Origin of the sequence: Pseudomonas sp. 3296 (genome assembly GCF_031456615.1) — a bacterium.
GTDB lineage: Bacteria > Pseudomonadota > Gammaproteobacteria > Pseudomonadales > Pseudomonadaceae > Aquipseudomonas > Aquipseudomonas mucoides.
In genome coordinates, this window is record NZ_JAVDUY010000008.1 from 170,135 (window position 1) to 226,493 (window position 56,359).

Sequence of the window (56,359 nt, forward strand, 5' to 3'; positions counted from 1 at the left end):
TGATCGACAAGGTCAAAGCGGTTAATGGCCTCGAATTGGAACCGTTGGTGCAAGGGCTTCTGGCTTTGCGTTGACTGGACTGACCTCTTCGCGAGCAGGCTCGCTCCCACAGGATTTGCGACTGGCATAAATCCCGTGCGGGAGCGAGCCTGCTCGCGAAAGCCGCGCCGCCGACCTGAAATATTCACCCGCAATGGAAAGCACGAAAACGGCCAGGACAGCCGGGATGTTGTCTCGACTTCCGCAATTGCCCACAACCACAAAAATGGCAACAGGAGTATTTTCATGAGTTCATCAACCGCCGGGCAAAGTGCCGGGCAACTGGAAACGCGCGGCATCGAACCGGTGCCGGAAGCGGAGTGCAACGGTCATCCGCTGCAACTGTTCTGGGTCTGGTTCGCCGCCAACATTTCCATCCTCGGCCTGCCGCTGGGCGCCACGCTGGTGGCGTTTCGTGGCTTGGCAATCTGGCAGGCAATCATCGTTGCGATCCTCGGCGCTGCCGGTTCCTTCGCGGTGGTCGGGATCATCTCCATCGCCGGTCGTCGTGGCCGTGCACCGAGCCTGACGCTGTCGCGAGCAATCTTCGGTGTACGCGGCAACATCGGCCCAACCCTGGTTTCACTGATGTCGCGCCTGGGCTGGGAAACCGTCAACACCACCACCGCCGCGTTCGTGTTGCTGTCGCTGTGCTCGATCCTGTTCGGATCGCCCGTAGAAGCCAAAAGCGCGCCGGTTCTGACGTTGCTGTTTATCGCGATTTTCGTGTTGCTGACGTTGTCGGTGTCCGGCCTCGGTCACGCCACGCTGCTGGTGATTCAGAAGTGGGCGACCTACGTGTTCGGCGCGCTGAACATTGTGGTCGGCGGTTTCCTCTGCGCCACCATCGACTGGAGCGCCGTGTTCAACGCCACGCCTGCACCGTTGAGCGCCATGATCATCGGCGTCGGCACCATGGCCGCCGGCACCGGGATCGGTTGGGCCAACGCCGGTGCCGACATGTCGCGCTACCAGCATCGCAGTGTCAAAGCCGCGCGCCTGGTGGCGTCGGCAGCGTTCGGTGCGGGGATTCCACTGGTGTTGCTGATCACCCTCGGCGGCCTGTTGTCGGTGGGTAACAATGACCTGGCTTCCGCCACTGACCCGATCATCGCGATCCGCGACATGCTGCCGACCTGGATGGCCGTGCCTTACCTGATCACCGCGTTTGGCGGCTTGCTGCTGTCGAATAACCTGTCGGTGTATTCGGCTGGCCTGACCACGTTGACCCTCGGTTTGAAGGTCAAGCGTGTGTACGCGGTGGTAGTGGATATCGTCGCGATCTTCGCCGGTTCGATCTACTTCATGCTGATCGCCGACAGCTTCTACGGTCCGTTCATCACCTTCATTTCCTTGCTGGCAGTGCCGATCACCGCGTGGGTCGGGATCTTCGTCGTCGACCTGATTCACCGTCATTACTACAGCCCCAAAGACCTGCTGGACGTCAGCCCGAGCAGCGCTTACTGGTACAGCGGCGGTATCGAATGGCGCGCCTTCGGTGCATGGGCCGTGGCGATCGTGTTGGGCTTCAGCTTTACCACCATCGGCACCACCGAACAGACGGTGTGGTTCCGTGGTTTCCTGTCCGACTCGTGGCTGGGCCATAACGGCCTGGGCTGGATCGTCACGTTCCTGGTGGCCGGCGGGATTTATTGTGTACTCGGTGGCGCCAAGGATCGCCGCGCCGCCATGACTGAGAATGCTCATGCCTAATTTGCTGCACACCGGCCAGGTCATCATCGACCTGGTCATGGCCGTGGATAAATTGCCTCAAACCGGCGGCGACGTGCTGGCGAAGTCCGCCAGTTTCGAAGCCGGCGGCGGCTTCAATGTGATGGCTGCGGCCCAGCGTAATGGCTTGCCTGTGGTCTACCTCGGGCGCCATGGCACCGGGCGTTTCGGCGATCTGGCGCGTGAGGCGATGCAGGCGGAAGGCATCCGGATCGGCATCGCCCAACCCGCACACCGGGACACGGGGTTGTGCGTGGCGGTGACGGATGCCTCGGCCGAACGCAGTTTCATTTCCTACATCGGTGCCGAAGGCGAACTGACCGCAGAAGACCTGGCCAGCGTACCGGTCGAGGCGGGCGACTATGTCTACGTCAGTGGTTACAGCCTGCTGCAGGTCGGCAAGGCGCAGGCGCTGGTGGATTGGGTGCTGGAGTTGCCCAAAGGCATCAACGTGATGTTCGATCCGGGCCCGCTGGTGGATTCGCCGGATGAGCCCTTGATGCAAGCCTTGCTGGCGCGCATCGATATCTGGACCAGCAACAGTGTCGAGGTGCTGCGATTTACCGGCGCATCGGACATTGCCGAGGCGCTGGATCGCCTGGTCGATCACCTGCCGGCCGACGTTTTGATGGTGGTACGCGATGGCCCGCAAGGGTGCTGGATCAGCCAGCATGGCGAGCGTCAGCATGTGCCGGGTTTCAAAGTGGCGGCGGTGGACAGCAACGGGGCGGGCGATGCGCATGCCGGAGTGTTTGTGGCTGGGCTGGCGCACGGGTTTCCGGCGGTTGATGCGGCGCGGCGGGCGAATGCCGCGGCGGCGTTGGCCGTCACTCGGTGGGGGCCGGCGACTTCGCCGGGGAGTGCGGAGGTGGATGCTTTAATCCGAGAGACGTTCGGCGCCTGATCTACCGCCTTCGCGAGCAAGCCCGCTCCCACATTTAACCGAGTCAGGTCAGACAACTCGTTCAAATGAGGGAGCGGGCTTGCTCGCGAAGGGGTCAGTACAATCAGCGACAATCCTGACGGCTACTCAGCTATCCAGCCTGCGCGCCGCCTCGACACCCGCAGCACTCAGTTTGATCGGTAAGTTCAATGAGTGCTCACCCACTTCATTGCACGTCACATGGCCGTGTTGAATCAGCCCTCGGTCCTGCAGGGCGGCGAGGGCGCTGGCCACGACTTTCTCGCCCCGATAATTATCCAGGACCTCCTTGCCCAAGCCACTTGGGTGGGCGTGCAACAGGCGGGTCAGGACTTCTTTTTCCAGGTTGCTATCGTCGTTCATGCTTACCTCTTGATGGTTGTTGAGAGGTTGCTCGCGTCAGCGAGCTATTGATTGGCACCGCCCTCGGAACCCGAGCCACCGGTGGTGGTTTTCGAGCCGATGCCGCTGCCGGCGTTATCGGGTGTGCGGGTGTCGGGAAGGTTCAGTCCACCTTGACGGCCGGCGTCGTTGCCCTGAGTCCGTGGGTCAGTGCCCGTGGAGGGCGGCAGGCTGTTGTCGATGCCGGAGCCGTTGGTGTTCATGCCGGGTGCGCTTTGGATGGCGGGCGCTTTCGGGCCCTCGACCGGGTTGGTCGGGCCGGTTCCTTCAGCGAGTGTCGCGGCGAATGCGGCAGAGGACAGCAGCGTGGTGAGGGCGAGGGCGGTCAACCTGGACATGAACATGGCATCGTCTCCGTTTAATAGAGTCCTTACCTGATGTTGGTCCGCCCGGGATTTGCATTGGTGCCTGAGGAACGACGAACGGTCTAGGCTGGCTGCACGGCTTTAGCCGGCGTGAGCCGACGCCAGATCAACCGGCCCACGGTGATCAGCCAGTTCAGGACAGCCACGGCCAACACGGTCAGCAGTAGCGTCGGCATCCCGTGTTCAACGATGAGTTTCCCCGCCAGCAAAGGAAATCCAAACACGCCGATGAAGTAGGCGAGGCTGAACAACAGCAAGGCTTGTGAGGTCGTGCCGTGCGGCGCTTCGTTGGCCGCCAGGCCATTGATCACCGAATAGGTCAGCCCGTATCCGACACCGAGCATCACCGCCGCCAGTACATAGCTGACCCCGCTGTCGACCACGAAACCAAACAACACAATCGAGCCCATCATCAGGCCCGACAACAGGCAGGAGGCGCGGAACGGGTCACGCTTGACCACGATGCCGGCGATCAGCATGCGGCTGCTGATTGCTGCGCCCATGAAGCCGAAAAAGAACAGCGAGTAGTCCAGCGAACGGGATGCGGCGTAACTGGTCTGGAAGCTCGACAGACCGCCGAACACGCAACCGCCGAGACCCACCATGATGATCGGGAACATAGCCCGGGACGACAGCACTTGAGCCGTTGCGCGCCAGGAAATCCGCGCGACCGAGGTGGTGGGCGTTTTCTTGAGGTGTGCATCCAGTCGCCAGAACAGTAAAACGCCGATCAGGCTGGCCAGCGCGGCGAGGTAAAACGCCGCGGTCACCGGATAGCCGAGGGCACTGGCAGCACGGCCCAGCAAGGGACCGCTGCCAATTCCAGTCATCATGCTGCCCGACAGCAACGCAAAGTATCTGGCGCGCTGGGCCGGCGTCACCAGGCTGGCCACGATGATCGGCCCGAGGGTGTAGAACACGCCCCAACCCAGCCCCAGCAACAGTCCGAAAAACAGCAGCAGGTTGCCGAAGCCCGGGGTCAGGGCGAAGCCGAGACTGGCCGCCACCAGCAACACGCCAAACACGGCAATCGACCGCGCGGCACCGAGCAAGTCGGACAAATGCCCCGAAACGATCACCGCCGCGAAGGTGCTGAGCATGGCCGCCGAAATCACACTGCCGGCATCGTGTTCATTGCCGCCGCGTGAGCCGATCAGCAACGACAGTAAAAAGGTCGCGCCATAGGACAGCGACAGCAAATAGCTGGCGAGGCAAAACAGGCCGAACAACCGGCTGGAGACTGGGGGTGTTGCGCTGGACATGACGCGGTTCCTTGACCGATAGACGTGAGCGTTATCTATCTATCACGAAGGGCGCCGATGTTAGGTCTGTGGTTACCGATTTCAGGATCAGTACTGACCGGAGTATCGCCTTCAGCAGACGCCGATCTCTTCCTTGAACTGCTCCATGAAACCCTTCAGGCGCTCGTGCCTGATCTGCGCCAGGTCTCGACCGGTTGCGGTCTGGAAGCCGTCCGCCAGGTGCAGCAGCTTGGTCTGGAAATGGTCGAGGCAAAAGCGTTTGTCGTCGTAGTCGCGGTGCTGTGCTTCCGGGTCCAGCGGGTCGTACAACGCGCTGCCCATGCGCCCGGCAACGTAGAACGTGCGCGCGACGCCGAGCAGGCCGAGGGAATCGAGGCGGTCGGCGTCCTGCATGATCTTCGCTTCGAGTGATGTCGCGGGAATGTTCGCGGAAAAGCTGTGAGCTTCGATGGCGTGGGCCACTGCGCTGATGTTGGCGCGTGACCATTTCAGGTCGGCCAATACGGCAGATGCTTTTTCGGCGGCCAGGCCTGATGCTCGCGAACGCAGCGGAGAGTTCTTCTCCACCGCCACGCAATCGTGCAAAAGCACGGCCGCGAGCAACACCTCAAGATCGCCGCCTTCCTGCGCGTGAATCGTGCGCGCGTTGTGCCAGACCCGCTGCAAGTGCGACAGATCATGGGCGCCGTCTTCTGAAGGCTCCAGCGCGTGGGGCAGCAAGTCAGCGGCGAGGGTTTGCAGCGGCGCGAAAGCATCAGTGGTCATACACATCCTGTTAAGTGAAAAATTTTCAGCCACAACACCGGGTCCATGATTCAGGATCAATTTCCCATGTGACGGACGCAGCGTGGCAACTTAGTATGGCGTTTTCAACCTTTGACGAAGGCACGTCCCCATGACGATCGAGATCCGCCCGGCGACCCCCAGCGATGCACCGCAAATCCTCGGGTTCATCACTGAACTGGCCGACTACGAACGTGCCCGCCACGAAGTCATCGCCAGCGTCGCCGACATCGAGCGCAGTCTGTTCAGCGAGGGCGCCACTGCCCACGGCCTGATCTGCCTGCGTGACGGCTTGCCAATCGGCTTCGCGGTGTTCTTCTTCAGCTACTCCACCTGGCTTGGCAGCAACTGCCTGTACCTCGAAGACCTTTACATCACCCCTGAACAACGCGGCGGCGGGGCGGGCAAAACCTTGCTGCGCCACCTGGCGAAAATCGCCTGCGCCAATGATTGCGGACGCTTTGAGTGGAGCGTGCTGGACTGGAACAAACCGGCGATCGAGTTCTACAAATCGTTGGGTGCGCAGCCGCAGGAAGAGTGGGTTCGGTACCGGATGGATGGGAAGGTGTTGCGCGAGTTTGCCGAGGGTAATTGATCGTCAGTCATGTCTTTTAAAAGATCGCAGCCATGAGCTGCGATTTTTTTGCACTAATCCCAATATATGGGAGTGATATTTATATATTGAGATTATCCCGCTTCCGGGTTTATAGTCCGGCTCACTCACTGCCAATAAACAAAACAGGTGAAGCGATGCTGGCGCAATTGATCGCGCTCGACTGGGGGACAACCTCATTACGTGCTTACAAACTCGCCGCAGGTGGCCAGGTGCTCGAACAGCGTTCGCTGTCGTCGGGGATCATGCAGCTGCCGCGGACACCGCGAATCATTAACGGTCAGGAATGCGCCGACGGTTTTGAACTGGCCTTCGATGAGGCGTGCGGTGACTGGCTCGACGCACAGCCGGATTTGCCGGTGATCGCCTGCGGCATGGTCGGCAGCGCCCAGGGTTGGCGTGAAGCGGCCTACCGCGACACACCGGCGAACGTCGCCACTCTCGGCACTTCCCTACAAACGGTACGCAGTCTTCGCGGTGTCGATGTGCACATCGTGCCGGGTGTGATTCAGCGGTCGCGTTTGCCAAATGTCATGCGCGGCGAAGAAACCCAGGTCCTTGGTGTTCTGCAAACCCTGTCGAGCGAGGCAGGCAGCGATCTGTTGATCGGTTTGCCGGGCAGTCATTCGAAATGGGTGGAAGTGGCCGACGGCTGCATCGTGCATTTCGACACCTTCATGACCGGCGAAATTTTCGCCGTGCTCAGCGAACACAGCATTCTGGGGCGCACCCAGCAGCAGGGCGCGTCCTTCGATGGCCAGGCCTTTGATCGTGGTGTGCAAGTGGCGTTGTCGGCAGACGGCGAAATCGGTCCGCTGTCGACCCTGTTCAGTGCCCGCAGCCTTGGGCTGACCGGCGAACTGAGCGCCACGGCCCAGGCGGATTACCTGTCGGGGTTGTTGATCGGTCATGAGCTGTCGGCGCTGGCGACGGCCCAGCGGCGTCGGCGCAACAGCGTGCACCTGCCTTCGATCATCCTCATCGGTAATGCCCACCTCTGTGCCCGCTACAACCGGGCCCTCGCCGCCTGCGGATTTGCCCGGGTGACGCTGGCCGAACAAGCCACCGAACGCGGGTTGTGGCAGTTGGCGCTCGCCGCCGGACTGATCACTTCCAACCCATCCCGTTAAACCTGACTGGAGGTCTGACATGCTCAAACACGCCTTGGCGCAAAACGGCCTGATCGCGATCCTGCGTGGCCTGCGCCCGGAAGAAGCGGCGGCCATCGGCGAAGTCCTGTACGCCGCCGGATTTCGCGTCATCGAAGTGCCGCTCAATTCCCCTGAACCGTACGAAAGTATCCGCATCCTGCGCAGCACCTTGCCCGCCGATTGCCTGATCGGCGCCGGCACGGTGCTGACACCGGAGCAGGTCGAGCAGGTGAAAGCCGCTGGCGGCCAAGTGATCGTCATGCCGCACAGCGATCCGAAAGTGTTGCGCGCAGCGAAAGCGGCGGGGTTGTTCCTGTCGCCGGGTGTGGCGACACCGACTGAAGCCTTCGCCGCATTGGCCGAAGGGGCGGACGTGCTGAAGATGTTTCCCGCCGAGCAGATGGGGCCGGCAGTCGTCAAAGCCTGGCTCGCGGTATTGCCCGCCGGGACTATTCTGGCGCCGGTTGGCGGGATCACGCCGGACAACATGCAGGTGTTTATCGACGCGGGCGTCAAAGGTTTTGGTCTCGGTTCCGGCTTGTTCAAACCGGGTATGACGCCAGAGGACGTGGCCGTCAATGCCAAGGCGTACGTGGCTGCCTGGAAAGCCCTTCGCTAAGACTTTTATTGGCGCTGCGAGCGCTGCCTCTAATAAGAGAGACAAGACAATGAAAATTACCAAACTGACCACCTTCATCGTTCCGCCGCGCTGGTGCTTCCTCAAGGTCGAAACCGACGAGGGCGTAACCGGTTGGGGCGAGCCTGTGGTTGAAGGTCGTGCCCACACCGTGGCCGCGGCCGTTGAAGAATTGTCCGACTACCTGATCGGCAAAGATCCACGCAACATCGAAGACATCTGGACCGTGCTCTATCGCGGCGGCTTCTACCGGGGCGGTGCGATCCACATGAGCGCGCTGGCCGGTATCGATCAGGCGCTGTGGGACATTAAGGGCAAGGCCCTGGGCGTGTCGGTCAGCGATCTGCTCGGTGGTCAGGTGCGCGACAAGATTCGTGTGTATTCGTGGATCGGCGGTGATCGCCCGGCAGACACCGCGCGTGCGGCGAAAGAAGCGGTTTCCCGTGGGTTCACGGCGGTAAAAATGAACGGCACCGAAGAACTGCAATTCCTCGACTCCTTCGAGAAAGTCGACCTGGCCCTGGCCAACGTCGCCGCTGTGCGTGATGCGGTCGGCCCGAATGTCGGCATCGGTGTCGACTTCCATGGCCGGGTGCACAAGCCTATGGCCAAAGTGCTGATGAAGGAACTTGATCCGTACAAACTGATGTTCATCGAAGAGCCGGTGCTCAGCGAAAACTACGAGGCGCTGAAGGAACTGGCGCCGCTGACCAGCACCCCGATTGCCCTCGGCGAGCGGCTGTTCTCGCGCTGGGATTTCAAGCGTGTGCTGAGCGAAGGTTACGTCGACATCATCCAGCCGGATGCGTCGCACGCCGGCGGCATCACCGAGACCCGCAAGATTGCCAACATGGCCGAAGCCTACGACGTGGCGCTGGCGCTGCATTGCCCGCTGGGGCCGATTGCGCTGGCGGCGTGCCTGCAACTGGACGCTGTTTGCTACAACGCGTTCATCCAGGAACAGAGCCTGGGCATCCACTACAACGAGAGCAACGACCTGCTCGATTACGTGAAAGATCCGCGGGTGTTCGATTACGACAAGGGCTTCGTGAAAATTCCGAATGGCCCGGGGCTGGGGATCGAGATCAACGAGGAATACGTGATCGAACGCGCGGCGGTCGGCCACCGCTGGCGCAACCCGATCTGGCGCCATGCCGATGGCAGTTTTGCTGAGTGGTGAGTGCTTCCTGACTCACCACCATCCCCTGTAGGAGTGAGCCTGCTCGCGATGGTGTGTCAGTCATCAATGCTGAATGACACAGCGCTATCGCGAGCAGGCGCACTCCTAAAACGGGCCTGCGCCAGTCTCTAGAACGACCTCAATAAACATAAGAAGAGGCACTCCTCATGCAACCGCAAACCCTCGCCGGGCACGCGTCGTTGGTGACGCCCAGTCGCAAGCGATTTTTCATCATGGTCCTGCTGTTCATCACCGTGGTGATCAACTACCTCGACCGCAGCAACCTCTCCATCGCCGCCCCGGCGCTGACCAGCGAACTGGGCATCGATCCGATCCACGTCGGGCTGATCTTCTCGGCGTTCGGCTGGACCTACGCCGCCATGCAGATCCCTGGTGGCTGGCTGGTGGACCGAGTGCCGCCGCGCATCCTCTACAGCGTCGCCTTGCTGCTGTGGTCGATCGCCACCGTGATGCTCGGTTTCGCCGCCAGCTTCATCGCGCTGTTCGTCCTGCGCATGGCGGTCGGGGCCCTGGAAGCGCCGGCGTACCCGATCAACAGCCGCGTGGTCACCACCTGGTTCCCCGAGCGCGAACGCGCCACGGCCATCGGTTTCTACACCTCCGGGCAGTTTGTCGGCCTGGCCTTCCTGACGCCGGTTCTCGCTTGGCTTCAGCACGAATTCGGCTGGCACATGGTGTTTGTCAGCACTGGCGCGGTGGGCATTCTGTGGGCGGTGATCTGGTACGCGGTGTACCGCGAGCCTCGTGATTTCAAAGGCGCCAACGACGCCGAAATCGACCTGATCCGCGAGGGCGGCGGGTTGGTGGATATCCAGGCCGAGCAAGCCAAGGTCAAAGCGAAATTCAGCTGGACCGACCTCGGAATTGTCCTGACCAAACGCAAACTGTGGGGCATCTACCTCGGCCAGTTCTGCCTTAATTCGACACTGTGGTTTTTCCTGACGTGGTTCCCGACCTACCTGGTGAAATATCGCGGCATGGACTTCATCAAGTCCGGCCTGTTGGCGTCGCTGCCGTTTCTCGCCGCCTTCGTCGGCGTGCTGTGTTCGGGGTTCTTCTCCGACTTCCTGATCCGTCGCGGTTACACGGTAGGTTTCGCTCGAAAATTGCCGATCATTGGCGGCCTGCTGATCTCTACTTCGATCATCGGCGCGAACTTCGTGGAGTCGACGCCGCTGGTGATTGCATTCCTGGCACTGGCGTTCTTCGGCAACGGGTTGGCGTCGATCACCTGGTCGCTGGTTTCAACGTTGGCACCGGCGCGTTTGCTGGGACTGACCGGCGGGGTGTTCAATTTCATCGGCAACCTGTCGGCGATTACCACGCCGATTGTCATCGGATTCCTGGCGACCGGTGACTCGTTTGCCCCGGCGATTACCTACATCTCGGTGCTGGCATTGATTGGCGCGCTTTCCTACATCTTGCTGGTGGGCAAAGTCGAGCGTATCAAGTTGTAGTGGCAGGCATCGGGCGACCATAATGCCGCCCGTTCACTCGCTCAACGGTAAAGGCTGGATATGCAGGAAGACGCCCCAAAAATCGCCAAGGACGCCGCCCCGACCGGCACCCAGACACTGCTTCGTGGTCTGGGTGTGGTTCAGGCCGTGGCCAGTGGCGCCCGCGATCTCAAGGAAATCGCCCGGCTGATCGGCACGACGCGCAGCACCACCCATCGTCTGGCCAGTTGCCTGGTGGACGAGCGTTACCTGCGTGTGGTGCCGCAAGTCGGTTATCTGTTGGGGCCGAAACTGATCGAGTTGGGTTTCCAGGCGCGCGAAGAGTTGCCGCTGGTGACCTTGGCCGGGCCGTATCTGGATGAGTTGTCGGCGTTGACCGGCGACACCATTCACCTGGCGATCCGCGAAGGCGACGAGGTGCTGTACCTGCACAAGAACCCGGGGCGCAATGGCCCGGAAATGCGTTCGCGGGTCGGCCATCGCATGCCGTTGGCTCGCACCGGGATCGGCAAGGCCTTGATGCTGGATGACTCGCAGGAAGAATGGCAACGGCTGTACGAAGTCAGCTTGCCGGCGGGTGGGAAAAATCTGTTTTGGCCGCAGCACCCGGAGCAATCCTGGGAGCAGTTTCAGCAGCGCATGGTCGAGTATGTGGCTGGCGGCTACGCCTTTGATCTGGAAGACAACGAACCGTCGATCCGTTGTGTGGCGGCGCCGATCCGTGATGCCAGCAAACGCATCGTCGCCGGCATCAGTATCGCCAGCACCGTGCCGTACATGCCGCTGGAAAAAATGGCCGAGCTGATCCCCTTGATCAAAGGGGTCACAGCCCGGCTGTCGGCAGAGCTTGGCTTGAAGGTTTAGACCTTCAAGGTCGCCATGTCGATCACGAAGCGGTACTTCACGTCACCGGCGATCATGCGGGCGTAAGCCTCGTTGATCTGGCGGATGTCGAGCATTTCGATGTCGCAGGTGATGTTGTGCTCGGCGCAGAAATCCAGCACTTCCTGGGTTTCGGCAATACCACCGATCAGCGAACCGGCGAGCACACGACGGCCTAGTACCAGTTTGGCGGCGTGGATCGGTGGATCGATTGGTTCGATCAGACCCACCAGAATGTGCACGCCATCGAAACGCAGGGTGTCGAGGTACGGGTTGAGATCGTGCTGCACCGGAATGGTGTCGAGCAGGAAGTCGAAGTAGCCGGCAGCGGCTTTCATCTGGTCGGCATCGGTGGACACGATCACGTGGTCCGCACCCTGGCGACGACCTTCTTCGGCCTTGCTCGCCGAGCGGGTGAACAGCGTCACTTCGGCGCCCATCGCCTTGGCGAACTTGATGCCCATATGGCCGAGGCCGCCCATGCCGAGGATCCCGACCTTGTCGCCGGCCTTGACCCCGTAATGCTTGAGCGGCGAATAGGTGGTAATGCCGGCACACAGGATCGGTGCGGCGCTGGCCAGCGCGAGTTTTTCCGGGATGCGCACGACAAAGTGCTCGCTGACCACGATGCTGTCGGAATAGCCGCCCATGGTGTTGCTGCCATCGAGCCGGTCTGGGGTGGCGTAGGTCATGGTCGGCCCCTCGAGGCAATATTGCTCGAGGTTGGACTGGCAGGCTTCGCAGCTGCGGCAGGAATCGACCATGCAGCCGACACCGACCAGATCGCCGATTTTGTGCCGGGTCACGTTCGCACCGATGGCGGTGACTTTGCCGACGATCTCGTGGCCGGGCATCAGCGGGTAAACGGCAATGCCCCATTCGTTGCGGGCCTGGTGGATGTCTGAATGGCAGACGCCGCAGTAGAGGATCTCGATTGCCACGTCATCGGCCCGAGGGCTGCGGCGTTCGAATTTCACGGGGGCGAGGGGAGTGGTGGCCGACTGGGCGGCGTATCCGATGGCGGTGTACATGAGGAACCTCGCAAAAGCAGTGACAGGTGAGGCGGTGCATTCTGGGCGCCGCACCTTGCACCGGCCATGGCGATTCCTCCGGGTGTCATGCCTATTCCTCCGGCATCCACGTTGGATTGATCAAATGCGCGATCAGACCTGCGAAGATGCTTTCATCCCTTTTTCCGCGACATTTTTGTGAAGAGCTCCCATGTTGTTGACCCGTCATCTCGATGCCAATGCCACGATGGTTTCGTTGATTCAGCCACTGACCACCCGCGACGGTTTTGCGCCCACCGCATTGCCGGGTGTGCAGGTGTTACGCGCCAGTTGCGATGTGGCGCGTGGGCCGCAGATCTATGAGCCGAGCCTGGTCATCATCGTCCAGGGCAGCAAACTGGCGTACCTGGGGCCGCGTACGCTGGAGTACGGCGCCGGGCATTATCTGATTCAGGCGTTGCCGGTACCGTTCGAGTGCGAAACCTTTGCCGCGCCGGAGGGGCCGATGCTGGGGATTTCCATCGCCATCGACCGGACGTTGCTCGGCGAATTGGTATTGGCCATGGGGCTGGTGGCGGGGCGCAGTGTTGCGGCGCAGACGCTGGAGTCGATGACCTCGACGGTGCTCGACGACGCGATGCGCGGGTGTGTGGAACGGTTGCTGCGTTGCCTGCACGATCCGCTGGAATGCCAGGTGATGGGGCAGGCGCGTTTGCGTGAGTTGCTGTTCGTCGCGTTGCGCGGGCCGCAAGCTGATGTGCTGCGCGCACTGGTGGAGCAGCAGGGGCAATTCGCCCGGGTCGCGGCGTCGCTCAGTCATCTGCATGCGCACTACACCGAACCGCTGAACGTCGAGACGCTGGCCAGTTGCGCGAACATGAGTGCGTCGACGTTTCATGAGCATTTCAAACGCAGCACGTTGTTGTCGCCGGTGCAGTATCTGAAGCGCTTGCGCTTGCTCAAGGCGCAGCAGTTGTTGCTGTCTGAAGGCTTGGGCGTGGCGCAGGTGGCGCATCGGGTGGGGTATCAGAGTACGTCGCAGTTCAGTCGGGAGTACAAACGCTACTTTGAGCGTAATCCTGGAGATGAGCGCGCTGCCTGAGTGGGCAATTATTCTGGATGACCCACCGCAATCGCGAGCAGGCTCACTCCTACAGGGGGATTGTGGTGTGGCTTGAATCGCGGGCAACAAAAAGGCCCCCATTTCGGGAGCCTTGATGTTCAGGCGTTCGACTTACATGTTCGGGTAAGTCGGGCCGCCCGCACCTTCCGGTGTCACCCAGGTGATGTTCTGTGCAGGGTCCTTGATGTCGCAGGTCTTGCAGTGAACACAGTTTTGGGCGTTGATCTGGAAGCGCTTCTCGCCGTCTTCCTTGGTGATCACTTCGTACACGCCGGCCGGGCAGTAACGCTGGGCGGGTTCATCGTACAGCGGCAGGTTTTTGCTGATCGGGATGCTTGGGTCGGTCAGCTTCAGGTGGCAAGGCTGTTCTTCTTCGTGGTTGGTACCGGAGATGAACACCGAGCTGAGTTTGTCGAAGCTGATTTTGCCGTCCGGTTTCGGGTAGTCGATCTTCTTGCAGTCGGCCGCCAGCTTGAGGCAAGCGTAATCCGGCTTGGTGTCGTGCAAGGTGAACGGCAGTTTGCCGCCGAAGATGTTCTGGTCCAGCCAGTTGAAACCACCGCCGACGATGGCGCCGAACTTGTGGATCGCCGGGCCGAAGTTGCGGCTGGCGAACAGTTCGTCGTAGAGCCAGCTCTTCTTAAAGGCGTCGACGTAAGTGGTCAACTCTTCGGTGCCGTCTTTTTCAGCGAACAGCGCCTCGGCCACGGACTCAGCGGCGAGCATGCCGGATTTCATGGCGGTGTGGCTGCCTTTGATCTTGGCGAAGTTCAGGGTGCCCAGGTCGCAACCGATCAGTGCGCCGCCCTTGAATACCATCTTCGGCAACGAGTTCAGGCCACCTTTGCAGATGGCACGGGCGCCGTAGCTGACGCGTTTGCCGCCTTCCAGGTACTGCTTGAGCACCGGGTGATGCTTGAGGCGCTGGAACTCGTCGAACGGCGACAGGTAGGTGTTGCTGTAGGACAGATCGACGATCAGGCCGACGACCACCTGGTTGTTTTCCAGGTGATAGAGGAACGAGCCGCCGGTGTTCTCGGTGCCCATGATGTCCAGCGGCCAGCCCGCGGTGTGAACCACCAGGCCTGGCTGGTGCTTGGCCGGGTCGATTTCCCAGATTTCTTTCAGGCCGATGCCGTAGTGCTGGGCGTCGGCTTCGCTGTCGAGGTTGTAACGCTTGATCAGTTGCTTGCCGATGTGGCCTCGGCAGCCTTCGGCGAACAGCGTGTATTTGCCACGCAGTTCCATGCCCGGGGTGTACAGGCCTTCTTTCGGATGGCCTTCGCGGTCAACGCCCAGGTCACCGGTGATGATCCCGCGAACCACGCCATTCTCGTCGATCAGCGCTTCCTGGGCCGCGAAGCCCGGGTAGATTTCTACGCCCAGGTTCTCGGCCTGCTGAGCCAGCCAGCGGCACAGGTTGCCCAGGGAGATGATGTAGTTTCCTTCGTTGTGCATGGTCTTGGGCACAAAGAGGTCAGGAATCTTCTGCGCGCTGTCAGCGTTCTTGAGAACGAAGATGTCATCGCGGGTGACTGGCGTATTCAGCGGGGCGCCGAGTGCTTTCCAGTCCGGGAACAGTTCGTTCAGGGCGCGTGGTTCGAACACGGCACCGGACAGGATGTGAGCACCGACTTCGGAGCCTTTTTCGACCACGCAGACGCTGATTTCCTTACCGGCTTCAGCAGCCTTCTGCTTCAAGCGGCAGGCAGCGGAAAGACCAGCGGGGCCGGCACCGACGATGACGACGTCGAATTCCATGTATTCGCGTTCCACAGGTTATCTCCTACTCAAGGCTCAACAGTTTTTTTTCTAATTGGAGGTTTGGTGTCGCATCCATGAATCCCTGCACTGATGCTGGGAGGGGACAATCGATTAGTCACCTTTCTCTCTGGGTGGCGCATTATATCTACACCACTCCTAGCGTCCAATACAAACGTTTGTTTGAATTGGCTCAAAGCCAGAGAAATCAAAGTCACGCGGCTTACGAACGGCCATTTTGCCGTATTGACCGGAATAGGCGTTCCGGTCAAGATACGGTCGGTTTTGCGCTCGCCGTAGGCTGACTGTTGGTTTCAAGAGCACCTCTAAAGACAGGGCGATGGCAGTGGCAAGTGATGCGCAGCGCAGGTTTGGCTCGCAGTTTACACGTCGCGATATTGAATGACTCGTTGGTCACCACTGACGAACGGTCATGCACTTCATGAGCGATAGTCACTTGACACGTTTGCCGGCGTTTTTAGAGGTGCCCTTGCGCCCGATGAGCATCAACCGCCAGGTTCGCCTAGGCGACTTTCTTTTCACCGGAGAGTAACGAGGAATCCATGAAGGTTCTTGTAGCTGTCAAACGCGTTGTGGATTACAACGTCAAGGTCCGCGTCAAGGCGGACAATTCCGGCGTCGATCTTGCCAACGTCAAGATGTCGATGAACCCGTTCTGCGAGATCGCCGTGGAAGAAGCCGTACGCCTGAAAGAGAAAGGCGTTGCGACTGAAATCGTCGTCGTCTCCGTCGGCCCGTCCACCGCTCAAGAGCAACTGCGCACCGCGCTGGCTCTGGGTGCCGACCGCGCCATCCTCGTCGAATCCGCCGAAGACCTGACTTCTCTGGCCGTTGCCAAACTGCTGAAGGCCGTTGTCGACAAGGAACAGCCGCAGCTGGTGATCCTTGGCAAACAAGCCATCGACAGCGACAACAACCAGACTGGCCAGATGCTCGCTGCATTGAGCGGCTACGGTCAGGGCACGTTCGCGTCCAAAGTCGAAATCAGCGGCGACAGCGTTGCCGTGACTCGCGAAGTCGACGGCGGCGCGCAGACAGTTTCCCTGAAACTGCCGGCCATCGTCACCACCGACCTGCGTTTGAACGAGCCGCGCTACGCGTCCCTGCCAAACATCATGAAAGCCAAGAAGAAGCCTCTCGAAGTGCTGACTCCGGACGCTTTGGGCGTTTCCACCGCCTCCACCAACAAGACCGTGAAAGTCGAAGCGCCTGCTGCACGCAGCGCGGGTATCAAGGTCAAGTCGGTGGCTGAACTGGTCGAGAAACTGAAAAACGAAGCGAAGGTAATCTAAATGACTATCTTGGTTATTGCTGAACACGACAACAAAGTAGTGGCCCCGGCCACACTGAACACCGTGGCTGCCGCTGCCAAAATCGGTGGTGACATCCACGTTCTGGTTGCAGGCCAGGGCGTAGGCGCCGTGGCTGAAGCCGCTGCGAAAATCGCTGGCGTGAGCAAAGTATTGGTAGCTGACAACGCTGCCTATGCTCACCAGCTGCCGGAAAACGTAGCGCCTCTGGTTGCAGAGTTGGGCAAGGGTTACAGCCACATCCTGGCTGCCGCGACTTCCAACGGCAAAAACATCCTGCCGCGCGTTGCCGCTGCGCTGGACGTTGACCAGATCTCCGAGATCATCTCGGTCGAAAGCGCTGACACCTTCAAGCGCCCGATCTACGCCGGTAACGCCATCGCGACCGTTCAGTCCAACGCGTCGGTCAAAGTCATCACCGTGCGTGCCACCGGTTTCGACCCGGTTGCTGCTGAAGGCGGTTCGGCTGCGGTTGAATCCGTTGCTGCTGCTCACGATGCTGCGATCTCCAGCTTCGTTGGCGAAGAACTGGCCAAGTCCGATCGCCCGGAACTGACCGCTGCCAAAATCGTCGTTTCCGGCGGTCGTGGCATGCAGAACGGCGACAACTTCAAACACCTGTACGCCCTGGCTGACAAGCTGGGCGCTGCTGTCGGTGCTTCCCGCGCCGCGGTCGACGCAGGTTTCGTACCCAACGACATGCAGGTCGGTCAGACCGGCAAGATCGTTGCTCCACAGCTGTACATCGCCGTCGGTATCTCCGGCGCGATCCAGCACCTGGCCGGCATGAAAGACTCCAAAGTGATCGTTGCGATCAACAAGGACGAAGAAGCGCCGATCTTCCAGGTGGCCGATTACGGCCTGGTGGCAGACCTGTTCGAAGCAATCCCCGAGTTCGAGAAGCTGGTCTAATCCAGCGGCCTGACTTATAAAGAGCCCGACCTTTTGGTCGGGCTTTTTTTTGTTCCGGATTTGAGTGGGAGAGTGTTGCCATGGATCTGCGCCGCGTGTGTGGCTGGTCGTTACTGCTGGGCCTGACGATGTTGCCGACCTTGTCCAATGCCGCGGGCAAGTGCGATCGACTGATTGTGACCGGCAGCCCGGACGCACCACCGTACTTGTGGCAAGACCCGCAAAACCCTAAAAAGCTGATCGGTGCCAGTGCTGACCTGTTGCAGCAAGTGGCGGGGGAGTTGGGCATCAAGGTCGAGTTGCTGTATGCCGGCAAACGCGTCCAGGCGCTGGACGAAGTACGCAGCGGGCGCATGGACATGTTGGTCGATGCAACGTTGACCGTGAGCGAACTGCAAACCCTGGATTACATTCATCCGCCGTTGCTGGAAAACGATTACCTCGTCTGGACTCGCAAAGACTCGGCATTGATCTACAACCAGGCCCAGGACCTCCACGGCCATCCCGGCGCATTGTCGGAAAAGTCTCGAATGACCCCGGAATTCGGCACGTTTGCCGATCAGCAATTGACCCTCACCCGTACGCCCAACCTGACACAAGCCTTTCAAAAATTACTCTTGGGCGAGGTGGAATTTGCACTCGCCGGACGCTACTCCGGCATGGCGGCCGCGCAGGCGCTGAGCATGGCCAATGACCTGGTCCCCCGTGCCGAGCCGATCGACAAACCCGGTCTGTACCTCGCGGTTTCCCATAACTCCGCCTGCAACGATCCGTGGTTGCGCGGACAGCTGGCCAAAAAGATGACAGAATTGCCCGCCTCAGGACTGACGGACGCCGCGCTGCAACGCAATATCGAGCGTTGGAAAGCGCAGCAACAGCAGCAGCAACAACCTGTCAGTGCCCCAAAACAGTAGGGATTCTTAGTGAGTATTCGACCTCTTTTCGCTGCCGTGGCCGTTCTGGCTCTGGCGGGTTGTGCAGCCGATCCGGCGCCGAATGAACAGATTCGCCTGACCGAACAGGCACTCGTCCAGGCCAAAGCCGTGGGCGCTACCGCCGACGACATGCCGGAAATGAAACTGGCCGAAGAAAAATTCGCCCGCGCCCAAAGCAATATGACCGAGCAGTCCTACAAACATGCGCGCATGCGGGCCGAGCAGGCCGAACTGGACGCGCGCCTGGCGGAAGCCAAGGTGTTGACCCTCAAGAGCGAGGAGCAATTGAACGTGCTCAATACCCGCATCACTCGTCTGCGCAAGCAACTGGGAGATGCCCAATGAGCCTTAAGTCGAAAGCGCTCGCCAGTTTGATCCTCGTCGGCTGCACCAGCCTGTATGGCTGTGCCGGCCAGCACAGTGAAGCCGCTCTGCAAGAAGCGAGCGCCGACTTCCAGAAGGTCAAGGAAGACTCCAATGTGCTGCGCATCGCGCCCAAGGACGTGATCCGCGCCGGTGAGTCACTGGCTCGCGCCGATCGTCTGTCCAGCTATTGGGGCAGCGGTTCGGACGTGGTGCATTACGCCTACCTGAGCCAGCGCTACAGCGAAATTGCCCGGGAGCACACCAATCTGGTGCTCAACGAAGAGCGCGCGGCGAAGCTCGAACTGGAGCGTCAGCGTCTGCAACTGGCATTGCGCGAATCCAAATTGCTCAGCGTTCAGCAGCAGGGCAAGTGGCTCGAAGAGCAGATTGTCGCGCTGGCGACCACCCAGACGGATCGTGGTCTGGTGATGACCTTGGGCGATGTGCTGTTCGATACCGGTGAAGCCGAGCTGAAAAACTCGGCGAATCGTGTGGTGCTGAAGATTGTTCAGTTCCTGCAGCTCAATCCGAAACGCGTGGTGCGTATCGAAGGCTATACCGACAGCACTGGCGGCAAGCAGGACAACCTCAAGCTGTCCCGTGACCGTGCGCAATCGGTGGCTGACGTCCTGATGGATTTGGGCATCGATGACAAACGCATCCAGGTCGAAGGCTACGGCGATGAATACCCGGTGGACGTGAACGCTTCCGAGCGTGGCCGTGCGCAGAACCGTCGGGTGGAAATTGTGTTCTCCGACGAAAAAGGCCAGCTCGGCGCCGCCCGCTAAGGGTTGCGTTACTGGAAAACCCGGCCTGCCAGACAGCGCCGGGTTTTTTTTCGTCTGCTATTTGCTGGGTTCATCGCAAAAAGCAGTACAGATTTTGCTGACACTGCACTGTACGGTCGACTATTGTGGCAACTGTCCCAGTACACTTCTAAACTGTTCCGGTATTGTTTCACACAAGAATAAAATGCCCGTGAAATCGAGTGCTGCGTCATGACCAATCTCTTGCTCTACCAACGTATTGCTCAACAACTGGCCGAAGACATCCGCCGTGGTGTCTATCAACCGGGGGAGCGCGTGCCTTCGGTGCGCAAGATGAGCTCGCAGCTCAATGTCAGCCATGCGACGGTGTTGCAGGCGTATGCCAATCTTGAAGATCAGGGGCTGATCCGCGCCCGGCCGCAGTCGGGCTACTACGTTCACCAGACGCCGGCCCTGACTGCGCCGACGCCGGACATTGCCCGGGTCGAGCGTCCTGGCCTGGTCACGCGCAGCAGCATCATTCAACAAGTGTTGGTCGAATCCCGTCGGGAAGGTGTTTTCCCGTTGGGCGCTGCGGTGCCCAGTGTCGATTACCTGCCGGTACGGGCGCTGCATCAGCAATTGGCCAAAGTCACCCGTTTCCATAGCCCGCGAGCCTTCAGCTACATGTTCAGCCCCGGTTTTGAACCGTTGCGCCGACAAGTGGCGATCCGCATGCGCGATGCCGGTGTGGTGGTTGACCCGTCCGAAGTGGTCATCACTCACGGCTGCGTCGACGCGTTGCAGATGTCACTGCGCGTGTTGACCCGGCCGGGCGACCTGATCGCCGCCGAATCGCCGACGTATTACGGTCTGTTGCAACTGGCCGACTTGCTCGGCCTCAAAGTGATCGAAATCCCGAGTGATCCTGCCACCGGTATGAGCCTGGAAGCGCTGCAACTGGCGGCCAACCAGTGGTCGATCAAGGCACTGGTGCTGACCACGCGACTGAGCAATCCCTTGGGTGGGACCATGCCCGAGGAGCGGCAGAAACAATTGCTGCGCCTGGCGTCCGATTTCGACATCCAGATTGTCGAAGACGATATCTATGGCGAGCTGATGTTCGAGCAGGGACGCACCAAATCACTCAAGGCCTATGACCGGCTGGATCGGGTCATCTATTGTTCAAGCTTCTCCAAAACCCTGTCGCCGGGGGTGCGAATCGGGTGGATGATTGCCGGCAAATACCAGCAGGAAATCCAGCGCCTGCAGACGTTCAGTACCCATTCGGCATGCAGTGTTACGCAAATGGGCATTGCGGCGTATCTGGAAAACGGCGGCTACGACCGACATTTGCGCTACATCCGCCAGGAATACCGCAAGAACCTCAGCGCCTTCCAGCTCGCCGTTCAGCAATACTTCCCTGAAGGCACGCAGATGACCCGGCCGACCGGCGGCTTCATCTTGTGGGTCAGTTTGCCGGGGCGGGTCAACACCCAGGAATTGCACGTACGGGCGTTGCAGCAGGGCATCAGTATTGCGCCGGGGCTTATCTTCAGTAACACCGAGCAGTTCAATCACTGCATCCGGCTGAACTGCGGCATACCCTGGAACCGTGAAGCCGAACGGGCCTTGATGACGTTGGGAATGCTGGCGACGCAACTTTGCCAGGAGATGGCCGGCGGCTTCTGAGCAGTCGGGAGTCAGGTTCTCGGCGGAGCTTGTCATGTGGCGCGCAACAGGCGAGCATATGGCCCTCTGCCGTTATTGCTGTTGGGTTCATGAAACCGATTTTTCCTGCCGTCTGCCTGTTTCTTTGTCTGTCGATGACCGTTCACGCTGAAGGCGTCATGGCAGCGGCTGCCCAGGAAAAACCTGCCGCCAGCGCAACCGCAAAAAAACCGCTGCCTGCGAAAAAGGCCACGACGGTGAAAAAGCCAACGGCGGTGGTAAAAAAGCGTCCACCCATTGCGGCCAAGTCAAAGGCGCCCAGTGAAGTGGTGAAAACCCAACTGCCTCCCGTCAAACTTGACTTGAGACTGCCACCGCAAATGGCCCAGGAACTGAAACCGATCGGCACCGTGCCACTGCCCAGTCACGATACGCTGCTGCCACAAATGTTTGGTGAAAAGTCCGGCAGTAGCCCGTTTCAGCTCAACGGTCGGCTGCTCAGTAACGAAATGCAATTGCAGCTGCGCAATGAAGAGCGTCGGGACGTCGAAGGCGCGGCCTTGGATTTCGAGTTCAAGCAGTAAATCGTTCCCATCCGTGAGCCGCTGGCCAGACGCTTTGTCGGAGACTGGTCAGTCACACGGGTTTGAATGAAAAAACCCCGGTCCGGGTAATTTTAAACAACTGTTTTAGCGGTTACTCTGTGCCCTGTCCTTTTACACATCACACCTCGTGAGGAGCCCGTCGTCATGAAATGCCGTGAAGGCTGTGGCGCCTGTTGCATTGCCCCTTCCATCAGTTCACCGATTCCCGGTATGCCCAATGGCAAAGCCGCAGGCGAACGTTGCGTGCAACTTTCGGTCGATAACTTGTGCAGCATCTTCGGCAAACCCGAACGCCCCGCAGTCTGTTCTGCTTTTGAAGCCGATATCGAAGTCTGCGGTAGTAGCCGTGACGAGGCGATCAAATTGCTGGGATGGTGGGAGCAAATGACGGCGGCGTGATGTGTTCAATCAACGGAACTTCAACAATAAGGAATAAAACCATGGGTTCGCTGCATCGTATCGCTGTGCTGTGTGGATTGACTGCGGTTCTGGCTGCTACGGCTGCCCAGGCCGAAGACTGGAAGGTCGCGAAGAACGAAGACGGCATCAAGATCTCTCTGGCCGAAGTACCGGGTTCGGACTACAAGGCCTATCAGGGCGTCACTTTGATGAAGACCACCGTCGCCAAACTGCGCGCTCTGCAAGAAGACGCGCCCGGTGCCTGTGCCTGGATTCACGATTGCAAAACGCAGAAGTCGCTCAAGCACGAAGGCGACCAGAGCTGGACCTATACCCAATTCAATACCCCGTGGCCCGTCACGGCACGTGATTCGGTGCTGCACATCACCACCGTTGAAGGCACCGATGGCAGCCTGACCCGCAAACTCGAAGGCGTGCCCAAGTACATTCCGGAAGAAAAAGGTTTCGTGCGCGTCACCAAGGTCGACGGTTTCTGGAAGTTCGTGCCCAAGGGTGACCAGGTCGAAGTGACCTATCAGGTGCACACCGAGCCAGGCGGCAGCGTGCCATCGATGATCGCCAACAAATTCGTGGTCGATGCACCATTCAATACCCTGAAAGCCCTGAAAGAACGCGCCGAGAAGTAATTACAGCGTCGTTCAGCAAAACGCCCCGACTGGTTCGGGGCGTTTGCGTTTTTAGCCGTGCGCGGCTTTATTGTGTTTCCGGATATGCGTTGCACAAAATTTTCACAAAGCCTCCAAGACAATCCGCCCGCATCTGTCAGCCAAACAGTAATCAATGGCAATGAGGCGGGTGATCGTGCAACATTTGCGCATCGCGCAAGCCCCGGGACCAAGCAATGGTCAATAGAGGGCAGGGCGCCGCTGTATTTTTTGAAACTTCAACTTCCAATGGGTCCTAAAACGACATGGCAAACCCGGACGCCCTGAATCAGCAGCGAGCTTCTAGTCGCCTGCTGCAACCGACCGTCAAATCGCATCTGGCCTACACGCTGCTATGTGCCTTGATCATGATGGTCATGTTCAGCCTGCTGCGTGTTGCGCTGCTGGTCTACAACCGCTCGATGATCCTCGACACCCCCGCTTCGACTTTCCTTGAAGCGTTCGCCAACGGCTTGCGTTTCGACCTGCGCCTGGTGGTTTACCTCAGCGTTCCGCTGTTGCTGGCACTGTTCAGCGCGCGGGCCATGGCTGCTCGCGGGTTCTTCCGGTTCTGGCTGACCATTGCGTCGAGCATCGCGCTGTTCCTCGGCTTGATGGAGATGGACTTCTACCGTGAGTTCCACCAGCGCCTCAACGGCCTGGTCTTCCAGTACGTGAAGGAAGACCCGAAAACCGTGATGAGCATGCTCTGGTACGGTTTCCCGGTGGTTCGTTATCTGCTGGCGTGGGCCTTTGGCACGTTGATCCTGACCCTGGCGTTCAAGGGCGCAGATCGTGCGACCCGGCCTCGTGGCCCGTTCAGCGGCGGCAGCATCGGCACGCGCCAGATCGCCCCGTGGTATGCGCGCATCGCCGTATTCGTTGTCTGCCTGCTGGTCTGCGTGGTCGCTGCGCGTGGCACCCTGCGTCAGGGCCCGCCACTGCGTTGGGGTGACGTCTACACCACCGATTCGAACTTCGCCAACCAGTTGGGCCTCAACGGTTCACTGTCGCTGATCGCGGCGGCCAAGAGCCGGATGTCCGAAGATCGCGACAATATCTGGAAAGCCACACTGCCGCAGCCTCTGGCTCAGCAGACCGTGCGTGACATGCTGGTAATGAAAGACGAAAAACTGGTGGATGCTGAAACAGCCGCCGTGCGTCGTGACTACACACCACCGGCTGACAAGACCCTGCCGATCAAGAACGTGGTCGTGATCCTGATGGAAAGCATGGCCGGTCACTCGGTCGGCGCGTTGGGCGGCCCGGGCAACATCACGCCGTACCTCGACAAACTGTCGAAGGAAGGCCTGCTGTTCGACCGTTTCTTCTCCAACGGCACCCATACCCACCAGGGCATGTTCGCCACCATGGCGTGCTTCCCGAACCTGCCGGGTTTCGAGTACCTGATGCAGACGCCGGAAGGCAGCCACAAGTTGTCCGGCCTGCCGCAATTGCTCAGTGCCCGTAAATATGACGACGTGTACGTCTACAACGGCGACTTCGCCTGGGATAACCAGTCGGGTTTCTTCAGCAACCAGGGCATGACCAATTTCATCGGTCGTAACGACTTCGTCAACCCGGTGTTCTCTGATCCGACCTGGGGCGTGTCCGACCAGGACATGTTCGACCGTGGTCTGGTAGAGCTCAAGGCCCGGGAAAACGGCAAGCCGTTCTATGCCTTGCTGCAGACGCTGTCCAACCACACGCCGTATGCCTTGCCGACGCCATTGCCGGTCGAGCGCGTGACCGATCGCGGCAGCCTCAACGAACACCTGACCGCCATGCGTTACTCCGACTGGGCGTTGGGTCAGTTCTTCGAGAAAGCGCGTAAAGAGCCGTACTTCAAGGAAACCCTGTTTGTGATCGTGGGTGACCACGGTTTCGGTAACGAGCAGCAAATCACCGAAATGGACCTGGGCCGTTTCAACGTGCCGATGCTGATGATCGCACCGGGTATCCAGGAAAAGTTCGGCCAGCGCGACCACACCGTGGGCACTCAGATTGACATCGTGCCGACCATCATGGGGCGTATCGGTGGCGAAGTGCGTCATCAGTGCTGGGGGCGCGACCTGCTCAACCTGCCGGAAGGCGACACCGGTTTTGGTGTGATCAAGCCGTCGGGCAGCGAGCAGACCACGGCCATTCTCACGGCTGACCAGATTCTGGTGCTGCCAAAAGAGAAGGAAATGGAGCCAAAGATGTACCGCTATGAACTGGGCGCCAAGCCGCATGCCGAGATCGTGCCGAACGATCCACGCACTGCCGAGTTGAAGCTCAAGCTTGAGTCGTTCCTGCAAACGGCGACCAAGAGCCTGCTGGACAACACGGCTGGTGTTGTTGACGGCAAGCCGGACTAAGTATTCGGCGCAATAAAAAGAGGCCCTTTTTCAAGGGCCTCTTTTTTTGTCCGTTAATTCGTTATATCCGTTAGATCCTGCCGAGCAACAGCAGAATCAACAGCACTACCAGCACGACGCCGATGATACCCGACGGGCCATAACCCCAACTTCTGGAGTGTGGGAAAACCGGCAGACCACCGATCAGCAAGAGGATCAGAATAACGATCAGAATTGTGCCCATGTCTATTATTTCCTTGTTGGAAGTGTTCTGGATTGACCTGTCTTTTAACGGTCAGCTGGAAGGTTATTAATTCAAGCTGCTTACAACGTCCGACTGGTGCGCGAGTCGGAAAATTCCATGTTTTTTTAATGTTTTTTGACGAGCTGTTTATTTCGTTTTTTCCAGAATTAGTTGAACCACACGCGCCCACGGTTTGTTCGGGCCATTCAGCAATCTGATGGAGCGTGGGTCGGGCAAGGACCTTCGCTACACTCAGCGCATCTTTCCCGGAACCACAAGGCTGTTTGCTATGCAAAATCGCATGATGATCACTGGCGCGGGCTCGGGCCTGGGTCGCGAAATCGCGCTGCGCTGGGCGCGTGAAGGCTGGCAACTGGCCTTGTCGGATGTCAGCGAACCCGGCCTGCAAGAAACCTTGAAGCTGGTTCGCGACGCTGGTGGCGATGGCTTTATCCAGCGTTGCGATGTACGCGATTACAGCCAGCTGACCGCATTCGCCCAGGCCTGCGAAGAGAAGCTCGGCGGCATTGATGTCATTGTTAACAACGCCGGTGTCGCGTCCGGCGGCTTCTTCAGTGAACTGTCGCTGGAAGACTGGGACTGGCAGATCGCGATCAACCTGATGGGTGTGGTCAAGGGCTGCAAGGCGTTCCTGCCGCTGCTGGAAAAAAGTAAAGGCAAGATCATCAACATCGCGTCGATGGCCGCCCTGATGCAAGGCCCGGCCATGAGTAACTACAACGTGGCCAAGGCCGGCGTGGTGGCGTTGTCCGAAAGCCTGTTGATCGAACTGGCGCAACAGGAAGTGGGCGTGCATGTGGTTTGCCCGTCGTTCTTCCAGACCAACCTGCTCGACTCTTTCCGTGGCCCGACTCCAGCGATGAAAGCCCAGGTCGGCAAACTGCTGGAAAGTTCACCGATCACCGCCACCGACATTGCCGACTATATCTACAACCAGGTGGCGGCCGGTGAGTTCATGATCCTGCCGCACGAACAGGGCCGCATGGCCTGGGCGATCAAGCAGAAAAACCCGCAACTGCTCTACAACGAAATGACCCTCATGGCCGACAAAATGCGCGCCAAGGCCAAACAAAGCGCAGGCTGATCTTGCCCGTAGGCAACCGCGTCGTTAGGGTGGCCGCCATCGGTCACTCTAACGAGACACCTGCATGCTCAATTACCTGTGGTTTTTCCTCGCGGCGCTCTTCGAAATCGCCGGCTGCTTCGCGTTCTGGATGTGGCTGCGCCAAGGCAAAAGCGTCTTGTGGGTGCTGCCTGCACTGCTCAGCCTGACTTTGTTCGCGCTGATACTGACCCGAGTCGAAACTACCTACGCCGGGCGCGCCTATGCCGCCTACGGTGGGATCTACATCATTGCCTCGATTGGTTGGCTGGCCGTGGTCGAGCGGATTCGTCCATTGAGCTCGGACTGGATCGGCGTGGCGCTGTGTGTGGTCGGTGCGAGTGTCATTCTGTTTGGCCCGCGCTTTTCCGCATCCTGAAGGATCGGTCCTGCATTCAATCGATTTGTCGGACGCTTCCGTCAGGAGGGTTCTTCCAGTGCTGTAGGGCTGGACTGATTTGCCGCCATCGCATTGAAGACCCGCTAAACGCCGGGCATCTTCAAGGGCCGGTAATCCTCAAGGACCAATACCATGCTTGTACTCAGTCGCGTTGTGGGCGAGATGATTTCCATCGGTGACGACATTTCAGTGCGGATCCTCAACGTCAGCGGCGGCAGTGTGCGCTTCGGCGTCGAAGCGCCGCAGAACGTCAATGTGCATCGCGCCGAAGTCTATGAGCGCATCCAGGTAAAACTGGCCAAGACCAAGGGGCGCTGAGCCGTTCAGTCGAACAGGTGCTTGGGTACATCGTGCTTGAGCATCAACTGGCACTGCTCGCTTTCCGGATCGAACACGATCAGTGCCTGACCTTTGGTCAATGCCTGGCGAACCCGCAATACGCGGGTCTCCAGCGGTGTGTCATCGCCGTTGTCCGTACCGTCACGGGTCACGAAATCCTCGATCAGGCGGGTGAGGGTGTCGACTTCAAGTTGGTCGTAGGGAATCAGCATAGGCACCTCGGCTAAAACAATGTCGGGATGCTACGGCGAATGATCGGTGGCGGCTAGCCTCGGGCTGATGTGTTGCCAGGCCTGCCCCTATCGCGAGCAGGCAATACAAATGTCGGGATCAGCTATCAGAGCGCTGCCCGACAAGACTGTCCACCGAAGGCACCCGCGTATCACTTTCCATCTGCGTCTCATGTTCGATCTGATGACTGAACCGATCCAGCGACCCCTTCGCTGGCTGCGCGTCACTGGCAAACACTGGCGGGCTCAGGATGTAGGCGCCGAGCAAGCGACTCAACGCCGCCAGGCTGTCGATGTGCGTACGCTCATAACCGTGCGTGGCGTCGCAACCAAAGGCGAGCAGGGCGGTGCGAATATCGTGCCCGGCCGTCACCGCCGAATGCGCATCGCTGAAGTAATAACGAAACAGATCGCGGCGCACGGGCAACTCGTTGTCACTGGCCAGGCGCAGCAAATGTCGCGACAAGTGATAGTCATAGGGCCCGCCGGAATCCTGCATCGCCACGCTCACCGCATGTTCGCTGGAATGCTGGCCCGGCGCGACGGGCGCAATGTCGATACCGACGAATTCACTGACATCCCACGGTAGCGCGGCCGCCGCGCCACTGCCGGTTTCCTCGGTGATGGTGAACAGCGGATGGCAGTCGATCATCAACTCCTCGCCGCTGTCGACGATGGCTTTCAGCGCCGCGAGCAACGCCGCAACGCCAGCCTTGTCGTCCAGGTGACGGGCGCTGATGTGGCCGCTTTCGGTGAACTCCGGCAAGGGGTCGAAGGCCACGAAATCACCGACGCTGATCCCCAGCGAGTCGCAGTCGGCGCGGGTGGCGCAATAGGCATCGAGGCGCAGTTCGACGTGATCCCAACTGATCGGCATTTCGTCCACGGCGGTGTTGAAGGCGTGCCCGGAAGCCATCAGCGGCAACACGCTGCCGCGAATCACACCGTTGTCGGTAAACAGGCTGACCCGGCTGCCTTCGGCAAAACGACTGGACCAGCAACCGACCGGCGCCAGAGTCAGGCGTCCGTTGTCTTTCACGGCGCGAACCGCCGCGCCGATGGTGTCCAGGTGCGCGGACACCGCACGGTCGGGGCTGTTTTTCTTGCCTTTGAGGGTGGCGCGGATAGTCCCGCGACGGGTCATTTCGAAGGGGATGCCCAATTCTTCAAGGCGCTCGGCGACATAGCGCACGATGGTGTCGGTGAACCCGGTGGGGCTGGGAATGGCGAGCATTTCCAGCAGGACTTTTTGCAGGTAGTTGAGATCCGGTTCAGGGATTTTAGTGGTCATGGAAACTCCTGATGAGTGAAGAGCTGATCGTTCCCATGCTCTGCGTGGGAATGCAGCGAGGGACGCTCTGCGTCCCAAGGGCGGACGCTCTGCGTCCGATGAGGCATCCCCACGCAGAGCGTGGGAACGATCAAGAAGGAGCTAGACCGCCGGCTGACTATGCGGAAACAACAAATCCACAAACCGCTCAGCCGTGGGCTGCGGTTCATGGTTGGCCAGACCGGCGCGCTCATTGGCTTCGATAAACACATACTCCGGCTGATCGGCCGCCGGTACCATCAAGTCGAGCCCGACCATCGGGATATCCAGTGCTCGTGCCGCCCGTACCGCCGCATCAACCAAGGTCGGATGCAGAATCGCGGTGACATCCTCCAGCACCCCGCCGGTATGAAGATTCGCCGTACGCCGAACGAACAAATGCTCACCCGCCGGCAGAATGCTGCTGTAGTCGTAACCCGCGGCGTGCAACGTGCGCTGGGTCTCATGATCGAGCGGGATTTTGCTCTCGCCACTGGTGGCTGCCTGTCGCCGTCGACTCTGGGCTTCGATCAACGCGCCAATGGAATGCTGACCGTCGCCGACTACCTCGGCCGGGCGCCGAATCGCCGCCGCCACCACCTCAAACCCGATCACCAGAATCCGCAGGTCCAGGCCTTCGTGAAAGCTTTCCAGCAGCACTCGACTGTCGAACGTGCGGGCGGCTTCGATGGCTTGCTGCACGTCTTCAATGGTTCGCAAGTCAACGGCAACCCCCTGGCCTTGCTCGCCATCCAGCGGCTTGACCACCACCCGCTCGTGCTCATCGAGAAATGCCAGGTTGTCATCGGCGTTGCCGGCCAGTTGTTGCGAAGGCAGGTTCAAACCTGCGGCCTTGAGCGCTTTGTGGGTCAGGCTCTTGTCCTGGCACAAGGTCATGCTGATGGCGCTGGTCAGGTCGCTCAAGGATTCGCGGCAACGTACCCGGCGCCCTCCATGACTGAGGGTGAACAGGCCGGCATCGGCGTCATCGACCTGCACATCAATGCCGCGGCGAAGGGCTTCCTCGACAATGATTCGCGCATACGGATTGAAGTCCGCCTCCGGACCAGGCCCAAGGAACAGCGGCTGATTGATGCCGTTCTTGCGCTTGATCGCAAAGGTCGAGAGGTTGCGAAAACCAAGCTTGGCGTAAAGGCTTTTCGCCTGTCGGTTGTCATGTAAAACGGACAAATCCAGGTAACTCAGCCCACGGCTCATGAAGTGTTCGATCAAATGCCGTACCAACACCTCACCGACGCCCGGCCGCGAACAATGCGGATCGACCGCCAGGCACCACAGGCTGCTGCCGTTTTCCGGATCGTTGAATGCTTTGTGGTGATTGAGGCCCATGACACTGCCAATGATCGTGCCGCTGTCTTCGTCTTCCGCCAGCCAATACACAGGGCCACCCAAATGATGAGGGGTCAGCAGGTTTGCATCGATCGGCAACATGCCGCGCGCCTGATACAGCTGATTGATCGCCTGCCAGTCCGCATCGCTTTGTGCCCGGCGAATGCGGAAGCCGCGAAACACACGAGTCGCTTGACGGTAATCGCTGAACCACAAACGCAAGGTGTCGGAAGGGTCGAGAAAAAGTTGCGCCGGTTCCAGCCCCAAAATCTGCTGGGGCGCGGCAACGTATAAAGCAATGTCGCGCTCGCCCGGCTGCTCATTGAGCAACTCCTCGGCAAGGCTGGCCGGGTCGGGAAAGGTGTGCCCGATCAGCAACCGGCCCCAGCCGCAATGCACGGCAATCGGTTGCGCACTCAGTTCGCTGCCGTCTTCGGCGAGACGCGCCTGCAAGCGTTCATAAGAAGGTGTCTGGCCGCGCAACAAGCGTTGGCTATAGGCCGTGGCGTGGGGTTTCATCGATCAGATTCCTTGCTCGCTGAGCCACAGGTTCAAGGCCGCCAATTGCCACAGCTTGGAGCCGCGCAGCGGAGTCAATTGACCCTGCGGGTCAGTCAGCAAACGGTCGAGCATCGCCGGGTTGAACAGACCGCGATCCTGACTCGGATCGAGCAGCAGTTCGCGCACCCAGTTCAGCGTATCGCCCTGCAAATGCTTGAGGCCGGGCACCGGGAAGTAACCCTTCTTGCGGTCGATGACTTCACCCGGAATCACCAGGCGCGCCGCTTCCTTGAGCACTTGCTTGCCGCCGTCCGGCAGTTTGAATTTGCCCGGCACACGGGCCGACAACTCCACCAGTCGATAGTCGAGAAACGGCGTGCGTGCTTCCAGGCCCCATGCCATGGTCATGTTGTCGACGCGTTTGACCGGGTCGTCCACCAGCATCACCGTGCTGTCCAGACGCAGGGCTTTGTCCACCGCCGCATCGGCGCCGGGCTGTGCGAAATGTTCCTTCACGAAGTCACCGGCGGCGTCATTCGCTGTCAGCCATTTCGGCTGCACGGTGGCGGCGTAATCGTCATGGCTGCGGTCGAAGAATGCCTCGCGATACGCAGTGTACGGGTCGGCGGCGCCGTCGACTTGCGGATACCAGTGATACCCGGCGAACAACTCATCCGCGCCTTGGCCGCTCTGGACCACTTTGCAATGTTTGGCCACTTCGCGGGACAGCAGATAAAAGGCGATGCAGTCATGACTGACCATCGGCTCGCTCATGGCGCGGAACGCAGCGGGCAGTTGTTCGATGATCTCTTTTTCGTCGATGCGCAATTGATGGTGCTGGGTGCCGTAGTGCTTGGCGATCAGGTCCGAATACTGGAACTCGTCGCCGCGTTCGCCGCCGGCATCCTGAAAACCGATGGAGAAGGTCGACAGGTTTTCCACGCCGACTTCACGTAACAGCCCGACCAGCAAACTCGAGTCGACGCCGCCCGATAGCAGTACGCCGACATCGACCGCCGCCCGTTGACGAATCGCCACCGCATCGCGGGTGCTGTCGAGCACCCGGTCGCGCCAGTCTTCCAGGGTCAGGTTCATTTCGTCGGCGCGAGGGCCGTAGGGCAGGGTCCACCAGGTTTTCTGCTCGGTGCGGCCATCGGCTTCGATGCGCATCCAGGTGGCTGGCGGCAGTTTTTCAATACCGGCCAGCAAGGTGCGCGGTGCCGGGACCACGGCGTGGAAGTTCAGGTAATGATTGAGCGCCACCGGGTCGAGTATCGGGTTGATGTCGCCACCCTTGAGCAACGCTGGCAGCGCCGAGGCAAAGCGCAGGCGCTGGCCGGTGCGCGACAGGTACAACGGCTTCACGCCGAGACGGTCGCGGGCGATGAACAGGCGCTGGGCATCGCGCTCCCAAATAGCGAAGGCGAACATGCCGTTGAGCTTGGGCAGCAAGGCTTCGCCCCAGGCGTGATAGCCCTTGAGCAGTACCTCGGTGTCACCGCCGGAATAGAAGGAATAACCAAGGCTTTCGAGCTCGGTGCGCAATTCCGGAAAGTTGTAGATCGCGCCGTTGAAGGCCAGGGACAGGCCCAATTGATTGTCGACCATCGGCTGCGCCGAACCGTCCGACAGGTCCATGATTTTCAGCCGACGATGACCAAGCGCAATCGGCCCTTGGGCATGGAAACCCCACGCATCGGGGCCGCGAGGGGCCAGGTGATGGGTGATTCGTTCAACGGCCGCGAGGTCCGCAGGTTGATGATCAAAGCGTAACTCGCCAGCTAATCCGCACATAAAGTCCTTACCGGTTTTTCCGTTGGGGAGGGTCAATCGATACCCGGCCAAAACGGCGGGTACTCAGAAACTGACCCGATGGGACCGCGGGAGTTTTAGATCGATAAGTAATAAGCCGCCGCAGTGAACCGGACGGCCTTACCCGAAAGAGTTGGGGGGGCTGTACAAAGACGACGTTGCCCGCTTGAACGAGCAACAGGCGCGAGAACTCTGTTTGCCAGAGGAGTGGGCGTCGTCCGCGCGGGCTGCAACATGGACGGCATTCAAGGACGCCCCTGCATCTGATGGTGGCCGAACAAGCGGTCTTCGATAAAGCCGAGAGCCTGGCGACGGCCGATTATCTCCGTCAGGTTTCGGTGATCAAGACCGAAAAAGAAACGACGGAGAACGCCGTTTTCGAGCGCTTGACCGAGGACGTCATGAAAATGGTGGAGCTGGGTACTTGCTCTCTGGCGGACGGTTGAGCGGTTTCACTGACCCCGGATCAAACGCCGCAAGGCAAAGCGGTTTGGATGACAGGCTTCAGCCACGGCTCTGGGTAATGGCAGCGGCTCGTCATCCAGCCACGCTGCCAGCAACTCGCCCGACAACGGCGCAGTAATCAGCCCCCGTGAACCGTGACCGCTGTTGACGTACAAACCGTCCAGCCATGGGCAAGGGGTGTCCGGAGTTTGCCGGGCATCCTTGCTCAGGGCGATGTAGGCGTCGGCAAATGCCTGGCTGTCGGCCAAGGGGCCGACAATCGGCAAGTAATCCGGGCTGGTGCAGCGAAACGCTGCGCGCCCTTCAAGTGCTTCTGGTTGCAAGGTGTCTGCACCGAGTCGCGCGACCAGGTCCCTCGAGATTTCTTCGAGCATGTGCAGATTGCCGGCATGCTCGGCAGCCGTGGGGGTCAGGTCATCGTTATTGAAATCGAAACTCGCGCCGAGGGTGTGTTCACCCAAACGTGCCGGAGCGACATACCCTTCGGCGCACACTACGGTGCTCAGGCTTTGGCTTTCAGGTGTCTGGTGCAGGCGGGTGATCTGCCCGCGAATTCGTTTGAGCGGCAGCTCGCTGCTGTAGGGAAAACGCTTGATCTCAGCCGCGCCGGCAAGCACCACCACGGGAGCATCGTCCAGCAGTGATGTGCCGTCCCACGCTTGCCATTGCCCGTCGACACGGCGTAGCTCCAGCACATCACGATGGGTCAGAATCCGGATGTTCGGATGCTTGGCTTGCCAGTGGCACAGGGCGGGTGGATGCACCCAGCCGCCTTCGGGGTAAAACAGGCCACCCGATTGCAGCGCGACACCGGCGCGACGCTCGGCTGTTTCGCGATCAAGCAGGTGCAGCAGGTCTTCGGGAAACGCTGCCGCCAACTGCGCCTGACGTTCCGCTTCCTTGGTACTGAAGGCCAATTGCAGTACACCGCAATCGCCCCAGTCGACACCGCGCTGCAAATGCTCCAGCAACCGACGGGTGTGGCCAAAACCACTGACAATCAACTGTGACAAAGCCGTGCCATGGGCCGACAGCTTAAGGTACAAAACGCCTTGTGGATTGCCTGAGGCTTCTTGCGCTAGCGCGTCGTGACGCTCCAGCACGCTGACCTGCCAACCCCGTGCAGCGAGACTCGCGGCCGTGGCGCAGCCGGCCAGTCCGGCACCGATCACCAGCGCATGACGTTCGCCGTCCAGCGGCGTCGGGCGAGCAAACCAGGGTTTTGCCGTAGCGGGTACGGCGCTGTCTTCAGGCCAGCCGAGAAACACGCCCCGCAGGATTTCCCATTTGTGGCCGATGCCAGGCGTGCGCTTCATCTTGAAGCCCGCCGCATTCAGCAGGCGACGCACCCAACCCGTGCTGGTGAACGTGCTGATGGTCGAGCCCGGCGCTGCCAGCCGTGCCAGTTCGGAAAACAGTTCGGCGGTCCACATGTCGGGGTTTTTCGCCGGGGCGAAACCGTCGAGAAACCAGGCGTCAATCTGCGCATCCAGTTGCGGTAACTGCTCCAGTGCATCGCCAATCAGCAGCGTCAGGGTGACGCGGCCGTTGTCCAGGACCAGCCGCTGGAAGCCTTGATGGATGGCCACGTATTGCGCGAGCAATTGATCGGCGAAAGGTTTGAGTTCTGGCCATAACGCCAGTGCCCGTTGCAGATCGGGTGCGTTCAACGGGTACTTTTCGACACTGACAAAGTGCAGTCGTGCACCCGCCACAGCGTGTTGCTCAAACAATTGCCAGGCACATAAAAAATTCAACCCGGTGCCGAAACCGGTCTCGCCTATGACCAAGCGGCTTGCGTCCGCTAACGCCGCAAAACGCTCTCGCAAATTGTTTTGTTCAAGGAACACGTAACGGGTTTCTTCAAGACCGGACTTGTCCGAAAAATACACGTCGTCGAACACTCGCGAATACGGGCGACCCTGGTCGTCCCAGTCGAGTTGGGCGTGAGGCAATACAGGTTTCATGGCAGGCTCGGCAACGGCAAGGCTGCCATTCTAGCCGATCGCCGTGGTGATGCTTGATCTATGGCAGCGGAAGACTTGTAGCAGCCTTCGGCAGCTGCTACACGAAACTATTGCGGCAGTGAAGTGAGGGATTTCTCCCACGCAAGGGAGGTCAATCCGCTAGTCTTGCTCAATCTGGAAAGGGAGTCGTCCATGTTTGAATCCGCCGAAATCGGTCACGCCATCGACAAAGAAACCTATGACGCCGAGGTGCCGGCGCTGCGCGAAGCCTTGCTGGAAGCGCAATTCGATCTCCAGCAGCAAAAACGTTTCCCGGTGATCATCCTGATCAACGGCATCGAAGGCGCCGGCAAGGGCGAGACCGTCAAGCTGCTCAACGAATGGATGGACCCGCGACTGATCGAAGTCCGCACCTTCGACCAGCAGACCGACGAAGAGCTGGCGCGGCCACCGGCCTGGCGTTACTGGCGGATGTTGCCGGCCAAGGGCCGCATGGGGGTTTTCTTTGGCAACTGGTACAGCCAGATGCTGCAAGGCCGGGTCCATGGCCTGTTCAAGGATGCCGTGCTCGATCAGTCGATCAACCAGTCCGAGCGCTTTGAAAAAATGCTCTGCGACGAAGGTGCGCTGATCGTCAAGTTCTGGTTCCACCTCTCCAAAAAGCAAATGAAGGCACGCCTCAAGGCTCTGGCCGACGATCCGCTGCACAGTTGGCGCATCAGTCCGCTGGACTGGCAGCAATCCCGGACCTACGACAAATTCGTGAAGTACGGCGAGCGTGTATTGCGTCGCACCAGTCGCGACTACGCGCCGTGGCATGTGATTGAAGGGGCGGACCCCCACTATCGCAGCCTGGCGGTGGGCAAGATCCTGCTCGAAGGCCTGCAAAATGCGCTCAAACGACCCAAGGTTCATCCCGACAAGGTCAACGCCGCGCCGCTGCCGATCCATATCGATCAGATCAACCTGCTCGACAGCCTCGACTTGACCCAGCAGCTGGACAAGGAAGATTACGAAGAACAGCTGATTACCGAGCAGGCGCGGTTCTCCGGTCTGATGCGCGATAAACGCATGCGCCAGCACGCGTTGGTGGCGGTGTTCGAAGGCAATGATGCGGCGGGCAAGGGCGGGGCGATCCGGCGAGTCGCGGCGGCGCTCGATCCGCGTCAGTACAGCATCGTGCCAATTGCCGCACCCACTGAAGAGGAACGGGCACAGCCCTATCTGTGGCGGTTCTGGCGCCACTTGCCGGCCAAGGGCAAGTTCACGGTATTTGATCGGTCCTGGTATGGGCGGGTGCTGGTGGAGCGCATCGAAGAGTTCTGTCCGCCCGCAGACTGGCTGCGGGCCTACAGTGAGATCAACGACTTCGAAGAGCAGATTTCCGATTCCGGCATCATCGTCGTCAAGTTCTGGTTGGCCATCGACAAGCAGACCCAGCTGGAGCGTTTTCAGGCCCGGGAAGAAATTCCCTTCAAGCGTTTCAAGATCACCGAAGACGATTGGCGCAATCGCGATAAATGGGACGCTTACCGCGCCGCCGTTGGCGACATGGTCGATCGCACCAGCACCGAAATCTCGCCCTGGACCCTGGTAGAAGCCAATGACAAGCGCTGGGCGCGGGTCAAAGTCCTGCGCACGATCAATCGGGCATTGGAGGACGCGTTCGAAAAGTCCGATAAGAGGGCCAAGAAGCGCAAGAACTGAAGCGATGGTTACGCATACGCGGGGTGAATGATTGTCGCGGTCGGTTATGAGGTGGACTTATGCTCGGTCCACTCTCAACCGACAACAACAATGAGGTATGCCATGCGTGAAGTGGTGATCGTCGACAGCGTGCGGACCGGCCTGGCCAAATCCTTTCGCGGCAAGTTCAACCAGACCCGTCCGGACGACATGGCGGCGCATTGTGTCGATGCCTTGTTGGCGCGTACCGGCATCGATCCGGCCAGCGTCGAGGATTGCATTGTCGGTGCCGGCTCCAACGAGGGCGCGCAGGGCTACAACATCGGGCGCAACGTGGCCGTGTTGTCGCGTCTGGGCATCGGCACCGCCGGCATGACCCTCAACCGCTTTTGCTCCTCGGGCTTGCAGGCGATTGCCATCGCCGCCAACCAGATTGCGTCGGGTTGCAGCGACATCATCGTTGCCGGTGGCGTCGAGTCCATCAGCCTGACCATGAAAAGCGTCAACACCGACAACCTGATCAACCCACTGCTGAAAGAGCAGGTGCCGGGCATTTATTTCCCGATGGGCCAGACCGCCGAAATCGTCGCGCGTCGCTACAACGTCAGCCGAGAAGCGCAGGATCTGTATGCGTTGCAAAGTCAGCAGCGCACGGCAAAGGCTCAGGCCGCCGGTCTGTTCGATGACGAAATCGTGCCGATGGCGGTGAAGTATCGGGTTGAAGACAAGGCCACCGGGCAGATTCAAATCCTCGATGGCATCGTCGATCGCGACGACTGCAACCGCCCGGACACCACGCTGGAAAGCCTGAGCGGCTTGAAACCGGTGTTTGCCGAAGACGGCTCCGTCACGGCGGGCAACTCCTCGCAACTGTCCGATGGGGCGTCGATGACGCTGGTGATGAGCCTGGAAAAAGCCCTGGAGCTGGGGTTGAAGCCCAAGGCGTTCTTCCGTGGTTTTACGGTCGCCGGGTGTGAACCGGATGAAATGGGCATTGGCCCGGTGTTCTCGGTGCCGAAGTTGCTCAAGGCCAAGGGCTTGCAGGTTGCCGACATTGATCTGTGGGAACTCAACGAAGCGTTTGCCTCGCAGTGCCTGTACAGCCGTAACCGGCTGGAGATCGATCACGAGAAGTACAACGTCAATGGCGGCTCGATTTCCATCGGGCATCCGTTTGGCATGACGGGTTCGCGTCAGGTCGGACATCTTGTGCGGGAATTGCAGCGGCGCAATTTGCGTTATGGCGTCGTTACCATGTGCGTGGGTGGCGGGATGGGAGCGACGGGGTTGTTTGAAGCGGTGCGTTAAAGTCGCAAAACGGTGTCGCCTGATCAATCGCTATCGCGAGCAGGCTCACTCTTACAGTTGATCGCATTTCAATTGTAGGAGTGAGCCTGCTCGCGAAGGCAGCGCCTCGGTCTAACGGCGGGCACTTAAAATCTGCATCCGCTCGATATACGCCTGAATCTCCCGTGCCGCCGCCTCGGCATTATCAAACGGCCCTTCGAGCGTATTTTCCCGAGTGCTGAAATACAGTTCCCCATTCACACGACACAACCGGTCGCAGCGAAAGTGGGTCGCGGGGGCGTTGTCCTGGGCGCGCATGCCGTACATGGCGATCTCCTTGGGGGAATCCCCTGAGCTTATGCACGAACCTGCGACTGTGCCCGGCCAACTGATCGACGGCCGCTGCGACCTGCACAGTTTCATTCGCGTCCACTCGCCAACTGTCCCTGTGTGCCAGACGCCGCTGCGCCTAGAATGGTGTTTCTCGCCATCAGGCTGTTGGGGTTCGCATGCACATTTCATCCGGTCGCTGGGTTTACGGTTTGTTTCTGGCCCTGTTGACTGCGCTGTTGTGGGGAATCCTGCCGATCAAGCTCAAGCAAGTGCTGCTGGTGATGGACCCGGTGACCGTCACCTGGTTTCGCCTGATCGTGTCCGGTGGTTGCCTGTTTGTGTATCTGGCCGCGACCAAACGTTTGCCAACGCGCAAAGTCCTCGGCCCGCGAGGTGGCTGGCTGGTGTTGATGGCGGTGCTCGGTCTGGTCGGCAACTACTTGCTGTACCTGATGGGCCTGAACCTGCTCAGCCCCGGCACCGCGCAACTGGTGGTGCAGATGGGCCCGATCATGTTGCTGATCGCCAGTCTGTTTGTGTTCAAGGAACGTTTCAGCGTGGGGCAGGGGATTGGCCTGTTGGTGCTGCTGATCGGTTTCGCCCTGTTCTTCAATCAGCGCCTGGGCGAGTTGCTCACTTCGTTGACCGAATACACCACGGGCGTGCTGCTGGTGTTGTTGGCGTCCACGGTCTGGACTTTCTATGCCTTGGGGCAGAAGCAATTACTGACGGTGTGGAATTCGTTGCAGGTGATGATGGTGATTTACCTGTTCTGCGCGTTGTTGCTGACACCGTGGGTGCATCCGCTTGAAGCGCTGCAATTGAGCCCGCTGCAAGGCTGGCTGTTGCTGGCGTGCTGCATGAATACCCTGATTGCCTATGGCGCGTTTGCCGAAGCGCTGGCCCATTGGGAAGCTTCACGAGTGAGTGCGACGCTGGCAATCACGCCGTTGGTGACGTTTGTCGCGGTGGCCGTGGCCGCGTGGTTGTGGCCCGATTATGTGCATGCCGAGACGATCAACGGTCTAGGGTATGGCGGGGCGGTGCTGGTGGTGTTGGGGTCGGCGTTGGTGGCGTTAGGGCCTTCGTTGATGGCGGGGCTCAAGGCTCGTAAGGTCCGGATGGCAGCAGGTTAACCGCGTCATCGTTCATCGCGGGTAAGCCACGCTCCCACAGGGATCATATTCTCCTGTGAGAGCGTGGCTTGCCCGCGATGGCGGACTAAAATCTCAGCCCTTGGCCCCAGCCTCCAGCATATTCTCCGGCCTTACCCAGGCCTCAAACTGCTCATCCGTCAGATACCCCAGTTGCAACGCCGCTTCCCGCAAGGTCAGCCCTTCGCCATACGCCTTCTTGGCAATCTCCGCCGACTTGTCATAACCGATATGCGGATTCAGTGCCGTCACCAGCATTAACCCCCGCTCCAGGTGTTCTGCCATTTTCTCTGCGTCCGGCTCAAGCCCGGCGATGCAGTGCTGCTGGAAGTTGCTGCAGCCATCCCCCAGCAGTCGGATCGATTGCAGCAGGTTGTGGATGATCACCGGTTTGAACACGTTCAATTGCAAATGGCCCTGACTCGCCGCGAAGCCGATGGCGACGTCATTGCCCAACACCTGACAGGCCAGCATCGACAGCGCCTCGCACTGCGTCGGATTGACCTTGCCCGGCATGATCGAGCTGCCCGGTTCATTGGCCGGCAATTTAACCTCGGCCAGACCGGCGCGGGGGCCGGATCCTAGCAGGCGCAAGTCGTTGGCGATTTTCATCAGGGTCACCGCCAGGGTCTTCAACGCCCCCGAAAGTGTCGTGAGCGGCTCGTGACCGGCCAGCGCCGCAAATTTGTTCGGTGCGGTGATGAAGGGCAGGCCGGAAAGGGCCGCCAGCTCGGACGCAATCGCTTCGCCAAAACCGTGGGGCGAATTCAGCCCGGTGCCAACGGCGGTGCCGCCCTGGGCCAGCTCACACACGGCGGGTAGCGCGCTGCGGATAGCCCGTTCGGCGTAATCCAGTTGCGCGATGAACGCCGAGATTTCCTGGCCGAAAGTGATCGGCGTGGCGTCCATCATGTGCGTTCGGCCGGTCTTGACCAGTTTCATGTGGCGCGCCGCCAACTCCGCCAACCCGCCCGACAGTTCACTGATGGCCGGAAGCAAATGCTGTTGCACGGCTTGAGCCGCCGCGATGTGCATGGCGGTGGGGAAGCAGTCGTTGGAGCTTTGCGAGCGGTTGACGTGATCGTTGGGGTGCACCGGCGACTTGCCGCCGCGCGGGTTGCCGGCCAGTTCGTTGGCGCGGCCGGCGATCACTTCGTTGACGTTCATGTTGCTTTGGGTGCCGCTGCCGGTCTGCCAGACCACCAGCGGGAACTGGTCATCGTGGCTGCCATCGAGCACTTCGTCGGCGGCCTGTTCGATCAGCCGGGCGATGTCGGCGGGCACATCACCGTTACGGTCGTTGACCCGCGCCGCCGCTTTCTTGATCAGTGCCAGGGCGTGCAGCACCGCCAGCGGCATCTTTTCGTTGCCGATGGCGAAGTTAATCAGCGAGCGTTGCGTCTGAGCGCCCCAGTAAGCTTCATCCGGGACTTCCACCTGGCCAAGGCTGTCGGTTTCGATACGGCTCATCATGCACACTCCTGTAGGTCTGATAGCGCAGTTTAGGCCGTGATCGTCGGCCGTGGTTCCATCTGAAGGTTTTTTGCCTCTTCAACCCCTCTAATTCAGGCCTGACAAGGCTTGGGGTTGAGCGACACACTTTTTTAGGCGCAGAATGGACGCCCTTGGGGTTTTACCTCGCCTGCTAGAAAAGGAAACTCGATGACTCGTCTTCGTGCCATCTGTACCGCGGTTGCACTGGTTTGCGCCAGCGGCCCAGTTTTTGCCGATACCGCCAGCCACAACGCCAGTGCCGAAGCTTTCCTGACCCTGGCGCACGCTGACAAATTGGGCACTCCGGTGTACATGCAAGTACAGCAAATGTTCGCTCAGCGCTTTGAACAGACCAAAGCCCCTGAATCGAAAAAAGCCTTGCTGGAAACGTATCAAGCCAAAGCCAACGCCGCGCTGGACCAAGCCATTGGCTGGAACAAGCTGAAGCCGGACATGGTCAAGCTCTACACCACCAACTTCACCGAGTCCGAGCTCAAAGACCTGGTCGCGTTCTACCAGTCGCCGCTGGGCAAGAAAGTCCTGGAAAAAATGCCGCAGCTGACTCAGCAATCGGCCCAGATGACTCAAGCCAAGCTGGAAAGCGCAGTGCCTGTGGTCAACAAACTGTTGGCTGACATGACTGCCGAGCTGGACCCGAAAGGCGCCGCCGCTCCAGCAGCCAAGAAAAAGCCTTAAGCGGAGTTCGGTATGACCATGCAACAACGCATCGAATCAACGCTGGGCCTGTTACAGCCGCAGCATTTGCAAGTGCTGGATGAAAGCCACATGCACAGCCGTGGGTTGCAGACCCACTTCAAAGCTGTGGTGGTCAGCCAGCAATTCGAAGGGCTGAACCGGGTCAAGCGTCATCAAAAAGTCTACGGCACGCTCGGCGAGCTGATGGGCGAGTTTCATGCGTTGGCGCTGCATACCTACACGCCTGAGGAATGGGCACAGATCGACGCGGCTCCGGCCTCGCCGACCTGTGCTGGCGGCAGCAAGCATTAAACCCGCGTTTTTTGCTAGAATCTGCAACGCGCCGCTCACCCGGCGCGTTTTTTTTTGAATCCGGTTCACCCTTTGCGAGGGTAGCCACCTGGAGAAATACCCATGACACAACAGATTGTCGTGGCGGCACTGTATAAGTTCGTCACCCTGGAAGATTACGTCGCCCTGCGCGAGCCACTGCTGCAAGCGATGGTCGACAACGGCATCAAAGGCACGCTGCTGATTGCCGAGGAAGGCATCAACGGCACCGTCTCCGGCAGCCGCGAAGGCATTGACGGGCTGATGGCCTGGCTCAAGAACGACCCACGCATGGACGATATCGATCACAAAGAATCGTACTGCGACGACCAGCCGTTCTACCGCACCAAGGTCAAACTCAAGAAAGAAATCGTCACCCTCGGCGTTGAAGGCGTGGACCCGAACAAAAAGGTCGGCACCTACGTGGATCCACAGGACTGGAATGCGCTGATCAGCGATCCGGAAGTGTTGTTGATCGACACCCGTAACGATTACGAAGTCTCGATCGGCACCTTTGAAGGCGCCATTGACCCGAAAACCACCAGTTTTCGCGAATTTCCTGACTATATCAAAGCCAACTTCGACCCGGCCGTGCACAAGAAGGTGGCGATGTTCTGCACCGGTGGCATTCGCTGCGAGAAGGCGTCGAGCTACATGCTCAGCGAAGGCTTCGATGAGGTCTATCACCTCAAGGGCGGCATCCTGAAGTACCTCGAAGAGGTGCCGCAGGAAGAAACCAAATGGCAGGGCGACTGCTTCGTGTTCGACAACCGCGTGACCGTGCGGCATGACCTCAGCGAAGGCGACTACGATCAATGTCATGCCTGCCGTACGCCGATCAGCGTTGAAGACCGCGCCTCCGAGCATTACATCGCCGGCATCAGCTGCCCGCATTGCTGGGATACGCTGAGCGAGAAGACCCGGCGCAGTGCCATTGATCGGCAGAAGCAGATCGAACTGGCCAAGGCGCGCAACTTGCCTCACCCGATCGGCTACAACTACAAGCAAACCCCTTCCGAGGCTTGAACCATGTCTGCGCGCCGCCGTCTGCTCTATGTGATGGATCCGATGTGTTCCTGGTGCTGGGGTTTTGCGCCTGTGGCCAATGCCTTGGTCGACCAGGCGCGTGCGGCGGGCGTAGAGGTGCATCTGATCGTCGGTGGTTTGCGCACCGGCAGTGGTGCGGCGCTGGAGCCGACCACTCGGCGCTACATTCTTGAGCATTGGCAGGCGGTCACCGAAGCCACCGGCCAACCGTTCAAGACAGAAGGCGCATTGCCGGACGGCTTTGTGTATGACACCGAGCCTGCCTGCCGGGCGTTGGTGACCGCGCGTGCCCTGGCGCCGGATTGTGCATGGAAACTGCTGGGCCTGATCCAGCACGCGTTCTACGCTGAAGGTCGCGACGTCACTCACGCCAGCGTGCTGGTGGAATTGGCCGAGAAGGCCGGTCTGCCGCGCATCGAATTCGCTGCCTTGTTTGACTGTTCCGATATGCACGTTGCCACGGCGGCCGATTTTACCTGGGTCCAGGACCTGGGCATCGCCGGTTTCCCTACCTTGCTGGCAGAACGCAATGGTCAATTGGCGCTGCTGACCAATGGCTATCAGCCGCTGAGTGAATTGTCCCCGTTGCTCGGCCGCTGGCTGGAGCGCGCTGCCTGTGCATGATGGTTCTGATGACGTCCCGGCTCCCGCGCGTGTCGATCGGCTGAGCTGGGCCGAAATCCGCCGACTGGCCCTGCACCATAAAAAATCCCTGTGGATCGCCAATGGCGTCGCCGTGCTGGCGACCTTGTGCAGCGTGCCGATTCCATTACTGCTGCCGTTGCTGGTGGACGAAGTGTTGTTGGGCCACGGTGACGCCGCGCTGAAGGTGATGAACCACGCCCTGCCCGAAGGCTGGCAGAAAGCTGCCGGCTACATCGGCCTGATGTTGTTCGTGACCTTGTTGCTGCGCTGCGGTGCCTTGTTGTTCAACGTGATACAGGCGAAATTGTTTGCGGCGCTGGCCAAGGACATCGTCTATCGCATTCGCACCCGGCTGATCGAGCGGCTCAAGCGCATTTCACTGGGTGAATACGAAAGCCTGGGCAGCGGCACGGTGACCACGCACCTGGTCACCGACCTGGACACGCTGGACAAATTCGTCGGCGAAACCCTCAGCCGTTTCCTCGTGGCGATGCTGACGCTGGTCGGCACCGCGAGCATTCTGATCTGGATGCACTGGAAACTGGCGCTGCTGATCATGCTGTTCAATCCGTTGGTGATTTACGCCACGGTGCAGCTGGGCAAGCGGGTCAAACACCTGAAGAAACTCGAAAACGACAGCACCTCGCGCTTCACCCAGGCACTGAACGAAACCCTCGACTCGATTCAGGAAGTGCGTGCTGGCAACCGCCAGGGTTTTTTCCTCGGTCGTCTTGGCCTGCGGGCCCGGGAAGTGCGCGATTACGCGATCAGCTCGCAATGGAAAACCGATGCCTCGAACCGTGCGAGCGGCCTGCTTTTCCAGTTCGGTATCGATATTTTTCGCGCGGCGGCGATGCTCACCGTGTTGTTCTCCGACCTGTCCATCGGCCAGATGTTGGCGGTATTCAGCTACCTGTGGTTCATGATCGGCCCGGTGGAGCAATTACTGAATTTGCAGTACGCCTATTACGCCGCCGGCGGTGCGTTGTCGCGGATCAACGAGCTGTTGGCCAGGGCAGATGAGCCGCATTATCCCGGTGGTGTCGACCCGTTCCAGGGCCGCGATACAGTGGGTATTGAAGTGCAGGGCCTGAGCTTCGGTTATGGTGATGAGTGGGTATTGAACAAGATGGATCTGTCCATCGCCCCCGGTGAAAAAGTCGCGATTGTCGGCGCCAGTGGCGGTGGCAAAAGTACGCTGGTGCAACTGTTGCTGGGGTTGTACACGCCGTTGGCCGGGACCATCCGCTTCGGTGGTTCGACCCAGCAGGAGATCGGCCTGGAAACCGTGCGCGAAAACGTCGCCGTGGTCCTGCAACATCCAGCGCTGTTCAACGACACCATTCGCGCCAACCTGACGATGGGCCGTGTACGCAGTGATGAAGCCTGCTGGCAGGCACTGGAAATTGCGCAACTGCAACACACGGTTCGAGAGTTGCCCAATGGCCTGGACAGCATTGTCGGGCGCTCCGGCGTGCGTTTGTCCGGCGGCCAGCGCCAACGCCTGGCGATTGCGCGGATGATACTGGCCGAACCCAAAGTGGTGATTCTCGACGAGGCGACTTCGGCGCTGGATGCTGCCACCGAATACAACCTGCATCAGGCACTGGCGCGGTTCCTCAGCCACCGCACCACGCTGATCATTGCGCACCGGTTGTCGGCGGTGAAACAGGCTGATCGGGTGCTGGTGTTTGATGGCGGACAGATTGCAGAGGATGGTGACCATCAGCAGTTGATTGCCGATGGTGGGTTGTACGCCAAGCTTTATGGGCATTTGCAGCAGCACTAAGCCGTGCGCAGTTCAGTCCCAGATAACTTTCAGCGCGTCTTTGCCACCGGTGTGTGCAAACTGCTGCATCACCACTGAGCAGGAGTCGCACGGTGCCATGGTGGTCGCGACGGTCACCGGGCTACGAGTGGCGTCGTTCGGGTATTTTTCTCGTATGACTCTGATCAGCTTGCTTTCGCTATCCAGCGAGGTCGGTCGCAGGGTGAGTTCAGGTGTATAGGTCGCCATGTTGTCGATGGTGCGAGGGACGGCTTGAAACTGCCCCTCAGCTGTCGTATGGAGTGATGTTCTCGGGAACTGTGTCTTGTGATCCACGTTGATGTAGGTGGTGTTGCCGATCTTCACTTCTTTTGCATGGGGCTGCTTTGCAAAAAGGGGTAGAAAACCGGTGTCACCCCCGCTACCGGAAACGCTGACATACACTTCGGTGTTTCCGTCAGCATGGGAAACTTCGGCATAGGCTATGTTTCGTGGTCTGTCCATGCTCTTCTTTTTCTTAATAATGGTCTGAAGCTCTTTCATTGCGTTGGAAATCTGCAGGGTGTTCCGCTCATTGGGTTTGTAGAGCGGTTTATCAAACAACGTGTTGAAGATCCGTGCAGTTCTTTCGCGCAATAACTCGGGCGCTTCTTTGCTCCGCGTCCAGGCTTTGGTTGTTACGGGGAATTTGCAAACGATCATGCGGGTTTGATGGTCAAACATGACAGCTTGACCCGGTGTGGTGCTGACTTTTACTCGAGTCATTGTTGCCGGTGGATTGGCCAAGCCACCCAGTGGTATTGCAATTTCATCCATTGTACGCAATGCCTCTTTCACTTTTTCCACTCCGTAGATGGCGACCGTATTGTTTGCTTGCATCGACCCGGTAAACACTTTGAAGAGTTCCTTGTACACGGGATCGCTTTGCAACGCAGAGTCGGGGATGCGTTGCAATCTATGTGATCCCGTGAGGCTTTGCCCTTTGGCAATTTCAGCGAAGTAGTAGTCGGTCGCGTTAAGCTGAGTGAAGAGATACTCTTTTTTCGCATCGAGTTTTGACTCAATGATCAGCGTACTGACTTGCCGCATATCATCATCCAGTCCTTCTTGAACGCCTTTGACCCGGATCCGTCCATATATTCCTTTTTGAAACTCGATGGTTCCCTCGAGACGTGCCTTGGGGAGCATGCGTTTGGGAAGTCCCAAATCGGATTTTTTGCCGGTGAACAACTTTAAGGTTTCACCCGACCCTGTATAGAGTTGGCCGTCGAGCGCCAGAACGGGTACAAGACGACCCGGTTTCACCGGAGCGGGGGTGTAAATTCGATCGCCGAACCACGGGCAGAAATCTTCCACCGGATCAAAGCTTCCAGGCTCGGGAGTCGGTGATGCCTTGCGATAAACGAAGCTGTTAAGGCAAACCTCATTTACACCTCGACGTACTCGACAGGGTTTGGTAAGCAGGGTTTTGCTGGCATCGATAGTGTCTACGCGCCGTAATGCCCCTTGATCCAGTCTGTAGGGGATTTCATCGATCAGCAGCGTCGTTCGACCGTCTACTTCCGGAATCTGATGTACTCGAGCATTTTCAGGAATATCGAAAATGACCTTATTTTCAACTTCACTTATACGGGAGTATCCGGATCTGCCGATCGACAGCTCTCCGATATCTGCGGTCAATCGTGGACCGTAGGGCTTGCCCGATAGGGGGGCGATCAAATGATAGGATGACGTACCACCGGAGTTGGTACGACGAATCGCTATGTCTTCGATACCGTAGACCGAGCCCAACTGGTCACCCTGTGCAAGGGGCTTCCAGTGCCCCGGATCCGTTGCTTGAGGCAAACCCTCGATGAAACTGTACTTGCCGGCTCTGCCGAGTCCGGGTTTCAAACTGTTGTACGATTTTTTGACCGCGAATTTAACGCCTGCATACAAACTTCGCAGCACTCCACCCGAGAGCCGTAGCGCTAACGTCGGGAGACCATAGAAAGGAATGACGTTTTGTACGGACGAAACAAGCAGTTTTTCAGTCAGCACGCCAAATCGCGGAAGGGTGGCGCGTACACCCGATCGGACAGTGATGGAGACCAGTTTCACTGAGCCCGATACAAACTTCCCCAAGGGAAATGCAAACGAAACCACATCCACAATCAGGCCAAAAATGGCCCATCCCTTTTTATTTGGATCGCCTGAAAGCAGGTCGGTGATGCTGCCCCAGAACGGTATAAACCCTTTTACTGAGTCCAGCCAGTGAGGGCGCGCAACGATACGTTCTATCTCTGTTTCGCCCCAGGCTGCGGCGCGAAGCAGTTTTTCGTCATAGTAGAAAAAGTTTCTGGCAATGAAAGTGGCAAGTTCCATGGCGCGGGAAGTCGTAACGGTGGAACGCGCAAGCTGCTCGCTCTCGATGCGCAGGGTAGACGCAGTAAATGTATTACCCAATTGCTCAATGATTGCATCACACCGTGCGTTTTTTTTCGGGAAACTACCTGTTTCATGAGCGGCCCAGTCAAATGGAACGCTTTTTCCACGTCGCACCTTGATGACATCAGTGTTTCCGAGGATCGATCCTTTGATTTGCTGGGCTTGTTGTTTTCCATTGAGCATGGCCAATGAGAAATCAGTGCGCCTTCGAATAATCCCGGAACGTGGTAAACATTCGTAATGGGAAACCCTGGACTCATAAGAGATCTGCAAAATAAAACCCATTCGAAGTCGCAGAGGTAGCGTGATTTCCGACGTCTCGTCTTCCAGTTTTAAATTGCTGGTGGGTTTCCTCAAGGTATAGATCTTTACTTCCCCCCGCTCAATGGCTCGACGATCAACATAGGGGAGTGAAGCAAACTGACTTTTCAGCAGTGTTTGGTACGCATTTTTACTCAGTTCAAGGTAATTGTTGAACGTCGATTCAAATAATTTATTTATGTCGGGCAGGGGGCGGTTAGTCAGTGATGCAGGAAGCCAGGGCGCATCGGTTTTTAGTGTGCGATCTGCGTTAAGGCTGATTTTGTAACGGCTTTTATGTATTCCGTCTTTCGATGTGATAAACCAGCTTCTATTTTTATTCAGGGCTCCCGAAATATAAACATCTTTAAAAGTGTAGATTTTATTTTTTAGTGGGGGAGGCTGTAAAATTCCACCGCCTTCAGTATTTGCGAAGTCTTCAATCAATTTTCGTCCATCGGAAATGAACGCGAAGAAAGTTCGGTTTTCGCCCCATACTTTTTCCATCTCTCCATCGTGCCCCATGTGCAAGGCGTCCTTGAAATACGTTTTTATTTCCCCATCGGCAATAGCCGATCTTTCTGGATAGTGGACATCCATTTGAATGATGGCTTCTCTCAAGGCGTCGCTGTGATCGTCCAGTGCTTTAACAGCTAATGCCTTTTCCTCCGCTGAGTAATCTGAATCAGTTTTCTGAGCAATAACGCCGGCGGCAATGGCCCACTCGAGAGTTGGAGGCAATCTGCACAATGCGATGAGCTCCAGCTCTTGTTGATTAGCTTGCATAGCCTGCTGAAGAGGAAAGTCCACCAGTTGCTGGAAGCTCATGCGATTGATCGCGTTCGGCTTCATGGCCTCCGCGAGCGTCACACCATGGACAAAGTTCACCCACACGGCTGAACTTCTATAGGGCAGGTCTTGCGGTATGTCACGTACCTGAAATTCAGAGGGTAGCTGGGGTAGAAGCAGGCGTGCGAGCAAGATGGCTTCGTTAGGCGTAGTCACACGGTCCGAATCAATCAGATAGGCTTCAAACTCGCTGCGCAGGGTTTGATAGCTCTTGCCCCAGTTTGAAGGCTGTTCAAGTCGAAAGCGTGCAATCGTGTCATCCGGTTCGTCGCCCGTCAGGCTGTACCAGCGTCGGATGGCCTCGGCGACCAGTCTGGCCTCGATATTGGGGTCGGTGTCTTCCCCGGTTCCGGCGCCGTACCAGTCCAGCGCGCCGAGCAGCTGCGTTGCCAGTCTCCGCGCTTTGCTACCGTTGAGTAGCCTGTCCAGGTAGACCGCAGGGTTAGCGCGCAACTGTTCGCCAGTAATATTGACCAGCGCTTCCTTGCCCAGGCTTTCGAGGACAGACGTCTCATCTTCTTCAAGGATCAGGCTGACTGCGTCAAGTATGGGCCTGTGGTCGGTTTGGCGGATGAGATTGCCGAGATCCAGGCCGTTTTCAAGACCGAGCAGATGATTGGCCCGCCTTTCCTCCAACTCCAGGATCAGTGTGCTCAGCGTGTCGGCATTTTGAGGCTGCTCTGGCTGCAGGCCGTAGTACCACAGGATCTGAGACAGACTGAGCAGTCGGTCGGAGCGTATTTGTCCGCCGATGTTCAGGGCTGTTTTCTCGATCTTTCCCGCGAGGCTGCGCAATGCTATGTGATCGTTTAACGGCAGGGTGATGCTGTTTCCGCCCGCATCGGCCGTTTCATAGACCGCACGGCCGTCCCTGAACACGACCGACAGGAAGTTGAAGCGGGTGCTTGCTCCCTTCGAACGCCGCAGATCGAGGTAGTCCGGCGTCTCGAGCAGTTTTTGCAGGTGTGCCTGGCCACTATCATGCTCTTGGGCAAGGGGAGAATGAGGCTGGAGCGAAAGAAAGATCCCGGGCAGAGCAATGGCGTTGGCCTTGGCATCGCGCAGAGATGTTATCAACGCGTCATATTCAGCCAGTTGCGCTGTATGTTGTTGGTGCGAGGTGGTTGTCAGAGAAAGGGTGGTCGACATAAAAAAGAGTCTGCGCCTGGAAGTGGACGCTCAGTTTCGGAGTTTCAAGGGCAGTCAATGCGGTACATATATATTGGCGGTGGCGACGGTTTGCTTGCCGGGATCGGGAACGCACCCTAGTCTAGCTATAGCGATCACGTTGGGATGATGATCTGGCAGTGCTAAAACAAGGGACCTCATGAATCAAACCCGGACTCTCGGAACGCCACGGTTGTTGGGCATCGTCTGGCCATTTATTGCCGTCGTGCTGTTTCAGGCCCTGTTGGGTGGCGTCAGCCTGTACGTTCTGTCGGCGGTGCGCGGCTACGTTGCCGGTGAAAGCCTATGGTCAAAGGGCCAAAAGGACGCCATCTATTACCTCAACCTCTACGCTGACAATCGCGACGAGGCGATTTTCCGCAAATACCAGAACGCCATCGCCGTCCCTCAGGGTGGCCACGAATTGCGTGTGGCGCTGGATCTCCAGCCACCCGATATCGAAGCCGCGCGAGTGGCGATCCTCAAAGGGGGTAACCACCCCGACGACGTTTCCAGTCTGATCTGGCTCTACCTCAATTTCCGCCATTTCACCTACCTTGAAAAAGCCATTGACCGCTGGACGGTGGGCGACGCGTACCTGCTGCAACTCAATGACGTGGCGCAAGAGATGCACCAGCGCATTACCGAAGGTCAGGCCACCACCGCCGATATCTGGCACTGGAAGGATCGGATATTTGCCATCAACGATGCAGTGACGCCCGCTGCCAAAGCGTTCAGCGATGCGTTGGGTGAAGGCTCGCGCCTGATTCTCCGGTTGCTGCTGGTGACCAACCTCGCCACGGCGCTGGGCCTGATCGCGCTGGCGTTGCTGCGTACCCACAAGTTGCTCAGGCAGCGCCATGAGTTCGCCGAGGCGCTGCAACTGGAGAAAGACCGGGCGCAGATCACTCTGCAATCCATTGGAGACGGGGTGATCACTACGGATGTCGAAGGCGCTATCGCCTACATGAATCCCGCAGCGGAAGCGCTGACCCACTGGAAAGCCGAACAGGCGACAGGCTTGCCGCTGGCGGCGTTATTCAACTTGCTCGACGAAAACGCCCAGGCTGACGGATTCACGTTGATCGAACATATTTTGAGCGGACAACTCAGCGGTGGCAGCGAACATTCAAAGCTTATTCAGCGTCTGGATGGCAGCACGGTGTCGGTGACGCTGGTCGGCTCGCCGATTCGCAATGCGGGCAAGGTCAGCGGCACCGTGCTGGTGTTGCATGACATGACGCAGGAGCGCCAATACATTGCCAATCTGTCCTGGCAGGCGACTCATGACGCCTTGACCGGGCTCGCCAACCGCCGAGAGTTCGAGTTTCGGCTGGAGCAGGCACTGCACAACCTGACGCGGCATTCCGGGCGTCATGCCCTGATGTTTCTCGATCTGGATCAATTCAAACTGGTCAATGACACCTGCGGCCATGCGGCGGGCGACGAGTTGCTGCGGCATATCTGCGCGCTGTTGCAATCGGGCTTGCGCGAAGGTGACACCTTGGCCCGCCTCGGTGGCGACGAATTCGGCATCTTGTTGGAGAATTGCGCGCCGGAAGCGGCCGACAAGATTGCCGAGAACCTGCGCCAGACCGTCCAGAACCTGCACTTTGTCTGGAAAGGCCGGCCCTTCGTGACGACGGTGAGCATCGGGCTGGTTCATCTGGCCCAAACGCCAACTTCCCTTGAAGCCTCGCTGCGTGCTGCAGATATGGCGTGTTACATGGCCAAGGAAAAAGGGCGCAATCGAGTTCAGGTCTATCACGCCGATGACTCGGAGCTGTCGCTGCGCTTTGGCGAGATGGCCTGGGTCCAGCGTCTGCATATGGCGCTGGAAGAGGATCGCTTTTGCCTGTACTCCCAGGAAATCGCACCGCTAGGGCATACCGAGCGCGGGGGCGGGCATATCGAAATTCTGTTGCGCCTGCATGACGAAGCCGGCCGTATGATCCTGCCGGACAGTTTTATTCCGGCGGCGGAGCGTTATGGCTTGATGACTGCACTTGATCGCTGGGTCGTGGAGAACGTCTTCAAGGTCATTGCCCAATGTATATCGGAGGCGCGTAAAGGTCCGTTAGCCATGTGTGCGATTAATCTGTCAGGTACTACTATCGGAGATGAGGCGTTTCTGGACTTCCTGCGTGAACAGTTTGTTAACTATTCCATTCCGCCTGAAATGATTTGTTTTGAAATCACTGAAACCAGTGCTATTTCCAATTTGGGCAGTGCAATCAGATTTATCAATGAGCTCAAGGGTTTAGGTTGTCACTTTTCGCTTGATGACTTTTGCGCCGGAATGTCCTCGTTCGCTTACTTGAAACATTTGCCTGTAGACTTCTTGAAGATCGACGGGAGTTTCGTAAAGGACATGCTGGACGACCCGATTAACCGCGCCATGGTCGAAGTGATCAACCACATCGGCCATGTCATGGGTAAGCGCACGATTGCCGAGTTTGTAGAGTCACCCCAGATCGAGCAGGCATTGCTGGAAATCGGGGTCGATTTCGCTCAAGGGTATGTGATTGAACGCCCGCATCTGTTTACCTGCGATAGTTTGCAAAGTCGTCCTGCCCGGCCTCAGCCTTTGTTGTTCAAGGCCCCGGGCACGTTCCGTTGAAATCTCTTGCTGATCCGAACAATCACAATCAAAAGGAGCCCGACAGTGATCGACACATTCAACCGAACCGGACCACTCATGGAAGCTGCAAGTTATCCTGCCTGGGCGCAACAGCTCATCAAGGATTGCAGCGAGAGTAAGCGCCGGGTTGTCGAACACGAACTGTATCAGCGCATGCGAGATAACAAACTCAGCGCAAAAACCATGCGTCAGTACCTCATCGGTGGCTGGCCGGTCGTTGAACAGTTCGCGTTATACATGGCACAAAACCTGACCAAGACCCGCTTTGCCCGCCATCCTGGCGAAGACATGGCGCGTCGCTGGCTGATGCGCAATATTCGCGTGGAATTGAACCATGCCGATTACTGGGTGCACTGGAGTCGGGCGCACGGCGTCAGCCTTGAAGATTTGCAAGCGCAGCAGGTGCCCCCTGAACTTCATGCCTTGAGCCATTGGTGCTGGCACACCAGTTCGGCGGATTCGCTGATCGTCGCCATCGCCGCGACCAACTACGCCATTGAGGGCGCAACCGGTGAGTGGTCGGCGCTGGTTTGCTCCAGTGGCGTCTATGCGGCGGCGTTTGCGGAAGAGGATCGCAAACGGGCGATGAAGTGGTTGAAGATGCACGCCCAGTACGACGATGCCCATCCGTGGGAGGCGCTGGAAATCATCTGCACCCTGGCGGGCATGAATCCGAGCAAGTCATTGCAAGTGGAACTGCGTCAGGCCATCTGCAAGAGCTACGACTACATGCACCTGTTTCTGGAGCGCTGCATGCAGCTGGAGCATTCGGAAAAAGCACCGGTGGCGCGTGAGCGCATGGCGCTGGCGGAAAGCTAAACGGGTTTAAAGACGCTACAAACCAAATGTGGGAGCGAGCCAGTTCGCTCCCACATTGGTTTGTAGTGTTGTTTAGAGCTCAACCCGCCATCGTCAACCGGTTGCGCCCCTCGCGCTTGGCGACATACAACGCACTGTCAGCCCGTCGCAACAAGCTCTCGGCAGACTCACCCGGCAGCAGGGTCGAACATCCGAGGCTGACGGTCAGTTCTACTGCATTGCCATCCGCCCGATAGTCCTGAGCCTGAGCCGCCGCCCGCAGCCGTTCGCCGACCATGGCGGCAGCTTCTCGAGTGGTGTTGGACAGCAGGATCAGAAACTCTTCGCCGCCAAACCGGAATACCATGTCGACATTGCGCAACTGGTTTTTGATCGCCGTGGCGACGGCCTTGAGTACGTCATCGCCGGCGTTGTGGCCATAACTGTCGTTTACGTTTTTGAAGTGGTCGATGTCCAGCATCAGCAGGGACAGAGGCATCAAGTGGCGTCGCGACATCTCGATTTCGCGTTCCAGGGTCTGATCCATGGCGATGCGGTTGCCGGTATCGGTCAATGGGTCACGCAACGCGCTTTGCGTCGCCGCCCGGTAAAGCAGGGCATTGCGCATCGGGAACAGCAGTGCCGACAGCAACGACTCCAGATTGCCTTGATCAAGCTCGCTGAATCGCTGATTGCGGCGGAAGACCAGTTCACCCAGCTGCTCGCCTTCATGGCTGAGGCTGTAACTGACCGAGTGATGGCCGCGCTGACCGAACTCCAGGCGCAAGTCACTGGCCTGATGCCGATAGTTCAAGGCATCCAGTGGCACCAGGCGCTGAACTTCGCGGAAGAAAAGTCCGAGAATGCGTTGTGGCTCGAGGCTGGTTTGCAACTGCTGACCCAGTTGCTGGCGCAATAGCGCAAGGCTGACGGGGCGTTCCAGAAGAGGAGGTTGCTGACCAAATCCCAGGCGTTGCAATTTGGCGCTATCGAAGTCAATTGCGTTGGTCTGGGAAGGTGATTTCATATGGCTGAGCCCCTAAGCGGTAAAGCTGTCTTACAGGCTGGGTGAGAGCGGCTTTGGGCTGCGCGTCATACTGGTCCATCAGTCCCGTGGGACAGTTGGCGCAAGTTTAGTCTGCTTTGCCGAAGATTAGTAACCTATCGACTTGAGAGCCCGCCTGTCTGCTTTCACACTGCGTGTCTGAGCAAATTTAGAGCGAAAGTCGTGCCATTCGGTTCATTCGAATAAAAAACTATAAAAACCATAGGGTTGAGTTTGATTTTGAGTTTTTTTAACGAAAAGGGGCGGCGGTTGTTTGACTGGGAGGGGGGGTAGTTACGACTCACTTTGAGTGCCGCGCCGGAAAATCGGCACGGCACAAAAGCGACGCACGGTGTTACTGGGCGTTGAACGCCTGGCCGTTGATGCCAGTGCTGTCCGGTCCCATCAGGTAGAGGTAGACCGGCATGATCTCCTCCGGGGTCGGGTTGTTTAGCGGGTTTTCCCCTGGGTAAGCCTGGGCCCGCATGCTGGTGCGCGTGGCGCCCGGGTTGATGCTGTTGGAGCGGACTGGGGCCACGGTGTCCACTTCGTCGGCCAGGGTTTGCATCAGGCCTTCGGTGGCAAATTTGGACACGCCATAAGCGCCCCAGTACGCGCGGCCCTTGCGCCCGACACTGCTGGAGGTAAACACCACCGAGGCGTCTTGCGACAACTTGAGCAATGGCAACAGGGTGCTGGTGAGCATGAACATGGCGTTGACGTTGACTTGCATGACGCGCATGAAGTTTTCGCCGGACAGTTGTTCGATCGGCGTGCGGGGGCCGATGATCGATGCGTTGTGCAACAAGCCGTCGAGATGGCCGAATTCGGTCTCGATCATCGCCGCCAGTTCATCGTACTGGTGGGGCAGGGCGGTTTCCAGGTTGAACGGGATCACCGCCGGCTGTGGATGCCCGGCTGCTTCGATTTCGTCATACACCTGAGTCAGGTTGGCTTCGGTCTTGCCCAGCAGCAGGACAGTGGCGCCATGCGCTGCGTAGGTTTTCGCAGCCGCCGCGCCGATGCCGCGGCCGGCACCGGTGACCAGAATGACCCGGTCCTTGAGCAATTCGGGGCGAGCGGAATAATCAAACATAAGAAAACCTCAACAAATAAGAAAGCAGACCTGTAGGAGCAGCACTTGCCAGCGATGGCGTTTCGGAATCGCTATCGCCGCAAGACCGAGCTCCTGCAATCAGCAGCTACAGAGGGCGCTATCGAGTACCTTGCGCAACTCCAGCGGGTGATCAACCACCACGTCCGCACCCCAGTGACGCGGGTTGTCGTCGGGGTGAATGTAGCCGTAGGTCACCGCAGCGGTCTTGGTCCCGGCGTCACGCCCTGATTCGATATCGCGCAGGTCATCGCCGACAAACAACACGCTGGCCGGGTCCAGGTCGAGCATTTTGCACGCCAGAATCAACGGCTCCGGATCTGGCTTGCTGTTCTTCACGTGGTCCGGGCAGATCAGCAGCGCGGAACGCTCGGCCAGTCCCAGTTGCTGCATGATCGGCTCGGCAAAACGCAGCGGCTTGTTGGTCACCACGCCCCAGATCAGGTTGGACTGCTCGATGTCGGCCAGCAATTCGCCCATGCCGTCGAAGAGCTTGCTGTGCACCGCGCACCCGGCCAGATAACGCTCAA

The 56,359-nt window shown here is 58.9% G+C and carries 52 protein-coding genes (2 of these 52 cut by a window edge); 34 read left to right on the top strand and 18 right to left on the bottom strand.

Translation table 11 applies throughout. The annotated features are described in order from the left end of the window. The 3 genes from J2X66_RS22675 to J2X66_RS22685 all read left to right on the top strand — a co-directional run. Positions 1 to 74: the end of an ADP-ribosylglycohydrolase family protein gene (locus J2X66_RS22675; protein ID WP_310268761.1), read on the top strand. Its footprint begins 925 nt before the window's first position; the window shows 74 of its 999 coding nt (coding positions 926-999); its start codon lies off the left edge, out of view; its stop codon occupies positions 72 to 74. 211 nt (positions 75 to 285) lie between these two features. Further along, positions 286 to 1,752 carry a cytosine permease gene (locus J2X66_RS22680; protein ID WP_310268764.1) on the top strand — a complete coding sequence of 489 codons (1,467 nt, stop codon included), beginning with the start codon at positions 286 to 288 and terminating at the stop codon, positions 1,750 to 1,752. Continuing rightward, positions 1,745 to 2,674 (top strand): PfkB family carbohydrate kinase, encoded by a 930-nt coding sequence (locus J2X66_RS22685; RefSeq protein ID WP_310268767.1) that lies wholly within the window; start codon positions 1,745 to 1,747, stop codon positions 2,672 to 2,674. Before J2X66_RS22680 ends, J2X66_RS22685 begins: the two co-directional genes overlap by 8 nt. 126 nt (positions 2,675 to 2,800) lie before the next feature. Here J2X66_RS22685 and J2X66_RS22690 read toward each other — a convergent pair whose 3' ends face one another. The 4 genes from J2X66_RS22690 to J2X66_RS22705 form a co-directional block, all read right to left on the bottom strand. Next, on the bottom strand, positions 2,801 to 3,055 hold the full coding sequence (locus tag J2X66_RS22690; protein ID WP_310268770.1) for a hypothetical protein: 255 nt from the start codon (positions 3,053 to 3,055) through the stop codon (positions 2,801 to 2,803). A gap of 44 nt (positions 3,056 to 3,099) precedes the next feature. Continuing rightward, positions 3,100 to 3,438 (bottom strand): hypothetical protein, encoded by a 339-nt coding sequence (locus J2X66_RS22695; protein WP_310268773.1) that lies wholly within the window; start codon positions 3,436 to 3,438, stop codon positions 3,100 to 3,102. A gap of 83 nt (positions 3,439 to 3,521) precedes the next feature. Then, positions 3,522 to 4,721, bottom strand: coding sequence for an MFS transporter (locus J2X66_RS22700; protein ID WP_310268776.1), 1,200 nt, complete (start codon positions 4,719 to 4,721; stop codon positions 3,522 to 3,524). Positions 4,722 to 4,832: 111 nt separating this feature from the next. Then, entirely contained in the window at positions 4,833 to 5,486 is a 654-nt protein-coding gene (locus J2X66_RS22705; RefSeq protein ID WP_310268779.1) for an HD domain-containing protein, read from the bottom strand. Between the two features lie 130 nt (positions 5,487 to 5,616). Here J2X66_RS22705 and J2X66_RS22710 point away from each other — a divergent pair, with 130 nt between their 5' ends. The 6 genes from J2X66_RS22710 to J2X66_RS22735 all read left to right on the top strand — a co-directional run bounded on the left by J2X66_RS22710 (position 5,617) and on the right by J2X66_RS22735 (position 11,427). Further along, positions 5,617 to 6,099 carry a GNAT family N-acetyltransferase gene (locus J2X66_RS22710; protein ID WP_027924067.1) on the top strand — a complete coding sequence of 161 codons (483 nt, stop codon included), beginning with the start codon at positions 5,617 to 5,619 and terminating at the stop codon, positions 6,097 to 6,099. A 155-nt stretch (positions 6,100 to 6,254) separates the two neighbouring features. Continuing rightward, a complete protein-coding gene (locus J2X66_RS22715; RefSeq protein WP_310268783.1) occupies positions 6,255 to 7,247 on the top strand; it encodes a 2-dehydro-3-deoxygalactonokinase in 993 nt (330 codons plus the stop codon). A gap of 19 nt (positions 7,248 to 7,266) precedes the next feature. Further along, on the top strand, positions 7,267 to 7,887 hold the full coding sequence (locus J2X66_RS22720) for a 2-dehydro-3-deoxy-6-phosphogalactonate aldolase (protein WP_027924069.1): 621 nt from the start codon (positions 7,267 to 7,269) through the stop codon (positions 7,885 to 7,887). A 49-nt stretch (positions 7,888 to 7,936) separates the two neighbouring features. Further along, positions 7,937 to 9,085: a galactonate dehydratase gene (dgoD, locus tag J2X66_RS22725; RefSeq protein WP_007903915.1), complete on the top strand. Its 1,149-nt coding sequence runs from the start codon at positions 7,937 to 7,939 to the stop codon at positions 9,083 to 9,085. A 167-nt stretch (positions 9,086 to 9,252) separates the two neighbouring features. Next, positions 9,253 to 10,563 carry an MFS transporter gene (locus tag J2X66_RS22730; protein WP_310268790.1) on the top strand — a complete coding sequence of 437 codons (1,311 nt, stop codon included), beginning with the start codon at positions 9,253 to 9,255 and terminating at the stop codon, positions 10,561 to 10,563. Positions 10,564 to 10,623: 60 nt separating this feature from the next. Further along, positions 10,624 to 11,427 carry an IclR family transcriptional regulator gene (locus J2X66_RS22735; protein WP_123432731.1) on the top strand — a complete coding sequence of 268 codons (804 nt, stop codon included), beginning with the start codon at positions 10,624 to 10,626 and terminating at the stop codon, positions 11,425 to 11,427. Here the strand turns inward: J2X66_RS22735 and J2X66_RS22740 are convergent. Next, positions 11,424 to 12,476, bottom strand: a complete 1,053-nt coding sequence (locus J2X66_RS22740; RefSeq protein WP_310268797.1) for an NAD(P)-dependent alcohol dehydrogenase — start codon at positions 12,474 to 12,476, stop codon at positions 11,424 to 11,426. The two genes, J2X66_RS22735 and J2X66_RS22740, sit on opposite strands and share 4 nt — an antisense overlap. Before the next feature lie 190 nt (positions 12,477 to 12,666). Between J2X66_RS22740 and J2X66_RS22745 the strand changes: the two genes are divergently transcribed. Further along, a complete protein-coding gene (locus J2X66_RS22745; protein WP_310268799.1) occupies positions 12,667 to 13,557 on the top strand; it encodes an AraC family transcriptional regulator in 891 nt (296 codons plus the stop codon). 132 nt (positions 13,558 to 13,689) lie between these two features. Here the strand turns inward: J2X66_RS22745 and J2X66_RS22750 are convergent, their stop codons facing one another. After that, positions 13,690 to 15,354 (bottom strand): electron transfer flavoprotein-ubiquinone oxidoreductase, encoded by a 1,665-nt coding sequence (locus tag J2X66_RS22750; RefSeq protein WP_310268803.1) that lies wholly within the window; start codon positions 15,352 to 15,354, stop codon positions 13,690 to 13,692. Positions 15,355 to 15,902: 548 nt separating this feature from the next. Between J2X66_RS22750 and J2X66_RS22755 the strand changes: the two genes are divergently transcribed. The 10 genes from J2X66_RS22755 (at position 15,903) to J2X66_RS22800 (ending at position 25,329) form a co-directional block, all read left to right on the top strand. After that, positions 15,903 to 16,652 (top strand): electron transfer flavoprotein subunit beta/FixA family protein, encoded by a 750-nt coding sequence (locus J2X66_RS22755; RefSeq protein WP_007945693.1) that lies wholly within the window; start codon positions 15,903 to 15,905, stop codon positions 16,650 to 16,652. Then, positions 16,653 to 17,582 carry an electron transfer flavoprotein subunit alpha/FixB family protein gene (locus tag J2X66_RS22760; protein ID WP_027924075.1) on the top strand — a complete coding sequence of 310 codons (930 nt, stop codon included), beginning with the start codon at positions 16,653 to 16,655 and terminating at the stop codon, positions 17,580 to 17,582. An 80-nt stretch (positions 17,583 to 17,662) separates the two neighbouring features. Then, positions 17,663 to 18,496, top strand: coding sequence for a transporter substrate-binding domain-containing protein (locus J2X66_RS22765; protein WP_310268809.1), 834 nt, complete (start codon positions 17,663 to 17,665; stop codon positions 18,494 to 18,496). Positions 18,497 to 18,505: 9 nt separating this feature from the next. After that, positions 18,506 to 18,862 carry a DUF4398 domain-containing protein gene (locus J2X66_RS22770; RefSeq protein ID WP_310268812.1) on the top strand — a complete coding sequence of 119 codons (357 nt, stop codon included), beginning with the start codon at positions 18,506 to 18,508 and terminating at the stop codon, positions 18,860 to 18,862. Continuing rightward, positions 18,859 to 19,671: an OmpA family protein gene (locus tag J2X66_RS22775; RefSeq protein WP_310268815.1), complete on the top strand. Its 813-nt coding sequence runs from the start codon at positions 18,859 to 18,861 to the stop codon at positions 19,669 to 19,671. Before J2X66_RS22770 ends, J2X66_RS22775 begins: the two co-directional genes overlap by 4 nt. A gap of 210 nt (positions 19,672 to 19,881) precedes the next feature. Next, on the top strand, positions 19,882 to 21,321 hold the full coding sequence (locus J2X66_RS22780; protein WP_046031720.1) for a PLP-dependent aminotransferase family protein: 1,440 nt from the start codon (positions 19,882 to 19,884) through the stop codon (positions 21,319 to 21,321). Between the two features lie 89 nt (positions 21,322 to 21,410). Further along, the gene (locus tag J2X66_RS22785; RefSeq protein ID WP_310268820.1) at positions 21,411 to 21,884 is read left to right on the top strand and encodes a translation initiation factor 2; all 474 of its coding nucleotides are present in this window, start codon (positions 21,411 to 21,413) and stop codon (positions 21,882 to 21,884) included. 165 nt (positions 21,885 to 22,049) lie between these two features. Beyond that, the gene (locus tag J2X66_RS22790) at positions 22,050 to 22,304 is read left to right on the top strand and encodes a YkgJ family cysteine cluster protein (protein ID WP_310268823.1); all 255 of its coding nucleotides are present in this window, start codon (positions 22,050 to 22,052) and stop codon (positions 22,302 to 22,304) included. Positions 22,305 to 22,345: 41 nt separating this feature from the next. Then, positions 22,346 to 22,951, top strand: a complete 606-nt coding sequence (locus J2X66_RS22795) for an START domain-containing protein (RefSeq protein WP_310268825.1) — start codon at positions 22,346 to 22,348, stop codon at positions 22,949 to 22,951. A gap of 284 nt (positions 22,952 to 23,235) precedes the next feature. Then, complete coding sequence (locus J2X66_RS22800; RefSeq protein WP_310268828.1) at positions 23,236 to 25,329, top strand: LTA synthase family protein; 2,094 nt, start codon at positions 23,236 to 23,238, stop codon at positions 25,327 to 25,329. A gap of 70 nt (positions 25,330 to 25,399) precedes the next feature. Here J2X66_RS22800 and J2X66_RS22805 read toward each other — a convergent pair whose 3' ends face one another. Further along, complete coding sequence (locus tag J2X66_RS22805; protein ID WP_172825980.1) at positions 25,400 to 25,558, bottom strand: DUF3309 family protein; 159 nt, start codon at positions 25,556 to 25,558, stop codon at positions 25,400 to 25,402. Between the two features lie 283 nt (positions 25,559 to 25,841). On the opposite strand from J2X66_RS22805, the gene J2X66_RS22810 reads away from it, so the two are divergent. From J2X66_RS22810 to csrA, 3 genes are all read left to right on the top strand, one after another. Beyond that, on the top strand, positions 25,842 to 26,657 hold the full coding sequence (locus J2X66_RS22810) for an SDR family oxidoreductase (RefSeq protein WP_027924084.1): 816 nt from the start codon (positions 25,842 to 25,844) through the stop codon (positions 26,655 to 26,657). Positions 26,658 to 26,721: 64 nt separating this feature from the next. Continuing rightward, positions 26,722 to 27,054, top strand: a complete 333-nt coding sequence (locus J2X66_RS22815) for a YnfA family protein (protein WP_310268833.1) — start codon at positions 26,722 to 26,724, stop codon at positions 27,052 to 27,054. Between the two features lie 153 nt (positions 27,055 to 27,207). Next, positions 27,208 to 27,393 carry a carbon storage regulator CsrA gene (csrA, locus tag J2X66_RS22820; RefSeq protein WP_123432717.1) on the top strand — a complete coding sequence of 62 codons (186 nt, stop codon included), beginning with the start codon at positions 27,208 to 27,210 and terminating at the stop codon, positions 27,391 to 27,393. A 5-nt stretch (positions 27,394 to 27,398) separates the two neighbouring features. Here csrA and J2X66_RS22825 read toward each other — a convergent pair whose 3' ends face one another. The 4 genes from J2X66_RS22825 to J2X66_RS22840 form a co-directional block, all read right to left on the bottom strand. Continuing rightward, on the bottom strand, positions 27,399 to 27,626 hold the full coding sequence (locus tag J2X66_RS22825) for a YheU family protein (protein ID WP_007945785.1): 228 nt from the start codon (positions 27,624 to 27,626) through the stop codon (positions 27,399 to 27,401). A gap of 118 nt (positions 27,627 to 27,744) precedes the next feature. Next, positions 27,745 to 28,935: an osmoprotectant NAGGN system M42 family peptidase gene (locus J2X66_RS22830; protein ID WP_059182357.1), complete on the bottom strand. Its 1,191-nt coding sequence runs from the start codon at positions 28,933 to 28,935 to the stop codon at positions 27,745 to 27,747. A 141-nt stretch (positions 28,936 to 29,076) separates the two neighbouring features. Further along, positions 29,077 to 30,822: an N-acetylglutaminylglutamine synthetase gene (gene ngg, locus J2X66_RS22835; RefSeq protein ID WP_310268843.1), complete on the bottom strand. Its 1,746-nt coding sequence runs from the start codon at positions 30,820 to 30,822 to the stop codon at positions 29,077 to 29,079. A gap of 3 nt (positions 30,823 to 30,825) precedes the next feature. Beyond that, a complete protein-coding gene (locus J2X66_RS22840; RefSeq protein WP_310268846.1) occupies positions 30,826 to 32,598 on the bottom strand; it encodes an N-acetylglutaminylglutamine amidotransferase in 1,773 nt (590 codons plus the stop codon). Between the two features lie 284 nt (positions 32,599 to 32,882). Here J2X66_RS22840 and J2X66_RS22845 point away from each other — a divergent pair, with 284 nt between their 5' ends. Beyond that, positions 32,883 to 33,062 carry a hypothetical protein gene (locus J2X66_RS22845; protein WP_310268848.1) on the top strand — a complete coding sequence of 60 codons (180 nt, stop codon included), beginning with the start codon at positions 32,883 to 32,885 and terminating at the stop codon, positions 33,060 to 33,062. 6 nt (positions 33,063 to 33,068) lie between these two features. Here the strand turns inward: J2X66_RS22845 and mnmC are convergent, their stop codons facing one another. Beyond that, positions 33,069 to 35,048 (bottom strand): bifunctional tRNA (5-methylaminomethyl-2-thiouridine)(34)-methyltransferase MnmD/FAD-dependent 5-carboxymethylaminomethyl-2-thiouridine(34) oxidoreductase MnmC, encoded by a 1,980-nt coding sequence (gene mnmC, locus J2X66_RS22850; RefSeq protein ID WP_310268851.1) that lies wholly within the window; start codon positions 35,046 to 35,048, stop codon positions 33,069 to 33,071. A 192-nt stretch (positions 35,049 to 35,240) separates the two neighbouring features. On the opposite strand from mnmC, the gene pap reads away from it, so the two are divergent. Both pap and J2X66_RS22860 read left to right on the top strand, forming a co-directional pair. Further along, positions 35,241 to 36,755, top strand: coding sequence for a polyphosphate:AMP phosphotransferase (gene pap / locus J2X66_RS22855; protein ID WP_310268854.1), 1,515 nt, complete (start codon positions 35,241 to 35,243; stop codon positions 36,753 to 36,755). A 102-nt stretch (positions 36,756 to 36,857) separates the two neighbouring features. After that, a complete protein-coding gene (locus J2X66_RS22860; protein ID WP_310268858.1) occupies positions 36,858 to 38,042 on the top strand; it encodes a thiolase family protein in 1,185 nt (394 codons plus the stop codon). A 111-nt stretch (positions 38,043 to 38,153) separates the two neighbouring features. Here J2X66_RS22860 and J2X66_RS22865 read toward each other — a convergent pair whose 3' ends face one another. After that, the gene (locus tag J2X66_RS22865; protein WP_310268860.1) at positions 38,154 to 38,348 is read right to left on the bottom strand and encodes a DUF6316 family protein; all 195 of its coding nucleotides are present in this window, start codon (positions 38,346 to 38,348) and stop codon (positions 38,154 to 38,156) included. Between the two features lie 182 nt (positions 38,349 to 38,530). On the opposite strand from J2X66_RS22865, the gene J2X66_RS22870 reads away from it, so the two are divergent. Further along, a complete protein-coding gene (locus tag J2X66_RS22870) occupies positions 38,531 to 39,490 on the top strand; it encodes a DMT family transporter (protein WP_310268862.1) in 960 nt (319 codons plus the stop codon). A gap of 93 nt (positions 39,491 to 39,583) precedes the next feature. Here the strand turns inward: J2X66_RS22870 and J2X66_RS22875 are convergent, their stop codons facing one another. Further along, positions 39,584 to 40,978, bottom strand: a complete 1,395-nt coding sequence (locus tag J2X66_RS22875) for a class II fumarate hydratase (RefSeq protein WP_310268865.1) — start codon at positions 40,976 to 40,978, stop codon at positions 39,584 to 39,586. A gap of 192 nt (positions 40,979 to 41,170) precedes the next feature. Here J2X66_RS22875 and J2X66_RS22880 point away from each other — a divergent pair, with 192 nt between their 5' ends. The 5 genes from J2X66_RS22880 to J2X66_RS22900 all read left to right on the top strand — a co-directional run bounded on the left by J2X66_RS22880 (position 41,171) and on the right by J2X66_RS22900 (position 45,509). Continuing rightward, on the top strand, positions 41,171 to 41,698 hold the full coding sequence (locus J2X66_RS22880) for a DUF2059 domain-containing protein (RefSeq protein WP_027924097.1): 528 nt from the start codon (positions 41,171 to 41,173) through the stop codon (positions 41,696 to 41,698). Between the two features lie 12 nt (positions 41,699 to 41,710). Next, a complete protein-coding gene (locus tag J2X66_RS22885; RefSeq protein WP_008151216.1) occupies positions 41,711 to 42,010 on the top strand; it encodes a BolA family transcriptional regulator in 300 nt (99 codons plus the stop codon). 102 nt (positions 42,011 to 42,112) lie between these two features. After that, complete coding sequence (locus tag J2X66_RS22890; RefSeq protein ID WP_310268870.1) at positions 42,113 to 43,054, top strand: rhodanese-related sulfurtransferase; 942 nt, start codon at positions 42,113 to 42,115, stop codon at positions 43,052 to 43,054. Between the two features lie 42 nt (positions 43,055 to 43,096). After that, positions 43,097 to 43,699: a DsbA family protein gene (locus tag J2X66_RS22895; RefSeq protein ID WP_310269284.1), complete on the top strand. Its 603-nt coding sequence runs from the start codon at positions 43,097 to 43,099 to the stop codon at positions 43,697 to 43,699. Further along, positions 43,692 to 45,509, top strand: coding sequence for an ABC transporter ATP-binding protein (locus J2X66_RS22900; protein WP_310268872.1), 1,818 nt, complete (start codon positions 43,692 to 43,694; stop codon positions 45,507 to 45,509). The genes J2X66_RS22895 and J2X66_RS22900 overlap by 8 nt, the downstream gene beginning before the upstream one ends. Positions 45,510 to 45,521: 12 nt before the next feature. Here J2X66_RS22900 and J2X66_RS22905 read toward each other — a convergent pair whose 3' ends face one another. Continuing rightward, complete coding sequence (locus J2X66_RS22905; protein ID WP_310268876.1) at positions 45,522 to 50,213, bottom strand: hypothetical protein; 4,692 nt, start codon at positions 50,211 to 50,213, stop codon at positions 45,522 to 45,524. Between the two features lie 178 nt (positions 50,214 to 50,391). Here J2X66_RS22905 and J2X66_RS22910 point away from each other — a divergent pair, with 178 nt between their 5' ends. Both J2X66_RS22910 and J2X66_RS22915 read left to right on the top strand, forming a co-directional pair. Further along, on the top strand, positions 50,392 to 52,851 hold the full coding sequence (locus tag J2X66_RS22910) for an EAL domain-containing protein (RefSeq protein ID WP_310268879.1): 2,460 nt from the start codon (positions 50,392 to 50,394) through the stop codon (positions 52,849 to 52,851). Positions 52,852 to 52,929: 78 nt separating this feature from the next. After that, entirely contained in the window at positions 52,930 to 53,691 is a 762-nt protein-coding gene (locus tag J2X66_RS22915) for a TenA family transcriptional regulator (protein ID WP_405046802.1), read from the top strand. Between the two features lie 79 nt (positions 53,692 to 53,770). Here J2X66_RS22915 and J2X66_RS22920 read toward each other — a convergent pair whose 3' ends face one another. From J2X66_RS22920 to mupP, 3 genes are all read right to left on the bottom strand, one after another. After that, positions 53,771 to 54,697 carry a GGDEF domain-containing protein gene (locus tag J2X66_RS22920; protein WP_059182366.1) on the bottom strand — a complete coding sequence of 309 codons (927 nt, stop codon included), beginning with the start codon at positions 54,695 to 54,697 and terminating at the stop codon, positions 53,771 to 53,773. Between the two features lie 373 nt (positions 54,698 to 55,070). After that, on the bottom strand, positions 55,071 to 55,811 hold the full coding sequence (locus J2X66_RS22925; RefSeq protein WP_008031809.1) for a YciK family oxidoreductase: 741 nt from the start codon (positions 55,809 to 55,811) through the stop codon (positions 55,071 to 55,073). Between the two features lie 99 nt (positions 55,812 to 55,910). Beyond that, positions 55,911 to 56,359 carry the 3' portion of an N-acetylmuramic acid 6-phosphate phosphatase MupP gene (mupP, locus tag J2X66_RS22930; protein ID WP_310268886.1) on the bottom strand. Its footprint extends 223 nt past the window's final position, so only the last 449 of its 672 coding nucleotides appear in the window; the start codon falls outside the window, past its right edge; it ends in the stop codon at positions 55,911 to 55,913.

Excerpts from the sequence above, each read along its gene's own strand:
- J2X66_RS22685 (WP_310268767.1), top strand. The coding sequence starts at position 1,745 with ATGCCTAATTTGCTGCACACCGGCCAGGTCATCATCGACCTGGTCATG.
- J2X66_RS22885 (WP_008151216.1), top strand. The coding sequence starts at position 41,711 with ATGACCATGCAACAACGCATCGAATCAACGCTGGGCCTGTTACAGCCG.
- J2X66_RS22720 (WP_027924069.1), top strand. The coding sequence starts at position 7,267 with ATGCTCAAACACGCCTTGGCGCAAAACGGCCTGATCGCGATCCTGCGT.
- pap (WP_310268854.1), top strand. The coding sequence starts at position 35,241 with ATGTTTGAATCCGCCGAAATCGGTCACGCCATCGACAAAGAAACCTAT.
- mnmC (WP_310268851.1), bottom strand. The coding sequence starts at position 35,048 with ATGAAACCTGTATTGCCTCACGCCCAACTCGACTGGGACGACCAGGGT.
- J2X66_RS22865 (WP_310268860.1), bottom strand. The coding sequence starts at position 38,348 with ATGTACGGCATGCGCGCCCAGGACAACGCCCCCGCGACCCACTTTCGC.
- J2X66_RS22710 (WP_027924067.1), top strand. The coding sequence starts at position 5,617 with ATGACGATCGAGATCCGCCCGGCGACCCCCAGCGATGCACCGCAAATC.
- J2X66_RS22755 (WP_007945693.1), top strand. The coding sequence starts at position 15,903 with ATGAAGGTTCTTGTAGCTGTCAAACGCGTTGTGGATTACAACGTCAAG.
- J2X66_RS22695 (WP_310268773.1), bottom strand. The coding sequence starts at position 3,438 with ATGTTCATGTCCAGGTTGACCGCCCTCGCCCTCACCACGCTGCTGTCC.
- J2X66_RS22840 (WP_310268846.1), bottom strand. The coding sequence starts at position 32,598 with ATGTGCGGATTAGCTGGCGAGTTACGCTTTGATCATCAACCTGCGGAC.
- J2X66_RS22760 (WP_027924075.1), top strand. The coding sequence starts at position 16,653 with ATGACTATCTTGGTTATTGCTGAACACGACAACAAAGTAGTGGCCCCG.
- csrA (WP_123432717.1), top strand. The coding sequence starts at position 27,208 with ATGCTTGTACTCAGTCGCGTTGTGGGCGAGATGATTTCCATCGGTGAC.
- J2X66_RS22715 (WP_310268783.1), top strand. The coding sequence starts at position 6,255 with ATGCTGGCGCAATTGATCGCGCTCGACTGGGGGACAACCTCATTACGT.
- J2X66_RS22830 (WP_059182357.1), bottom strand. The coding sequence starts at position 28,935 with ATGACCACTAAAATCCCTGAACCGGATCTCAACTACCTGCAAAAAGTC.
- J2X66_RS22765 (WP_310268809.1), top strand. The coding sequence starts at position 17,663 with ATGGATCTGCGCCGCGTGTGTGGCTGGTCGTTACTGCTGGGCCTGACG.
- J2X66_RS22785 (WP_310268820.1), top strand. The coding sequence starts at position 21,411 with ATGAAACCGATTTTTCCTGCCGTCTGCCTGTTTCTTTGTCTGTCGATG.
- J2X66_RS22925 (WP_008031809.1), bottom strand. The coding sequence starts at position 55,811 with ATGTTTGATTATTCCGCTCGCCCCGAATTGCTCAAGGACCGGGTCATT.
- J2X66_RS22910 (WP_310268879.1), top strand. The coding sequence starts at position 50,392 with ATGAATCAAACCCGGACTCTCGGAACGCCACGGTTGTTGGGCATCGTC.
- J2X66_RS22870 (WP_310268862.1), top strand. The coding sequence starts at position 38,531 with ATGCACATTTCATCCGGTCGCTGGGTTTACGGTTTGTTTCTGGCCCTG.
- ngg (WP_310268843.1), bottom strand. The coding sequence starts at position 30,822 with ATGAAACCCCACGCCACGGCCTATAGCCAACGCTTGTTGCGCGGCCAG.
- J2X66_RS22735 (WP_123432731.1), top strand. The coding sequence starts at position 10,624 with ATGCAGGAAGACGCCCCAAAAATCGCCAAGGACGCCGCCCCGACCGGC.
- J2X66_RS22795 (WP_310268825.1), top strand. The coding sequence starts at position 22,346 with ATGGGTTCGCTGCATCGTATCGCTGTGCTGTGTGGATTGACTGCGGTT.
- J2X66_RS22815 (WP_310268833.1), top strand. The coding sequence starts at position 26,722 with ATGCTCAATTACCTGTGGTTTTTCCTCGCGGCGCTCTTCGAAATCGCC.
- J2X66_RS22880 (WP_027924097.1), top strand. The coding sequence starts at position 41,171 with ATGACTCGTCTTCGTGCCATCTGTACCGCGGTTGCACTGGTTTGCGCC.
- J2X66_RS22700 (WP_310268776.1), bottom strand. The coding sequence starts at position 4,721 with ATGTCCAGCGCAACACCCCCAGTCTCCAGCCGGTTGTTCGGCCTGTTT.
- J2X66_RS22895 (WP_310269284.1), top strand. The coding sequence starts at position 43,097 with ATGTGTTCCTGGTGCTGGGGTTTTGCGCCTGTGGCCAATGCCTTGGTC.
- dgoD (WP_007903915.1), top strand. The coding sequence starts at position 7,937 with ATGAAAATTACCAAACTGACCACCTTCATCGTTCCGCCGCGCTGGTGC.
- J2X66_RS22905 (WP_310268876.1), bottom strand. The coding sequence starts at position 50,213 with ATGTCGACCACCCTTTCTCTGACAACCACCTCGCACCAACAACATACA.
- J2X66_RS22705 (WP_310268779.1), bottom strand. The coding sequence starts at position 5,486 with ATGACCACTGATGCTTTCGCGCCGCTGCAAACCCTCGCCGCTGACTTG.
- J2X66_RS22730 (WP_310268790.1), top strand. The coding sequence starts at position 9,253 with ATGCAACCGCAAACCCTCGCCGGGCACGCGTCGTTGGTGACGCCCAGT.
- J2X66_RS22920 (WP_059182366.1), bottom strand. The coding sequence starts at position 54,697 with ATGAAATCACCTTCCCAGACCAACGCAATTGACTTCGATAGCGCCAAA.
- J2X66_RS22775 (WP_310268815.1), top strand. The coding sequence starts at position 18,859 with ATGAGCCTTAAGTCGAAAGCGCTCGCCAGTTTGATCCTCGTCGGCTGC.
- J2X66_RS22680 (WP_310268764.1), top strand. The coding sequence starts at position 286 with ATGAGTTCATCAACCGCCGGGCAAAGTGCCGGGCAACTGGAAACGCGC.
- J2X66_RS22915 (WP_405046802.1), top strand. The coding sequence starts at position 52,930 with ATGGAAGCTGCAAGTTATCCTGCCTGGGCGCAACAGCTCATCAAGGAT.
- J2X66_RS22745 (WP_310268799.1), top strand. The coding sequence starts at position 12,667 with ATGTTGTTGACCCGTCATCTCGATGCCAATGCCACGATGGTTTCGTTG.
- J2X66_RS22810 (WP_027924084.1), top strand. The coding sequence starts at position 25,842 with ATGCAAAATCGCATGATGATCACTGGCGCGGGCTCGGGCCTGGGTCGC.
- J2X66_RS22860 (WP_310268858.1), top strand. The coding sequence starts at position 36,858 with ATGCGTGAAGTGGTGATCGTCGACAGCGTGCGGACCGGCCTGGCCAAA.
- J2X66_RS22890 (WP_310268870.1), top strand. The coding sequence starts at position 42,113 with ATGACACAACAGATTGTCGTGGCGGCACTGTATAAGTTCGTCACCCTG.
- J2X66_RS22825 (WP_007945785.1), bottom strand. The coding sequence starts at position 27,626 with ATGCTGATTCCCTACGACCAACTTGAAGTCGACACCCTCACCCGCCTG.
- J2X66_RS22780 (WP_046031720.1), top strand. The coding sequence starts at position 19,882 with ATGACCAATCTCTTGCTCTACCAACGTATTGCTCAACAACTGGCCGAA.
- J2X66_RS22800 (WP_310268828.1), top strand. The coding sequence starts at position 23,236 with ATGGCAAACCCGGACGCCCTGAATCAGCAGCGAGCTTCTAGTCGCCTG.
- J2X66_RS22690 (WP_310268770.1), bottom strand. The coding sequence starts at position 3,055 with ATGAACGACGATAGCAACCTGGAAAAAGAAGTCCTGACCCGCCTGTTG.
- J2X66_RS22740 (WP_310268797.1), bottom strand. The coding sequence starts at position 12,476 with ATGTACACCGCCATCGGATACGCCGCCCAGTCGGCCACCACTCCCCTC.
- J2X66_RS22845 (WP_310268848.1), top strand. The coding sequence starts at position 32,883 with ATGGTGGCCGAACAAGCGGTCTTCGATAAAGCCGAGAGCCTGGCGACG.
- J2X66_RS22790 (WP_310268823.1), top strand. The coding sequence starts at position 22,050 with ATGAAATGCCGTGAAGGCTGTGGCGCCTGTTGCATTGCCCCTTCCATC.
- J2X66_RS22875 (WP_310268865.1), bottom strand. The coding sequence starts at position 40,978 with ATGAGCCGTATCGAAACCGACAGCCTTGGCCAGGTGGAAGTCCCGGAT.